Below are 54,536 nucleotides of genomic sequence, written 5' to 3' on the forward strand. Positions count from 1 at the left end.
GATCGCAGCCTGCGGCAGCTCCTACAGGATCGAGTTTCAAGACGAATGGCTTGGGTCGGCCTGACTGATCGGGCTAGAATGCCTGCCCCTAAAAATGATGGCGGCATCCGGCATGCGCATTCAGTTGAACGGCGAATCCTTTGAACTGCCCGACGGTGAAACCGTTGCGGCCCTGCTGAACCGTCTGGACCTGGCCGGACGCCGGGTGGCGGTGGAACTCAATCTGGATATCGTCCCGCGCAGTCAGCATGCAGACACCGCGTTGAACGACGGCGACAACGTCGAAGTGGTGCACGCCATCGGCGGCGGCTAGTAGCCTCGGCCGCGTGGCCACAGAATTCTGCAAGTACCTCACCCCTACAGAGGATTTCCCATGAGCATCGTTCGCAGCGACAAGCCTTTCGTCCTGGCCGGTCGTACTTACCAGTCGCGTTTGCTGGTCGGTACCGGCAAGTACCGTGACATGGAAGAAACCCGCCTGGCAATCGAAGCCTCAGGTGCCGAGATCGTCACTTTCGCCGTGCGCCGCACCAACCTTGGCCAGATCGAGGGCGAGCCGAACCTGCTCGAAGTGCTGTCGCCGGATCGCTACACCTTCCTGCCGAACACCGCCGGTTGCTACGACGCCATCGAAGCCGTGCGCACCTGCCGCTTGGCCCGTGAGCTGCTCGATGGCCACAACCTGGTGAAGCTGGAAGTGCTGGCCGACCAGAAAACCCTGTTCCCCAACGTGATTGAAACCCTCAAGGCCGCCGAAACGCTGGTCAAGGAAGGCTTCGACGTGATGGTCTACACCAGCGATGACCCGATCATCGCCCGGCAACTGGCGGAAATCGGCTGCATCGCCGTCATGCCGCTGGCTGGTCTGATCGGTTCGGGCCTGGGGATCTGCAACCCGTACAATCTGCAAATCATCCTGGAAGAAGCCAAGATTCCGGTGCTGGTGGATGCCGGTGTCGGTACTGCGTCCGACGCCACCATCGCCATGGAGCTGGGCTGTGATGCAGTGCTGATGAACTCGGCCATTGCCCACGCCCAGCAGCCGGTCATGATGGCTGAAGCCATGAAACATGCGATCGTCGCAGGCCGCCTGGCTTACCTCGCCGGCCGCATGCCGAAAAAACTCTATGCCAGCGCCTCTTCGCCGCTGGATGGTCTGATCAAGTAAGAGCCATTGATGACTGAATCGAACGACACGCCAATCCAGACGGAAGAAGGCGACGAGCGCCAACACCGCCGCATCAAGAGCTTCGTGATGCGCGCCGGGCGCATGACCGAAGGCCAGCAAAAGGGCCTGGAGCAGGGCACTCCGCTGTTCGTGCTGCCGCTGGCAGACGCGCCGGTGGATTTCGACCAGGTGTTCGGTCGCTCGGCACCGCGCTCGCTGGAAATCGGTTTCGGCATGGGCCATTCGTTGCTGGAAATGGCAGCGGCTGCGCCGGAGCAGGATTTCATCGGCGTCGAGGTTCACCGTCCGGGTGTCGGCGCGCTGCTCAATGGTGTGCTGACGCAAGGCCTGACCAACCTGCGGGTCTACGATTGCGATGCGATCGAAGTGCTCAACCGCTGCGTGGCCGATAACAGCCTCGATCGCTTGATGCTGTTTTTCCCGGACCCGTGGCACAAGAGCCGTCACCACAAGCGCCGTATCGTTCAGGCGTCCTTCGCCGAGTTGGTGCGCAGCAAGTTGAAGGTCGGTGGCATTCTGCACATGGCCACCGACTGGGAACCGTACGCCGAATACATGCTGGAAGTGATGAGCGTCGCGCCGGGCTACCGCAACCTCGCTGAAGACGGCAAGTGCGTTCCGCGCCCGGCCGAGCGGCCGATCACCAAGTTCGAACGCCGTGGCGAACGTCTTGGGCATGGCGTGTGGGATTTGAAGTTCGAGAAGCAGTCCTAAGCATCACCCAATACAAACTGTGGGAGCGACGGTGCGACGATTCGACTTGCTCGCGATGAGGCCATCAAATTCAACATCTCTGTTGACTGTCAGGCCGCCATCGCGAGCAAGTCGAATCGTCGCACCGTCGCTCCCGCAGTTGTTTTAGGTATGCCCGAAGATCAGCGGCGGTCAGCGACCACGCCAATCAACACCAACACCACCAACAACACCGGCGCCAGGCTGTAGTTGTTGAACTGGCTCAAGCCGCGCACGACCCATGGCGTGGCGTAGATCAGCGCCGCACCGCTGCCGATCATGCACAGCAGGGACATCAGTGGCACGCGCAACGCGCCGGCGATGCTGCCCAGACGCTGCTCGACCCAGCCTTTGAAATCCGCACCAAACAGCACCAGCAGGCAGCCCACCAGGGCCAAGGCGATTTCCGAGAGGTTGCTGCGGCTCCAGCGAGACACGGTGGCAAGCAGGTCGAGTACCAAATCCATTCGATTTCCTTATGTCAGAAATTTCTGCAGCAAGTCGTTGAGGAAGAGTTGTCCGCGCATCGTGGCTACCAGACGTGACGGTTCGACCTGCAACAGGCCGCTTTGTTCGGCTTCACGGCGGCCTTCAGCAAGGCTTTCCAGCGTCATGCCGGTACGTTCCGGGTACAGCCGCGATTCGACGCCTTCAGTCAGGCGCAGCGCGTTCATCAGGAATTCGAACGGCATTTCATCGTTGCCCAGCGCTTTCTCGCCAGCCAGGAAGCTCTTGGCCGGATTCAGGTAATCCTTCGGCAGGCGGGTCTTCCAGGTGCGAATGATGCGCCCGTCCGGATGGCTGAGCTTGCCATGGGCGCCGGCGCCGATGCCAATGAAGTCGCCAAAACTCCAGTAATTGAGGTTGTGGCGCGCCGGGCGACCGGGCAGGGCGTAGGCCGAGACTTCGTATTGCGCGTAACCATGTTCAGCCAGCAGCGCTTGTCCGGCTTCCTGGATGTCCCAGAGCGTGTCGTCTTCCGGCAGCGTCGGCGGCTGGTTCCAGAATACCGTGTTCGGTTCCAGGGTCAGTTGATACCACGACAGGTGTGTCGGTTTCAGGGCGATGGCTGTGCGCAGGTCCGCCAGGGCATCGTCCAGGGACTGATTCGGCAAGCCATGCATCAAGTCCAGGTTGAAGTTGTCGAACCCGGCCTGCCGCGCCATGCCGGCGGCACGTACGGCTTCGTCGCCGTTGTGGATCCGCCCCAGGGCCTCGAGCTTTTCTTGCTGAAAGCTCTGGATGCCGATCGACAGGCGATTGATCCCCAGTTTCCGGTACGCCACGAACTTGTCTTGCTCGAACGTCCCCGGATTGGCTTCCAGCGTGATTTCGATGTCGCTGGCAAACGGGATGCGTTGTTCGACGCCTTTGAGCAAGCGACCCAGCGAATCAGCGCTGAACAGGCTTGGTGTGCCGCCACCAAAGAAAATCGAGCTCAGCTCACGACCATAAACGGCGTGCAGGTCCTGATCGAGATCGGCCAGCAAGGCGTCGACGTACTCTTCTTCCGGCAGCACGGGGCTGGCGGTGTGGGAGTTGAAGTCGCAATAAGGGCATTTGCGCACGCACCACGGGATATGGATATACAGCGCCAGCGGCGGCAGCACAGACAGGGCTGCCCGAGGCGATTGTGCATCGCCGCCGAAGATCAGCGGCGACGCGGATGATTCACGGGTCATTTCAAGCCCAGACGCTGGCGCAGCAGATCCATTGCACGGGCGCGGTGGCTGATCTGGTTCTTGTCGCTTGGGCTAAGTTCGGCGCTGGAGCAATCACGCTCAGGCACCCAGAACAGCGGATCGTAGCCAAAACCGTGTTCGCCGCTGGCCTGGGTCAGGATTCGCCCGTGCCACAAACCTTCACAGAGGATCGGCAGCGGATCATCGGCGTGGCGCACCAAGGCCAGCACGCATACGAACTGCGCGCCACGTTCGGCTTCGGGTACGTCTTTCAACACGTCGAGCAACTTGGCGTTGTTCGCCGCATCGCCCTTGCCGTCGGCATAACGCGCCGAGTAGATGCCTGGCGCGCCGCCCAGGAAATCCACCGCCAGCCCGGAATCGTCGGCCAGCGCCGGCAGGCCGGAAATGCGCGCGGCATTGCGGGCCTTCAGGATGGCGTTTTCGACGAACGACAGGCCGGTTTCTTCAGGCTCGACGCTGCTGAACTCGCCAATCGAGCGCAGATGCACCGACTCGCCGAGCATGGCCTGGAGTTCCTTGAGTTTGCCGGCGTTATGGCTGGCCAATACGAGCTGCGTGAAGTTGATCATTGGCCGGGGAAGAGCTCTTGGTTGAAATTGATGGTGTTGATCTTGTCGCCGGTCTGCACCTTGATGTCGAAGGTGCGGACTTCCTGCTGATCCACTGGATATTGCGCAATGTAGTAGATCGCGCCTTGTTCGGTGATCTGTTTGAACTGCAGTGGCACGGTCTGGCTGGTCAGGTCTTTGATCGAGCCGCTCACCTGGGCCATCTGTGGCTTGCCTTCCTTGAGGACCGAAATGTTGATCACGCCCTGATTCTTGCTGCGGATCAGTTCGGCGGACTTGGCAATGTCCGGTGTCAGATAGGTGGAATTGAAGGTGTTGTAGTGCACTGTCACGTCGCCGAAGGTTTCCTGGCGCTCGCCTTTGATGGCGTCAGCGGCCATGGCGGTGACGCTCAGGCAGGCAGTGAGTAGAAACAACGCTAGACGACCCATGATCGTTCTCCTTGAAATAGGGTGGATCAGACTGCGACCTTGTGGTCGGAAAGTCCCGGGCTGCTGACCCGGTAGATTCCGATCTCACCTAACAGATTAGGCCATAGCTTACTGGCCCACCCGTGCCGATGCTGTTGATCCACGGCAAGCCGATCAATGACCTTCGCTTCACGTTCGCGACACAAGGCTTCAAAGTCCGCGAAGGTGCAGAAGTGAATGTTCGGCGTGTTGTACCAGGTGTAGGGCAGGAACTCGGAAACCGGCATGCGGCCCTTGCTCGCCAGGTACCAGCGGCAGCGCCAGTGACCGAAATTCGGGAAAGTGATGATGCACTGCCGGCCCACGCGCAGCATTTCCTCGAGGATCTTGTCCGGGTAGTGCACAGCTTGCAGCGCCTGGGTCATGACCACGATGTCGAAACTGTTGCTGGCAAAGTTACCCAGGCCCTTGTCCAGGTCCTGTTCGATGACGTTGATGCCCTTGGCCACGCACTCGGCGATGTTGTCGGCGTCGTTTTCCAGGCCATAACCGGTGACTTGCTTGTTATCGCGCAGCCAGGTCAGCAGTTCGCCATCGCCGCACCCGAGGTCGAGCACGCGGCTGCCGGCGGGGATCCATTCCTGGATGATTTCCAGATCAGCTCTCATGGCTTTCTCACAACGTAATGCGGTTCATGTAATTGCCGAATGCCTGCAGGTAGCGCGGGATCGGAATCAGGAAGGCGTCGTGGCCTTGCGGTGCGTCGATCTCGAGGTAGCAGACGTCCTTGCGCGCGGCCATCAGCGCGTCCACCAGTTCCCGCGAGCGGGCAGGAGAGAAGCGCCAGTCGGTGGTGAACGACATCACGCAGAACTTGGCCTTGGCACCTTCAAAGGTTTTTGCCAGGTTATCGTCGAAGTTCGCCGCCGGATCGAAGTAATCGAGCGCTTTGGTCATCAACAGATACGTATTGGCATCGAAGCGTCCGGAGAACTCTTCGCCCTGATAGCGCAGGTAGCTTTCAACCTGGAACTCGACGCTGTGGAAGTCGTAGTTGAGCTTTTCGCTCTTCAGCCCTCGGCCGAATTTTTCGCCCATGGAGTCGTCGGACAGGTAGGTGATGTGCCCGACCATCCGCGCCAGCATCAGGCCGCGCTTGGGGATCACGTTGTGTTCCTGGAACGAACCGCCGTGGAATTCCGGGTCGGTGAGAATCGCCTGGCGCGCCACTTCGTTGAACGCGATGTTCTGTGCCGACAGCTTGGGTGCCGAGGCGATGGCCAGGCAGTGACGGATGCGGTCTGGGTAGGTGATGCTCCATTGCATCGCCTGCATGCCGCCGAGGCTGCCGCCGATCACGGCCGCGAACTGGGCGATACCGAGGCGATCCGCCAGGCGCGCCTGGCTGTGCACCCAATCTTCGACGGTCAACACCGGGAAGTCGGCGCCGAACGGCTTGCCGGTGTCCGGGTTGATGCTGCTCGGGCCGGTGGAACCGTTGCAGCCGCCGAGGTTGTTCAGGCTGACCACGAAGAACTTGCTGGTGTCGATCGGCTTGCCGGGGCCGATGCAGCTGTCCCACCAACCGGGCTTGCGGTCGTCGGCGCTGTGGTAACCGGCGGCGTGGTGGTGACCGGACAGGGCATGGCAGATCAGCACGGCGTTGCTCGCCGTGGCGTTGAGCGTGCCGTAGGTTTCGTAAATCAGGTCATAGGCCGGGAGCGAACGTCCGCAGGCCAACGCCAGGGGTTCGCTGAAGTGCGCCACTTGCGGCGTCACCAGACCAACAGAATCGGGGGGAAAGGCAGCTGGCATCGACCCTGCTCTCATTGAAATGAGGCGTAAGTCTAAAGATCGCTGCCCCTAGCAGCAAGCTAACCCTTGCCCACTGTAGGAGCCGGCTTGCCGGCGAACCAGATGTCACGGTGTGTCAGTCACGCCGCCTTCGCTGGCAAGCCAGCTCCTACAGTAGGTTCAGCGTTCCAGTCCGGGCAAATCCGGCAGCTTCTTCGGTGAACAGATCCGCACCCGTTTCTGCCGGTTCAACTCACCACTGATCAGGCTGACCTGGCTCTTGGACACGCCAAAGGCCTTGGCCAGAAACGCCATCAGATAGGCGTTGGCCTTGCCCTCGACTGGCGGCGCGGTCAGGCGAATCTTCAGGCGATCGCCGTGCAGCCCGCAAAAATCATCACTGCGGGCTGCCGGTTGCAGGTGACACTCCAGAATCAGGTCGTCACCGTCCCAACGAAAGTAGCTCATCAGATCAGGCCGAGCAGCCCCTGCGGCATGAAGGCAAAGTACGCAAGGCGCGGGATCAGCCAGCTTTGCAGCAACTGGATCACAATGAACGCGAAGATCGGCGAGATGTCGAGACCACCCAGGTTAGGGATGATCCGGCGGAACGGTGCAAGGACCGGCTCAGTGATCTGAGCGACCAGTTCTGCGCCAGGGTTATGGCTGCCCGGTGCAACCCAGGACAGAATCACACTGATGATCATCGCGTAGAACAGAACATTCAAAAACAGCGAGAAAAGGGCGATCAGAGCCCAAGGCACCAACAGCAGCAAGTCGACCTCGAAGCCTTTGAGCAGCAGGATAACCGCCATCAGCACTATCTGCACGATCAGCGCCAGTACCAGTGACGACATGTCCAGCCCGAACATGCTCGGGATGACCCGGCGCAGAGGCTTGAGCAGTGGTTGCGTGGCCTTGACGATGAACTGGCAGAGCGGGTTGTAGAAATTCGCCCGAACCAGTTGCAGGATGAAGCGCATCAGTACGATCAGCAGGTACAGGCTGCCAAGGGTTTTAATGATGAAAATGGCAGCGTCATTGAGTCCAAGCATCGTTGATTCCTTTGTAAGAGCTGATTAGCGACCGAGTTGCTCAGCCATCTCGGCCGAGCGATGCGCGGCAGCACTGAGTGCTTGTTCGACCAGGGCTTCAAAGCCATTGGCCTGGAACGACTTGATTGCAGCTTCCGTGGTGCCCGCAGGCGAGGTGACACGGCGGCGCAACTCGGCGGCGTCGACGTCGCTGGAGACCGCCATGTGGGCGGCGCCCAAGGCGGTTTGCAAGGTCAGTTGCGCGGCGATGTCCGCCGGCAGGCCGAGTTTCACACCGGCGGCGGTCATGGACTCGATCAACAGGAAGAAATACGCCGGGCCCGAGCCGGAAACGGCGGTGACGGCGTCCAGTTGCTGCTCTTCATTCAGCCACAGGGCGATGCCGACGGCGGACAGCAGTTCCTGGGCCTGCTGACGCTGTTCGGCTGTCACCTCGGCTGTTGCGAACAGGCCGCTCGCGCCCTGACGCACCAGCGCCGGGGTGTTGGGCATGCAGCGCACGATCGGCTGGGCGCCGAGCCAGTTGTTCATGCTGGCGCAGGTGATGCCCGCGGCAATCGAAACCACCAGTTGATTGGGCTTGAGGCTTGGGCGAATGGCTTCGCAAACGGCTTTCATCGCCTGGGGTTTGACCGCCAGGACAACGACGTCGGCGCCATCAATGGCCTGGGTGTTGTCGGCGAAGGTTTCGATGCCATGTTCAGCGCTCACGCGGGCGCGGGTTTCTTCGCCCGGATCGCTGGCGCGGATCTGTGCGGCTTCCAGACCCTTGGCCCGCAGGCCGCCGATCAGGCTGGCTGCCATGTTGCCGGCACCGATAAAGGCAATACGCATTTTGCTCATGTCAGGTCCTTATAAAGAGAGGTGTCGGCCATGGCTCATGGCTGGCCGTGCATTTGTGAAGAGCCGCGAGCGCCAAACAGGGCGGTACCGATCCGCACCCAAGTGGCACCCTGGGCAATGGCTGACTCGAGGTCGTGGCTCATGCCCATGGAAAGTGTGTCGAGCGGCAGATTCAGGCTGGCTTGCAGGCTTTGCACGGCAGCGAAAGCGGCATCCTGGGCAGCGCGATCTTCAGTCGGCTCGGGGATTGCCATCAACCCGCGCAGTTTCAGGCGCGGCAGGTCGCTGATGGCGTTGGCCAGGGCCGGCAGGTCAGCCGGGGTGCAGCCGGATTTGCTGGCTTCACCGCTGACATTGATCTGAATGCAGATGTTCAGGGGCGGCAAATCGGCGGGACGTTGTTCGGACAGGCGTTGTGCGATTTTCAGACGATCCACGGAATGCACCCAGTCGAAGTGCTCGGCGATAGCACGAGTCTTGTTCGATTGAATGGGGCCGATGAAGTGCCAGATCAAGGGCAGGTCGGCCAGTTCGAGCTGCTTGCCCAGCGCTTCCTGCAGGTAGTTCTCGCCAAAGTCGCGCAGGCCGGCGGCGTAGGCTTCACGTAGGTCTTGTGCGGGTTTGGTCTTGCTCACGGCCAGCAGATGGACGCTGTTTTCACCGCGGTTGGCGGCGAGTGTTGCGGCATGGATGCGCGAACTAACTTCGAGAATGTTGTCTGCTATGGTGGACATCAAGAGGCGCCAGCGGTCTGAAGGTTCGCGGCATTCTACTGGAATTGAGGGGCGCTATGGATATCACCGAACTGCTGGCATTCAGCGCGAAACAGGGCGCATCCGACCTGCACCTGTCTGCCGGCCTGCCGCCGATGATTCGGGTTGACGGTGATGTGCGGCGCATCAATCTGCCGGCCCTGGATCACCAACAGGTGCAGACGCTGATCCATGCCATCATGAATGACGCCCAGCGGGTGGATTTCGAGAAACATCTGGAAACCGATTTTTCCTTTGATGTGCCCGGTGTGGCGCGCTTTCGGGTCAATGCGTTCAATCAGAACCGTGGCGCGGGCGCTGTGTTTCGTACCATCCCGTCGAAAGTGCAGGGCATGGACGAACTGGGCATGGGGGACGTGTTTCGCAAAATGACCGACGCGCCCCGTGGCCTGGTGCTGGTGACTGGCCCGACCGGTTCCGGCAAGTCCACCACGCTGGCGGCGATGATCGATTACCTCAATTCCCATCGCCATCACCACATCCTCACCATCGAGGACCCTATCGAGTTTGTCCATGAGCCGCGCAAGTGCCTGATCAACCAGCGTGAAGTCCATCGCGATACTCGCAGCTTCGCCACCGCCTTGCGATCGGCGCTGCGGGAAGACCCGGATGTGATTCTGGTGGGCGAGATGCGCGATCTGGAGACCATTCGCCTGGCGTTGACCGCCGCCGAAACCGGTCATCTGGTGTTCGGCACGCTGCACACCACGTCGGCGGCGAAAACCATCGATCGTGTGGTGGACGTGTTTCCGGGGGACGAGAAGTCGATGGTGCGATCGATGCTCTCCGAGTCGCTGCTGGCGGTGGTGTCCCAGACCCTGGTGAAGAAGATCGGCGGCGGGCGCATCGCGGCCCACGAAATCATGCTGGGGACGTCGGCGATCCGGAACCTGATCCGCGAGGACAAGGTGGCGCAGATGTACTCGGCGATTCAGTCGGGAGGGGCGCTGGGCATGCAGACGCTGGATATGAGCTTGAAGGACCTGGTGACCAAGGGCTTGATCAGTCGTGACCATGCGCGGGAGAAGGCGCGGTCACCGGATGGGTTTTGATGGCCCTGAAAGCAAAAGATCGTCCGAACGCGGCCCGAGCCTTCGGACGATCCTTTGATCTTGCTTCAATCAGCGCTGAACAACCCGCAACTGATTCGGCTCTTTCGGCAGAACCCGCTTGGCAACCACGTAGTGGTTTTCCCAGTACGGTTTATTCAAAGTGTCGATGGACACCGACTTGCCGCGACGTGGCGCGTGGATGAAGCGATCGTTGCCCAGGTAAATGGCGACGTGATTGACCCGACGGCTCTTGATGTTGAAGAAAATCAGGTCGCCCGGCTTCAGGTCGTTGCGATCGACTTTTTCCCCATGACCGCTGGCCATGGCATTGGAGGTGCGTGGCAGGTCGAACGTAGCGTCGTTGAACGCGTACTTCACCAGGCCGCTGCAATCGAAGCCTTTGCTTGGGCTGCTGCCACCCCAACGATAGGGAGTGCCAAGGACGTTCACGGCGCGGCTCAGCACGTCGCTGCTTTCCTTGGTGCCCATCGGTGGAACCAGGCCGCTTTTGCTGCTGGCCAGGCTTGGAGCATATTTAGCGGATTTTTTGTCTTTGCTCGAAGGAGCAGAGGCATGGGATTTTGGGGTGTAACCATTAACGTTAGGAAGACGTTGCTCACGATTGGTGGCGTGGGCGGCCAGTGGCATCAAAAGGCAAATGGTTAGCCATGTCTTGAAAAATGAACGCATTAGGCAAGGCTCTTAATAAGTTAGCGCGCAACTTTATAACAGCTTTTTTGCCGCTTCCGAGGCCGTTGGTCGATTCAATCTGGAGGGCAATGGTGGCAAAAAAGCGGCAAAATGACGCAATTGTCGGACAGAAGTCCGGTGTTACAAGGCTTTGACGGGAGTGAAGGTAGCATTTGCCATACGTCGGATGCCTGTAAAAAAGTCACAAAGAATTAAAGAATATTTATCTATCGTGTGAATCGAGGCCATTCATGAACCCCTATCAACAGGCTGTCCAGCAGCAAGACACCCACAGCAAAGTGATCGGTTACCTGCTGTGGATTTTCGGTTTTACCGGCGCTCACCGCTTCTATTACGGCAAGCCGGTGACCGGGACGATCTGGTTCTTCACCTTTGGCTTGCTGGGGATCGGTTGGCTGATCGACATCTTCCTGATCCCGTCCATGGACCGTGAAGCGGACCTGCGGTTCACCGCCGGGCCGATCGAATACAACGTGGCGTGGATTCTGCTGACGTTTCTCGGGGTGTTTGGCGTGCACCGGATGTATCAGGGGAAATGGATCAGTGGGTTGCTGTACTTGCTGACGGGCGGGTTGTTCTTTGTTGGCGTGCTGTATGACTTCTGGACGTTGAATGATCAGGTGTCGGTGCGTAATGCGCAGAGTCGTTGATTAAATGTGGCGAGGGGGCATGCCCTCTCGCCACAGGGTTTTACGTCTGGTGGCTGATCCTGCTATTCGTCTGCTTGAGTCATAGCCTGTGAATGACTATTGAAATGCTTTTAGCAGTTGAAGTTGAAGTGTTGCAAATGCAATTGTACTGATGCTGTATAAAGTTGAAATGATGAGGTGGTTTGGAGTAGCCCAGTAATTTATGCTGTCAGCGAGAATCGCAAGTGATGCAAATGCAATTATCAACGCTGATGCTTTTATTAAGGTTCCGTTCGTGCGGTGTGTGCGGGCTTTTTTGTATAAGAGTATTTGCATTAGATGAAGTGTAAGTAATGTTAAGCCTGCAATCAGGATTGCACCTATTGGTATTCCAATTGAGTCTCGATCTATGTTGTAAATGCCTGTGCTCAAATTATTTTCTAAAATAAATATTGCTACACTGGAGGTGATCGCTAAAAGCACTGGGTAGATGTAGTTCAGGTGTTTGTAGAGAGGCTTCATGTTGGCTCTTCCTGAATGCAGAAGCTCATAAGTAAAGGCTTTTATACCGTTTTTCATTCTAGCCAATCATGGAACATATCCATTTCGGCTGGGGAGATGACGGGGCCGTCGCACAGTGGCAGTGAGTAAGTTTGCCCGTCGTTGGTGATGATGGCTTCACCTGCGCCCTGCCAATCTGCAGTCCCATAGGTTCCCCAAGTGAACCCAGGATTAACTGTAAAGCCGCCTGAATTTCCCGTTGCTCCTTGTTTTTATAGTCTTTGTATTCAGGGGGGGTGTAGTGATTTTCCTTGTGCTGTATTTATACTAAATGATGGATTTTGAATCTGCACTCAATAACTTTGTAGGAAGTTTCTGTATGTTGTGAGGTTCTTTTCGTGCAGATGGTGAGAAGTCAGAAGCATCTGTTCATTGGATAGTTTTATTTACCATCGCTTGTAGAAATATTCTTGATGCGGATGTGCTGTTTGGAGAAAGGCAGTGGAGGAAGGGCAGGAGGGCTATATGACTTCTGGACGTTGAATGAACAGGTTTCTGTGCGTAACGCGCGGAGACGATAAGCGAAGATCAAAACATCGCAGCCTGCGGCAGCTCCTACACGGGAATATGCATTTCCCTGTAGRAGCTGCCGCAGGCTGCGATCTTTTGTTTTTAAGCCTGGTGGCTGATTCGCCCATCCACCAATGTGTAACGCACCACACCCGGCAGGCTGTGGCCAAAGAACGGGCAGTTTTCGCCCTTGGACAGCCAGCTTTCACCCGCCACGGTCGAGGCCGCCGGGTCGAACAGCACGATGTCCGCCGCACCACCCACCGCCAGTTTGCCTGCCGGCAGGCGCAAGGCCTCGGCAGGGCCGGCGCTCAGGCGTTTGAGCAACGTCGGCAGGTCCAGCAAGCCATCTTCGACCAGGGTCATTGCCAGTGGCAGCAGCAGTTCAACGCTGCTGATGCCTGGCTCGGTCGCGCCGAACGGTGCCAGTTTGGCGTCACGCTCATGGGGTTGGTGATGGCTGGAGATGGCCGAGATCACCCCCGATTTCACCGCTGCGCGCAGGCCTTCGCGGTCGGCGCGGGTGCGTAGCGGCGGTTGGACGTGATACAGGCTGCTGAAGTCGATCAGCGCTTCGTCGGTAAGGATCAGCTGGTACAGGGCGACATCCGCGGTCACCTTCAGGCCTCGGGCCTGAGCCTGGGCGATCAATTCAACACCGCGGGCGCTGGTGAGCTGGCTGAAGTGTGCGCGCACGCCGGTCTGTTCAACCAGCAGCAGATCGCGGGCCAGGGCGACGGTCTCGGCACTTTCCGGAATGCCCGGCAAGCCCAGGAAGCTGGCGGTCGGGCCTTCGTGAGCCAGGCCACCCTCGGCCAGGTCGTGATCCTGGGAGTTGAAAATCACCGTCAGGTCGAAGGTCGCTGCGTAGTCCAGCGCCCGGCACAGGGTGCGGGTGTTGCGGAAACTCTCCAGGCCATTGCCGAAGGCCACGCAACCGGCATCGCGCAGAGCGACGAGTTCGGCGAGCTGTTCACCGTCCAGGCCTTTACTCAGGGCGCCAATCGGGAAGACTTTGGTGTTGCCGGCCTCGCGGGCACGGTCGAGGATCAGTTCGGCCACCGCGGAAGTGTCCAGCACCGGTTTGGTCTTCGGCGGGCAGCACAGGCTGGTCACGCCGCCAGCCGCCGCTGCGCGGGTTTCGCTGACGATCGAGCCTTTGCGACTGTAACCCGGCTCGCGCAGGGCAACGTTGAGGTCTACCAGGCCGGGAGCGGCCACCAGGCCTTTGGCGTCGATTGTGTCGACGGCGACAAAACCGGCTGGCGCAGTGCCAAGGGCGACGACTTTGCAGGCTTCAATGTGGATATCGGTCACTTGATCCAGGCCACTGGCCGGATCGATCACGCGGGCGCCGAGAATGCTGAGCTTCACTGGGCGTTCTCCTGCTCGAATTGGCGCTGGGCAGTCTGCCCGCTCATGGCCATGGACAGCACGGCCATACGAATGGCGATCCCGTAGGTCACCTGGTTGAGGATCACCGAATGCGGGCCGTCGGCCACTGCCGACTCGATTTCCACGCCACGGTTGATCGGCCCCGGGTGCATCACGATGGCATCGGGCTTGGCACCGGCCAGGCGCGCGGTGGTCAAGCCGAACAGGCGGTAGAACTCGCCTTCGCTCGGCAGCAGGCCGCCGGTCATGCGTTCACGCTGCAGGCGCAACATGATCACCACGTCGACATCTTTCAGGCCTTCGGTCATGTCGGTGTAGACCTTCACGCCATACTGCTCGATGCCGATCGGCAGCAGGGTTTTCGGCGCGATCACGCGGATGTCCGGGCAACCGAGGGTTTTCAGGGCCAGCATGTTCGAACGCGCGACCCGCGAATGCAGGATGTCGCCGACGATGGCCACCGAAAGGTTTTCGAACCCGCCCTTGTGCCGGCGGATGGTCAGCATGTCGAGCATGCCCTGGGTCGGGTGCGCGTGCCGGCCGTCGCCGCCGTTGATGATCGCCACTTGTGGGCAGACATGCTCGGCGATGAAGTGAGCGGCACCTGAATCACCGTGGCGCACGACGAACATGTCGGCGGCCATGGCTTCCAGGTTGCGCAGGGTGTCGAGCAGGGTTTCGCCCTTGCTCGCCGACGAGGTGGACACGTTGAGGGTGATCACGTCCGCCGAGAGCCGCTGGGCCGCCAGTTCGAAGGTGGTGCGGGTGCGGGTCGAGTTCTCGAAGAACACGTTGCACACGGTCTTGCCGCGCAGCAACGGGACCTTCTTGACGGCCCGGGCGCCGACTTCGAGGAAGGAATCGGCGGTGTCGAGGATTTCCGTCAGCAGCTCGCGGCGCAAACCGTCGAGCGAGAGGAAGTGGCGCAGCTGGCCCTGATCATTGAGCTGCAGCGGGCGCTTGGTTTCTAGAGGCGTCATCGCAAGGGGGACTCTCAATAGGGCGAATTAAAGGGCGAGGTCTTGCAGTTCGAGCGCGAGCTCGGGGCCGGACAGCTTCACCCGTTCGTGGGCCGCCAGCGACAGGGTGGCGCCCACCACGTTCGGGCGGATCGGCAATTCGCCGGCGTCCAGATCCAGCAGGCACACCAGCGTCACGCTGGCCGGGCGGCCGTAGTCGAACAGTTCGTTCATGGCGGCGCGGATGGTCCGGCCGCTCATCAGTACGTCGTCGATCAGTACCAGGTGCTGGCCTTCGATCTCGAACGGCAGCGCCGAAGGGCGAACCTGCGGGTGCAGGCCGTTCTGGCTGAAATCGTCGCGGTAGAAGGACACGTCCAGGGTGCCGAGGGGCTCATCGCTGCCCAATTCCTTGAGCAGGGCTTGGGCCACCCAGACGCCGCCGGTACGGATGCCGATGAAACGCGGGTCGCTGATGCCACGGTGCTCCAGGTGGGCCTTCAGGCGCGTGGCCATCTGGCTGATCAGTTCGGCGGGATTGGGCAGGCTCATGGTTGCTCCTTCTTGGGCCCGAGCCGGCTTGTGCGCAAGGTGGCTCGGGTTGTTGTAGCTAATAGAGGCGCGTAGCGGCTCTTCAGGATTCGAACAGCGCGCCATTCTCGTCGAGCCAGCCTTGCAGCAGCAGGGCGGCGGCGATGGCATCGACCGGGTTGTCGCGGTAACTGCCTTTCTGGCCGCCACGAGCCAGGCGTTCGCCCTTGGCCTCGAAGGTGGTCAGGCGTTCATCGTGGGTATAGAAGGGCAGGTTGAAGCGGCCGTTCAGGCGCCGGGCGAACTTTTCCGCGCGGGCGCACATGTCACTGGGGGTGCCGTCCATGTTCAACGGCAGGCCGACCACCACGGCATCGGGTTTCCACTCTTTGATGAGGGCTTCGACCTGGTTCCAGTCAGGAATGCCGTTCTGCGCTTTCAGCGTGCACAGCTCGCGGGCCTGGCCGGTCACCACCTGGCCGACCGCAACACCAATCTGTTTGGTGCCGTAGTCGAATCCGAGAATCAGCCGCAGGGCCATCAGGCGTGCCCCGCCTGGCTGGTCAGCAGGCTGAGGTTGATGCCCAGGTGCTTGGCCGCCGCTTCCAGGCGCAACTCACTGCTGGTATTGAACAGGATGTCGGCGTCGAACGGGCAGTTCAGCCAGGCGTTCTGCGCCAGTTCGGCTTCAAGCTGGCCGGCTTCCCAACCGGCGTAGCCGAGGGCAATCAGGCTTTTTGCCGGGCCGACGCCGTCAGCGATGGCGAACAGTATGTCCTGGGTGGTCGACAGGGATAACTCGTCTTCCAGATCAACGGTTGCCTGGAAAGTCAGCCCCTTAGGGTGCAAGACGAAGCCGCGATCGGTCTGCACCGGGCCGCCGATAAAAATCGGCACATGCTGGCAGAGCGCAGGCGGTTCGATATCCGGGCGCAATTGCTCAAGGATATCGGCCAGGTTCAGCTCTTGCGGACGGTTGACCACCAGCCCCATGGCACCATTGGCCGTGTGCTCGACGATGTAGGTCAAGGTGTGCGCAAAGTTCGGGTCGGCCATGTGTGGCATGGCGATCAGGAATTGATGCTTGAGGTAGCTGGGGCTGACGTTTTTCATGTGCGCTAGTGTGGCGTTCGAGGGGCAAACTGACAAGCTTGAACGAGCCAAAAGATCGCAGCCTTCGGCAGCTCCTACAGGGGAATGTGTACATCTGTAGGAGCTGCCGAAGGCTGCGATCTTTTAATTACTGGAAAGTCTATCCCCACGGGCAAATTTCCAGGTGCGGATGATCTCCAGCCGGTCAATATCCGACAAATCCCCGGTAAACGGCGCAAACGGTGCCGCCAGCCGGACGATCCGTTGCGCCGCCTGGTCCAGCAGCGGCTGGCCTGAGGACTCCAGCACCAGCACTTCATACAGCGAACCGTCGCGATTGATCGACACCATCAGGCGCAAGTTGCCGTAGATCTGTTTGCGCCGCGCTTCGTCAGGGTAATTGAGGTTACCGATGCGCTCGACTTTCTTGCGCCATTCGTCCTTGTACCAGGCGCCCTTGTCGCGCATGGTCGATGCTGCGCTCAAGCGGTGGATGCGCGGGCGCTTGGCGTACAGCTGTTGTTCGGCGGCCAGTTCCGCTTCGAGGCTGGCGATGTCGCTGGACAGTTGCTCACTGTCGAACGTCGGTGCCTGGACCTGGGATTTGACCTCGGTCTTGGGCTCCTCGGTCTTGGCGGGGGCTTTTTTCGGTTTCGGTGCCACGGTGGTCACGGCAGCCTTGGGCGAAGCTTCCTGCGTTTCAGGCTTGGCGGCCGGCGGTGGCGTGACCTTTTGCACCTTGTTGTCCTGGAACGGCGCGACCTCGGTGGTCTTGGGAATCGCCTTTTTATCCAGGGTGCCGCTGCCTTGCTGATTCTGCTGGGCGAGGAAGTCGGCCTTTTCAGGCTTCTTTTCGCTTTTGAAGGTGGCGAGGGTGATTTCCAGGGTTTTACTGATCTGCTTGGGTTCGACCACTGCAAACCCGACACCCAACAGCAAGGCCAGGTGGATCAGCGCCGCCAGAAACAGGGTAAAACCGAGGCGATCGGCCGGGCGCACGCCACGGTGGGCGAGTTCGGCAGGCAGATCGGACGGGAGGGTCATGACAAGGAAACCAACATCGCGTTTTCACAGGCCGCGCATGATAACGCAATGTTGGTTTGGCTAATCAACGTGCCTTGAGCTTCTGATCGATGGCATCCATCAACAGGCCGCCGATGTCGGTGCCAAACGCATTATCAATCTCGCGAATGCAGGTCGGGCTGGTGACGTTGATCTCGGTCAGGTGCTCGCCGATCACGTCCAGGCCAACGAACAACAGGCCTTTTTCACGCAGGGTCGGGCCGACTTGCGCGGCGATCCAGCGGTCTTTGTCGGTCAGCGGGCGGGCTTCGCCACGGCCGCCGGCGGCGAGGTTGCCACGGGTTTCGCCCTGGGCCGGAATCCGTGCCAGGCAATAATCCACTGGCTCGCCGTCGATCATCAGGATGCGCTTGTCGCCATCGACGATGGCCGGCAAGTAGCCCTGGATCATGATTTGCTGCTGGCCATGCAAGGTCAGGGTTTCGAGAATCACCGAGAGGTTCGGGTGGCCGGCGGTGTGGCGGAAAATCGAGGAGCCGCCCATGCCGTCCAGCGGCTTGAGAATCACATCGCCATGGTGGTCGGCGAATTCGCGCAGGACGTCTGGGCGACGGCTGACGATGGTCGGCGGCGTGCACTGAGGGAACAGTGTGGCGAACAGTTTTTCGTTGCAGTCGCGCAGGCTTTGCGGCTTGTTGACCACCAGCACACCGGCGCGCTCGGCCTGTTCCAGCAGATAAGTGGAGTAGACGAACTCCATGTCGAACGGCGGATCCTTGCGCATCAGGATCACGTCCAGATCGCTCAGCAGCGCGTCGCTTTCGGCGCCCAGTTCGAACCATTTTTCCGGGTTGGCGAACACCTGCAGCGGACGCATCCGCGCCCGCGCCTGACCTTCGCCCTGATACAGGTCGCGCTGTTCCATGTAGAACAGCTCCCAGCCACGCTTTTGCGCGGCCAGCAGCATGGCCAGCGAGCTATCCTTCTTATAGGAAATGCTGGCGATAGGGTCCATGACAATCCCGACGCGAACGCTCATTGGGTTTTCCTCGAAAATTGGCTACCGGATCGGTATGAAAAAAGTGGCGTCAGAGTGGCGCTGAGTGTGTTCCCGGTCAAGGAAAAACCACCTTGCGGGTCGGCCGATAGATTGGTTTTGGAGACTGTGCTAAAAAGGCTGCCATGTCGTGCCGGCCCTTGAGCATCAAGGGTTTCGAGCCGCGTTAACCGGCAAACGGACAATTTGTTTCGCAAAGGCGACGGTAGAGCATTTTATGGAACAGCACCCCAGCGCCTTGAAGGTCATGGTGATCGACGATTCGAAGACGATCCGTCGCACCGCCGAAACGCTGCTCAAGAACGTGGGTTGTGAGGTCATCACGGCCATCGACGGTTTTGATGCCCTGGCCAAGATTGTCGACAACCATCCCGGCATCATCTTTGTCGACATCATGATGCCGCGCCTGGATGGCTATCAGACCTGCGCCCTGATCAAGAACAACAGCGCGTTCAAGTCCACGCCGGTGATCATGCTGTCGTCCAAGGACGGGCTGTTCGACAAGGCCAAGGGGCGTATCGTCGGCTCCGACCAGTTTTTGACCAAGCCTTTCAGCAAGGAAGAATTGCTTGATGCGATCCAGGCCCATGTTCCTGGCTTCGCCGCCGTTTTGCCGCAGTAGGACACGCACAGTGACGCTCGGCCATCGGGCCCGGCGTCGACAAGAATGGGGAAGACCATGGCACGTATTCTGATCGTCGATGATTCGCCGACCGAAATGTACAAACTGACCGGCATGCTGGAAAAGCACGGTCATGAAGTGTTGAAAGCCGAAAACGGCGCCGACGGTGTGGCCCTGGCCCGCCAGGAAAAACCCGACGCGGTGCTGATGGACATTGTCATGCCCGGCCTCAACGGCTTCCAGGCGACCCGTCAGCTCACCAAGGATCCGGAAACCGGACACATCCCGGTGATCATCATCACCACCAAGGACCAGGAAACCGACAAGGTCTGGGGCACGCGCCAGGGCGCCAAGGATTACCTGACCAAGCCGGTCGATGAAGACACCCTGATCAAGACCCTGAATAACGTGCTGGCCGGTTGATCGTCAGGTCATGAACGAGTCGCTGACGGCTTTTGAACTGCTGCTGCAAATCGACCGGCGATGTCGTTTGCTGGCGGCGGACTTGCCGTCCCAGCCACCCCGGCGGGACAGCTGGAGCGGCATCGGTTTTCGCCTGGGCGAGCACTGGTATGTCGCGCCCATGAGCGAAGTCAGCGAAGTCCTGCACGAACCGCGCTTCACTCAGCTACCGGGGGTCAAACCCTGGGTCAAGGGTGTCGCCAACCTGCGCGGGCGTTTGCTGCCGGTCATGGACTTGTGCGGTTTCTTCGGGCACGAGCTTTCGGCGGTGCGCCGGCAGCGGCGGGTGTTGGTGGTGGAACATGAAGAGGTGTTTGCCGGGTTGTTGGTCGATGAAGTCTTCGGCCTCCAGCACTTTGCCCAGGACAGCCTGGAGCCGGTGCCGGCAGACCAGCTGCACGGGCCAGTGGCGGCGTTCGTCAAAGGCCGGTTTCAGCGCGAGCAGTGTTGGCAGGTGTTCAGCCCGTTTGCGTTGGCGCAGTCCCAGGGGTTCATGAACGTCGCGGTGTAGTTGGAGCAACAGAGAACCTTGTGGGAGCGAGCTTGCTCGCGATGACGGACTTGCAGCCAGCATTAATGTCGACTGACACACCGCTATCGCGAGCAAGCTCGCTCCCACAGGTTCCTCGGCAAGTCTTGGAAGGTGTGGGTTAACAGGCGAGGACCGATGATAAAAGCAAAAGCAGGCAAGCCATTGGAAGGGTCGCGCAGCCGGTCGCAGATTATCGTGCTGTTCATCGCGCTGATCGTCTTCATCATGCTGCTGTTCGCCAACTTCGCGTACCTCAACACCCAGGCTACCTACGACAAACAGTACATCGGCCACGCGGGCGAACTGCGCGTGCTGTCCCAGCGTATCGCCAAGAACGCCACCGAAGCCGCCGCCGGCAAGGCTGCCGCGTTCAAGTTGCTCAGCGATGCGCGCAACGATTTTGCCCAGCGCTGGGGTTACCTGAAGAAAGGCGACCCGGCCACCGGCCTGCCGCCGGCCCCTGCTACCGTGCGTCCGGAGATGCGCGCGGTGCAACAGGACTGGGAGCGCCTGCTGAAAAACACCGATGCGATTCTTTCCAGCGAGCAAACCGTACTGTCGCTGCATCAGGTCGCCGCGACCCTGGCCGAAACCGTGCCGCAGTTGCAGGTCGAGTACGAAAAAGTCGTCGAGATCCTCCTGCAACGGGGCGCCCCGGCGGCCCAGGTGGCCATGGCCCAGCGCCAGTCGCTGCTGGCCGAGCGGATCCTCGGCGCGGTCAACACAGTATTGGCCGGCGACGAAAATTCACAGCAGGCCGCCGATGCATTCGGGCGTGACGCAACGCAGTTTGGCAAGGTGCTCAACGGCATGCTCCAGGGCGACCCGGCGCTCAAGGTCAGCCAGGTCGAGGATCGTGACGCCCGTGCGCGTCTCGCGGAAATCTCCGAGCTGTTCGAATTCGTATCGGGTTCGGTGGACGAGATCCTCGAAACCTCACCGGAGCTGTTCAAGGTCCGCGAATCGGCCTCGAACATTTTCAGCCTGTCGCAAACCCTGCTCGACGAAGCCTCACACCTGGCCAGCGGGTTCGAAAACATGGTCGGCGGGCGCACCACCGACACCATAGGCGGTTATGTGCTGGGCTTGCTGGCGCTGGCTTCGATCATCCTGATCGGCATGGTGATGGTGCGCGAAACCAATCGTCAGTTGCACGAAACCGCCGAGAAAAACGAGCGTAACCAGAACGCGATCATGCGCTTGCTCGACGAGATCGAAGACCTGGCCGACGGCGACCTCACGGTGACGGCCTCGGTGACCGAAGACTTTACCGGCACCATCGCCGACTCGATCAATTACTCCGTCGACCAGCTGCGCGATCTGGTCGCGACCATCAACCTCACCGCCGGCCAGGTCGCCGCCGCCGTGCAGGAAACCCAGGCCACCGCCATGCATCTGGCCCAGGCGTCGGAACATCAGGCCCAGCAGATTTCCGAGGCATCCATGGCCATCAACGACATGGCCGAGTCCATCGACCAGGTGTCGGCCAACGCAGCGGAATCTTCGGCGGTTGCCGAACGCTCGGTGGAAATCGCCAACAAGGGCAACGAGGTGGTGCACAACACCATCCACGGCATGGACAACATTCGCGAGCAGATTCAGGACACCGCCAAGCGCATCAAGCGCCTGGGCGAGTCGTCCCAGGAAATCGGCGACATTGTCAGCCTGATCGATGACATTGCCGACCAGACCAACATCCTTGCCCTCAACGCGGCCATCCAGGCGTCCATGGCCGGTGACGCCGGTCGCGGTTTCGCCGTGGTCGCCGATGAAGTGCAGCGCCTGGCCGAGCGCTCATCCGCTGCCACCCGGCAGATCGAAACCCTGGTGCGGGCGATCCAGACCGACACCAACGAAGCGGTCATCTCCATGGAACAGACGACGACCGAAGTGGTGCGCGGCGCCCGTCTGGCGCAGGATGCAGGTGTGGCCCTGGAAGAAATCGAAGGCGTGTCCAAGACACTTGCGGCGTTGATCCAGAGCATTTCCAATGCGGCGCAACAGCAGACGTCGTCGGCCGGTCAGATTTCCCTGACGATGAACGTGATCCAGCAGATCACCTCGCAGACCTCATCGGGTTCCACCGCCACGGCCGACAGCATCGGCAACCTGGCGAAAATGGCCAGTCAGTTGCGTCGTTCGGTGTCCGGTTTCACCTTGCCGGCGGCCAAGGCGCAGGCTGTGGACAAAGCGTGAATCGCCCGCAGGTAGAACTATGGTGATTGGAGTGGTTATGGGTGATCGGCACGACTATGTGGCCCTCGAGTGGGTCAAGGGCGAGATTGCCGAAACGCTGAAACAGGCTCATCACGCGATCGAAACCGTGCTCGATGACCCGCAGGCGACGCATGCGCTGGATGCAAGCCTTTCGTGCATCCATCAGGTCCACGGCAGTTTGCAGATGGTCGAGTTCTACGGCGCGGCGTTGCTCGCCGAAGAAATGGAACAACTGGCCATGGCCTTGCAGGGCAGCCGTGTCAGTCATCGCGACGAGGCGTTGCACCTGTTGATGCAGGCCCTGGGACAGCTGCCGATCTACCTCGACCGGGTGCAAGGCGCGCGCCGCGACTTGCCACTGGTGGTGTTGCCCCTGATCAATGACCTGCGCAGCGCCCGTGGCGAAAGCCTGTTGTCGGAAACCAGTCTGTTCAGCCCGCAATTGCCCGAGTTGCCGGCGTTGGACGCAGAAACGCTGGCGCAGATGGAACCGGCCGAATTGCCCAATGTGCTGCGCAAGCTGCGGCAGATGCTGCAAATGGCGTTGGTCGGATTCCTGCGTGAACAGGACCATGAAACCACCCTCGATTACCTGGCCAAGGTCTTCACCCACCTCGAAGCACTGTGCGCCAATGCACCCCTGAGCCCGTTATGGCAGGTGGCATCGGCGCTGGTCGAGGGCATGCAGGGCGGTGCGATCGCCAACAGCCCGGCCTTGCGCAGCCTGTTCAAGGATGCCGACAAGGAACTCAAGCGCCTGCTCGAACAAGGCATGCACGGCATCAACCAACCGGCCCCGCCGGAGCTGCTCAAGAGTTTGCTGTTCTACATTGCCAAGGCCGAACAACCCACCGGGCAGATGCTGACCATGAAAGAACGCTACTCACTGGACGACGCGCTGCCCGACAGCGCGATGGTCGATGAAGAACGCGCGCGGCTGGCCGGTCCCGACCGTGACGCCATGCGCTCGGTGCTGGCAGCGCTGTGCGAAGAGCTGGTGCGGGTCAAGGAGCGTCTGGACCTGTTCGTGCGCAGTGACCGCCAGCACACCTCTGATCTCGACAGCCTGCTGGCGCCGCTGCGGCAAATCGCCGACACCCTGGCGGTCCTGGGCTTCGGCCAGCCGCGCAAGGTGATCATCGATCAGTTGGCGGTGGTGCTCAGCCTCGCCCAAGGCCAGCGCGAACCCAACGATGCGATCCTCATGGACGTTGCCGGGGCCTTGCTGTACGTCGAAGCGACGCTGGCCGGCATGGTCGGTACCGTGGAGCCGGAGAGCCCGGATGACAACCGCCTGCCGACCACCGACCTGACGCAGATCCATCAGATCGTGATCAAGGAGGCCCGCATCTGTTTGCTGCAGGCCAAGGACATGATCGTCGACTACATCGACGCCGATTGGGACCGCCAGCATTTGCAGGCGCTGCCGGCCTTGCTGACCCAGGTGCGCGGCGCGCTGGCGATGATCCCGCTGGGCCGGGCAGCGAGCCTGGTAGAAACCTGCAATCACTTTATCCGCGAGCACCTGTTGCTCGAACCGGGTCAACCGGGCTGGCAGGAACTGGACAGCCTGGCCGACGTGATCACCAGCATCGAGTACTACCTCGAGCGCCTCAGCGATGACCCGCAAGCGCAAGGTGAAAACCTGCTCGATGTCGCGGAAAAAAGCCTGGCCGGCCTCGGGTTTTTCCCCAGTGAGCAGCATGTGCCAGTGCTTGATGATGTGCTCAACCCGAGCGATGCGCAGGTCATGCAGATGATGCAGGAGCTGGATGATCCGCAGATCGTCCAGACCCTGGCCCACGTGCTTGCCAGCCCGGTTTCGAGCCTGAACCCACCCGCCCTGAACACTCCGGGCAGCCTGCTGCCGCCGCCAGCGGGCGAAGAGCCGGTGGACGAGGAACTGCGTGAGGTGTTCCTCGAAGAAACCGACGAAGTCCTGGAGATCCTGCGCGAGTACTTGCCGCGCTGTTCGGTCAACCCTGACGACCGCTCGGCCCTGAGTGAGCTGCGCCGTGCCTTCCATACCCTCAAGGGCAGTGGCCGCATGGTGCGCGCTCTGGTGCTGGGCGAGCTGGCCTGGGCCGTGGAAAACCTGCTCAATCGCGTACTGGAAGGCAGCGTGGAACCGGGCGCTACGGTGCAGCAACTGATCGGCGATGTGCTGCAGCTGCTTCCGGAGCTAGTGGCTGAATACGCCGCCAATGCCCAGTGCCAGCGCAGCGATGTCGATCAATTGGCTGCCCGCGCCCATGCCCTGGCCAAGGGCGAAGAGCCGGTGTCCGATGAGGATACGCAGGATGTCGCGGCCCTCGACCCGCTGTTGCTGGAGATCTTCCGCAAAGAGGCCGAAACCCACTTGGGCAGCCTCAATCGCTTCCTTGATCAGGCCGCCGAACATGTGCCGTTGCCGGCCAGCGACGAATTGCAGCGCGCCTTGCACACCCTCAAGGGCAGTGCCTCCATGGCCGGTGTGTTGCCGATTGCCGAACTGGCCGCACCGCTGGATCAACTGGCGCGGGAATACAAGGCGCACCTGATCGCACTGGATCTGAATGAAGTCCAATTGCTGCTGGAAGCAGAAGGACTGTTCCGCCTCGGCTTGCGCCAGCTCAAGACTGATCCGCTGGCGGAAATTCCCGGCGCCCGGGGTTTGACCGAGCGAGCCAGGGCGCTGCTGGCCGAGCGTCTGGAAAACCTCCTGAACACACCGAACACCGGGCTGCGGATCAAGCGCGATCCGCAGCTGATCAACAACTTCCTCGCCCAGGGCATGGATATCCTGCTGGACGCCGAAAGCCTGTTGCAGCGTTGGCAGCAACACCCCGGCGAGCGTCAGGAACTCAGCGCGCTGCTGGACGAACTGACCACCCTCGGCGAAGGCGCCCATCTGGCCGACCTGCACCCGGTGGATGAGTTGTGCGAAGCATTGCTCGATCTCTACGGTGCCGTGGAAGAAAGCAGCCTCGCGGTCAGCGAGCGGTTTTTCCATGAGGCACAGGGTGCCCATGAAGCGCTGATCAACATGCTCGACGAACTGGCCGCCGGCCAGGAAGTCAGCCCGCAGCCGCAACGGATCAGGGCCTTGCGCGAACTGCTCGACGAGAGCCTCGACCCGTCGGCCGTGGGCCTGATCCGCAGCGATGGCAGCCGGAGCCTGAGCATCCGCGAGTTGGGTTCTGCCACCGAGGAACTTGAGCGCACGCTACCCCCTGTAGGAGCGAGCTCGCTCGCGATGGACGTTAACGATGACGCGTTGTCATTGGATAAACGCGGTGCCGGTGAGCTCATCGCGAGCGAGCTCGCTCCTACAGAGGACCGCGCGGTCGAACTGGACGATGAAATCATTGCGATCTTCCTTGAAGAAGCGGTGGATATCCTCGAAAGCGCCGGTCAGGCCTTGCAGCGTTGGTTGCGCGACCCGGACAACGCCGCGCCGCTGGTGTCCCTGCAACGGGATTTGCATACCCTCAAGGGCGGCGCACGCATGGCCGAGGTCGGGCCGATCGGCGATCTGGCCCATGAGCTGGAAAGCCTTTACCAGGGCCTGGTGGACCGTCGTTATGCCTTCAGCGATTCACTGGCGGTGCTGCTACAACAGAGCCATGAGCGACTGGCGTTGTACCTCGAACAGTTGCAGCTCAACCAGCCACTGGGCGATTCCCGTGAACTGATCGAAGCCATGCGTGCCTACCGTCAGAGTCACGCGGGCGGCACCGAGACGGCCCGGCAAGCGACCGGCAACGACTCGGCTGCGCATGATCCGCAATTGCTGGAAATATTCCTCGAGGAAGGTTTCGACATCATCGAAAGCTCCGGGGCGGCGCTGGAGCGCTGGCAGGCCCAGCCTTCGAATCGGCAGGAAGTGGAAACCCTGCTGCGCGACCTGCACACCCTCAAGGGCGGTGCGCGCATGGTGGAAATCGCCGCGATTGGCGATCTGGCCCATGAACTGGAGTTCCTCTACGAAGGCCTGTCTACCGGCGTGTTGCAACCGACGGAGCCGTTGTTCGCGCTGTTGCAGCGCAGCCATGACCGCCTGGCGCAGATGCTCGATGCGGCCCGCGCCGGTGAGCCGATGCCGCCGGCCGACCGTTTGATCGATGCGATCAAGAACTTCAGCCACCCGGCCGTGCCTGAAGCGCCCGTGCCGATTGCGCCGCCGACCATACCCAAGGCCGAGCCGCCGGCGCCGCCGTCCGATGCCGGCGCGGACATGGTCAAGGTCTCGGCGGAGCTGCTCGACGATCTGGTCAACCTGGCCGGTGAAACATCGATCTTCCGTGGCCGGATCGAACAGCAGGTCAACGATGCGCACATCGCCCTGAATGAGATGGAGACCACCATCGAGCGCATGCGCGACCAGTTGCGCCGCCTCGACACCGAAACCCAGGGGCGGATCCTCAGCCGCCAGCAAGTCGATGCCGAACGCCTGGGTTACGAGGAGTTCGACCCGCTGGAAATGGACCGCCACTCACAGTTGCAGCAACTGTCCCGGGCTCTGTTCGAATCGGCCTCTGACTTGCTCGACCTCAAGGAAACCCTCGAACGACGCAATCACGACACGGAAAACCTGCTGCAACAGCAGGGCCGCATCAATACCGAACTGCAGGAAGGCCTGATGCGCACGCGCATGGTGCCGTTCGAACGCATGCTCCCGCGTTTACAGCGCATCGTCCGGCAGGTGTCCAGCGAACTGGGCAAGGACGTGGATTTCATCGTCGACAACGCCGAAGGCGAGATGGATCGCAACGTTCTCGAACGTATGGCCGCGCCGCTGGAACACATGCTGCGCAACGCCGTCGATCACGGCCTGGAGTCCGTCGACGTGCGGCTGGCGACGGGGAAACCGGCCAAGGGCAAAATCACCCTCGATCTGCTGCGCGAAGGCGGCGACATCATTTTCGACATCCGCGACGATGGCGCGGGTGTACCGCTGGACGCGGTGCGGCGCAAGGCGATCAAGCGCGGCCTGCTCGCCCCGGACAGTGTCATCAGTGATCACGATGTGTTGCAGTTCATCCTGCAACCGGGGTTTTCCACCGCCGAAAAAATCACCCAGATTTCCGGTCGCGGTGTTGGCATGGACGTGGTGCACGAAGAGGTGCGGCAACTGGGCGGCACCATGAGCATCGACTCGGTGCCGGGGCAGGGCGTGCATTTCCGCATTCGCCTGCCGTTCACCGTATCGGTCAATCGGGCGCTGATGGTGCAGTGCGGTGAGGACCAATACGCGATCCCGCTCAATACCATCGACGGCATCGTGCGTGTCCTGCCCAATGAACTCGAAGGGTATTTCCGTTTCGATTCGCCAACCTACGAATACGCCGGGCAACGTTACGAGCTGTGCTATCTGGGTGAGCTGCTGAAAACCAGCCCGCGCCCGAAACTGTTGGGTCAGAGCCTGCCGTTTCCGGTGCTGCTGGTGCAGTGCAACGAACGGCACATCGCGGTGCTGGTGGACGCCATGGCCGGCACTCGCGAAATCGTGGTCAAGAGCCTGGGGCCGCAGTTTGCGGCGGTGCAAGGGGTGTCCGGGGCGACGATTCTCGGGGACGGCCGGGTGGTGCTGATTCTGGATTTGCTGGCGCCGATCCGTGCCATGCAGGCCTGTATGCCCCAGCGTCCGGCAGGACAAGAGGTCGAGGCCGAACCGCATCGGCCGCTGCTGGTGATGGTGGTCGACGACTCGGTCACCGTGCGCAAGGTCACCAGCCGCTTGCTCGAACGCCACGGCATGAACGTGCTGACCGCCAAGGATGGAGTCGATGCCATGCTGCTACTGGAAGAACACGTGCCCGACCTGATGCTGCTGGACATCGAGATGCCGCGCATGGATGGCTTCGAAGTCGCGACCCAGGTGCGCAATGACGAACGTCTGCGACACCTGCCGATCATCATGATCACCTCCCGCGCCGGACAGAAACACCGTGACCGCGCCATGGCCATCGGCGTCAACGACTACCTTGGCAAGCCGTACCAGGAATCGGTGCTGCTCGAAAGCATCGCCTTGTGGAGCAAGACCCATGCTTGAGCACCGCACCAGCAACCTGACCGGCCTGCTGCTGCCATTGGCCGACCGCAACCTGATCCTGCCCAACGTCGCCGTTGCCGAGCTGATCGACTACCAGCAGCCGGGGACCTTCGACCTGGACACACCGCCGTGGTACCTGGGCCTGGTGATGTGGCGCGACCGGCAGATTCCTCTGTTGAGTTTCGAGTCGGCATGTGCGCAGAAAACCGTCATCGGCGAACGTGCGCGGATCGTGATCCTCAACGCCCTCGGCGGGCGCCCCGAGCTTAAGTTCATCGCACTATTGGTGCAGGGTATTCCGCGCTCCTGCAAGCTCGACAGCCAGTTGAGTTATGTGGATGTGCCGTTGTGTGCGCTGGAGCAGGCGGCGGTGCAGGTGGGCGAGCAGGTGGCCAAGGTGCCGGATCTGTTGGCGCTGGAGGCGTTGTTGGTGGATGCCGGGTTAATCAACTGATCCCGATTCAGCGGTGATCTGACCGGCCTCTTCGTCGGATCGCCGCCCGGAGCAAGCCCGCTCCTACAAGGTTTTGTGTGCACCGCAGAGCCACTGTAGGAGCGGGCTTGCCCGCGAAGGCGTCAGTCCAGACAACCATTACCCTGAGCGTAACGATCCACCGCTCTGCTTGATTGATACCCCCACCCAACACTCCTAAGGTAGCTCCACGACAGCGAACCCGTGGAGTGGTCATGACAACAACAATATCCCCCGACTCGCGATGGACGCGGCGGCGCAGCGAAAAGCAGCGGCGCCTCGAGCTGGTGCGAGGCCTGGCCGACGGTGTGGTGTTACCCACCGACAACATCGTCGCGGCGCTTGAGGCGCTGATCCTGCCCGGCGACCGTGTGGTACTGGAGGGCAACAACCAGAAACAGGCGGATTTCCTTTCCCGTTCCCTGGCCAAGGCTGACCCCGCGAAGCTGCATGACCTGCACATGATCATGCCCAGCGTCGGACGCTCCGAGCACCTGGACCTGTTCGAACGCGGTATTGCCCGTAAGCTCGACTTCTCTTTTGCCGGCACCCAAAGCCTGCGCATCAGCCAGTTGCTCGAGGACGGCCTGCTGGAAATCGGCGCGATCCACACCTACATCGAACTCTACGCACGGCTGGTGGTGGACCTGATTCCCAACGTCGTGTTGTCGGCCGGGTTCATGGCCGACCGCGCGGGCAACATCTACACCGGGCCGAGCACCGAAGACACCCCGGCGCTGATCGAGCCAGCGGCCTTCAGCGACGGCATCGTCATCGTCCAGGTCAACCAGTTGGTGGACGACGTCAGCGACCTGCCGCGGGTCGACATCCCGGCGTCCTGGGTCGACTTCGTGGTGGTGGCCGACAAGCCTTTCTACATCGAACCGCTGTTCACCCGCGACCCACGGCACATCAAGCCCGTGCACGTGCTGATGGCGATGATGGCGATCCGCGGTATCTACGAAAAACACAACGTGCAGTCCCTCAACCACGGTATCGGTTTCAATACTGCGGCCATCGAACTGATCCTGCCGACCTATGGCGAGTCCCTCGGCCTCAAAGGCAAGATCTGCCGCAACTGGACCCTCAACCCGCACCCGACCCTGATTCCCGCCATCGAAAGCGGCTGGGTCGAAAGCGTGCATTGCTTCGGCACCGAACTGGGGATGGAGAACTACATTGCTGCGCGGCCGGATGTGTTCTTTACCGGGCGCGACGGTTCCCTGCGTTCCAATCGGATGTTCAGCCAACTGGCCGGGCAATACGCCGTGGACCTGTTCATCGGCGCGACTTTGCAGGTCGATGGCGACGGTCATTCCTCCACCGTGACGCGCGGGCGCCTCGCCGGTTTCGGCGGGGCTCCGAACATGGGCCACGACCCGCGCGGTCGTCGTCACGGCACGCCAGCCTGGCTCGACATGCGCAACACCGATGTGGCCGAACCCATGCTCGAACGCGGCAAGAAACTCGTGGTGCAGATGGTCGAAACCTTCCAGGAGGGCGGCAAACCGACTTTTGTTGAAACCCTCGATGCGGTCGATGTGGCGAAGAAAAGCGGCATGCCGCTGGCACCGATCATGGTCTATGGCGACGACGTCACCCACCTGCTGACTGAAGAAGGCATCGCCTACCTGTACAAGGCGCGCTCGCTGGAAGAACGCCAGGCGATGATCGCCGCCGTCGCCGGGGTGACCGCCATCGGCCTGCGCCACAACCCCAAAGACACCGCGCGCATGCGCCGCGAAGGCCTGATCGCCTTGCCCGAAGACCTCGGCATCCGCCGCACCGACGCCACTCGCGAATTGCTCGCGGCGAAAAGCGTGGCCGATCTGGTGGAATGGTCCGGTGGCCTCTATAACCCGCCCGCCAAGTTCAGGAGCTGGTAATGCACGCACTTAACCTGCAAACCAAAACCCTGAGCCTGGCCGAGCGGCTGGCGGACCTGGCGGTGGACGCGCTGATCGACGAGGCTGATCTGTCGCCGAAACCGGCACTGGTCGACCGTCGCGGCAATGGCGCCCACACCGATTTGCACCTGGGGTTGATGCACGCGTCGGCGTTGTCCTTGTGGCCGGCCTTTAAAGAAATGGCGGAAGCCGCCATCGAGTTCGGCGAGGTCGGATTGCCCCTGCGCGAAGCCGTGGGCCGCATCGGTCGCGAAGGCGAGCAAGTGATGCTCGACACCACCGGCGGCGTGAATACCCATCGCGGGGCGATCTGGGCCTTGGGCCTGTTGGTCACGGCCGTGGCGCTGGAACCTCAATCCTGCAGCGCCAATAGTGTGGCGATACGTGCTGCGCGGTTGGCCTTGCTCGACGACCGTTTTGCACCACGTCCGCTCAGTCACGGTGCGCAAGTCGCCCAACGCTACGGCGCTCGCGGCGCCCGTGAAGAAGCGCAACTGGGTTTTCCGGCGGTGATCCAACGTGCTCTGCCACAACTGCTGCGCAGCCGCGCCACCGGCCATGGCGAACAGAACGCCCGGCTCGATGCGCTGCTGGCGATCATGACGAATCTGGCCGACACCTGCGTGCTTTACCGCGCGGGCGAAGAGGGGCTGAACACCATGCAGCGGGGCGCCCGGGCGGTGCTCGACGCGGGTGGCAGTGCCAGCCTCGCCGGACGTCGCCGCCTGCATGAGCTGGACCAACAACTCATCGCGTTGAATGCCTCGCCCGGCGGTGCTGCCGACTTGCTTGCAGCCAGCCTGTTCATCGACCGTATCGAGTCGGACGACGGCCTCATCCTCTGCCATTCAAGAAGGGAAGCGTTTTGATGGAAACTTTATCCTTTGAATTCCCCGCCGGGCAGCCACCACGCGGCCGGACACTGGTGGGTTGTGTCGGCTCGGGCGATCTGGAAGTACTGATCGAACCGGGTCAGGCCGGCAAGCTGACGATCAACGTGCAGACCTCGGTCAATGGCAGCGAACAACGCTGGCAGCATCTGTTCGCACGGATGTTCGACGGCCAGACGCCACCGGCGATGGCCATCGACATCCACGATTTCGGTGCGACACCCGGCGTGGTGCGCCTTCGTCTGGAACAGGGCTTCGAGGAGATCGGCCATGACTGACAGCGCATCCCTGCTCAACAAGCACAGCTTCGTCGAACTCGGTGCCCGGCAACGGGCCAAGGCCCTGCTCGACGCCGGCACTTTCCGCGAACTGCTCGACCCCTTTCAACGGATCATGTCGCCGTGGCTGTCGCGCCAGGGCGTGGTGCCACAAGCCGACGACGGTGTGGTGATCGCCAAGGGCAATCTCGATGGTTTGCCGGTGGTGATCGCGGCCATCGAAGGTGCGTTCCAGGGCGGCAGCCTGGGTGAAGTCGGCGGAGCAAAAATTGCCGGTGCACTGGAGCTGGCCGCCGAAGACAACCGCAACGGCATCCCGACCCGCGCCGTGCTGCTACTGGAAACCGGCGGCGTGCGCTTGCAGGAAGCCAACCTCGGCCTGGCGGCAATTGCCGACATCCACGCGGCGATTGTCGATTTGCAGCAGTACCAACCAGTGGTCGGTGTGGTGGCGGGCAGCGTCGGTTGCTTTGGCGGCATGTCGATTGCCGCCGGGTTGTGCAGTTATCTGTTGGTGACCCAGGAAGCGCGACTCGGCCTGAACGGCCCGCAGGTGATCGAGCAGGAAGCCGGACTCGAAGAATACGATTCCCGCGACCGCCCCTTTATCTGGAGCCTGACCGGTGGTGAGCAGCGTTTCGCCAGTGGTCTGGTGGATCGTTACGTCGATGACGATGTGGCGCAGATTCGCCAACAGGTGGCTGAGTTGCTCCAGCAGGGTTTGCCTGCACAGCCGCGCAGCCAGCAGGCCGAGTTGTTCCTGCAACGCCTGGCGCGTCTGGATGCCGAACCGCAAATCGAGCCTTCTGTGGTTCGCGATCTGTACCAAGGAGAACACCCATGAGTTCGAATTCCCTGCGAGGCTTGAACTGGTTCAACGCCTTGAGTGCCGGGGCGAAAGCGGTCGAAGGTTTGCCGGCTTCGCTGAAGGTCGCGGACGGTTCGCTGGGCGATCAGCCTGTGCGCTTCATCGCGGTGGTGGCCGACCCGGAAAACCGCTTCGTCCGTGCGCGCAACGGCGAGGTGGGGTTGCTCGAAGGCTGGGGCCTGGCGAAGGCGGTGGATGAGGTGATTGCTGCCGATGCTGACAAAACGCAGAAGCGCGCAGTGATCGCCATCGTCGACGTGCCGAGCCAGGCTTACGGTCGACGCGAGGAAGCCCTTGGCATTCATCAGGCGCTGGCCGCTGCGGCGGATAGTTATGCCCGTGCCCGTCTCGCTGGTCATGCGGTGATCGGTTTGCTGGTGGGCAAGGCAATGTCCGGGGCTTTTCTGGCCCACGGCTATCAGGCCAACCGCTTGATCGCCCTGCGCGATCCGGGGGTGATGGTGCACGCCATGGGCAAGGCGTCGGCGGCACGTGTGACCTTGCGCAGCGTCGAAGAGCTCGAAGCCCTGGCTGCCAGCGTGCCGCCGATGGCCTATGACATCGACAGCTATGCCAGCCTCGGGCTGCTGTGGGAAACCTTGTCGGTGGAGCAGATCGAGCAGCCGACTGCGGCGGATTTGGCGCGGGTGACCGAGTGCCTGCATCAGGCGATTGGCGATGTGGTCGCCAGTGGCCGTGATCTGAGCGGTCGCCTGGGGGCGGCCAATCGGGCGGCGTCGAGCAAGGTTCGCCAATTGCTGAGAGCGCAGTGGTGAGCACGCTATTGGCTCACGACCTGCTGTGGGGCATGACCCCGCAGCAGTTGCCGGCGGATGCGCCTGCCTGGGTGATCGAGTCGATCAGTGCCGGCCAGCCGGTGGTGGTCCGTCGTGCCTTGAGCGCGGCGGGGCAGGTGGCGGTGGGCGTGCGCGGGCCGTTGCGCGAACAGCGATTTGCAGCGGTGATGGAAGTCGCTGCCGTCACGCGCCGGGTGCGGCCGGAAGAGCTGTGCCATGTTCAAGGCCGACGCGATTTCCCGGCGCTGCGGGCCTTGGCGCAACTGCGCTCGCACCTCGATGACAGCGGTTGGGTCTGGGGTGTCAGCGGCAGCGCCGGGTTCGAGTTGGCCAGTGGGTTTGCCGCTTTGCACGAGGGCAGCGACCTCGATCTGATCCTGCGTACGCCACGTCCGTTGAGTCGTGTCGACGCCCAGGCGTTGGTGGCCGTTCTCGACGCAGCCGTGTGTCGCGTGGACCTGCAATTGCAGACACCGTCGGGCGCCGTTGCCTTGCGCGAATGGGCCGGTGCTTCGTCGCGGGTCCTGCTAAAAAATGCCATTCAAGCCACTCTGGTTTCCGACCCGTGGAATCCGCAGGAGCAAGCCGCGTGAGCCGCTTGCTGGTGTTCCCCGGCCAGGGTGCACAACAACCCGGGATGCTGGCGCGTTTGCCTCGGGAAACGTTGAACGAGGCGAGCGACCTGCTCGGTGAGGATGTGACGCAGCTGGATTCTGCCGAGGCGTTGCAGTCGACGAGGGCGGTTCAGCTTTGCCTGCTGATCGCCGGTGTCGCCGCTTCACGCCAGCTGGGCTTGACCCCGGACTACGTGGCCGGCTTGTCGATCGGCGCTTACCCGGCCGCGGTGGTGGCCGGTGCCTTGAGTTTCAGCGATGCGCTGCATCTGGTCAGTCTGCGCGGTGAGCTGATGCAGCAGGCTTATCCACAAGGCTACGGCATGACCGCGATCATCGGTCTGGACCTGGCCACGGTGGAAGGATTACTGGCCCGGGTGTACCGCGCAGAAATGCCGGTTTATCTGGCCAATATCAACGCCGATAACCAGGTGGTGATTGCCGGTAGCGACGCGGCGATGAAAGTGGTGGCGGAGTTGGCGAAAGGTTGCGGGGCTGGCTTGGCCAGGCGGCTGGCAGTGAGCGTGCCGTCCCACTGCCCATTGCTTGAGGTGCCCGCGCAACGGTTGGCCGAAGCCTTCGCCAAGGTGCCGCTGCAAACCCCGAAGATCGGCTACCTGAGCGGCAGTCGCGCGCGTCCGCTGATCAAGCCTGAAGCCTTGCGTGACGACCTGGCCTTCAACATGTGCCGCATCGTCGACTGGCGCGGCACAGTACAAAGCGCCTACGAGCGCGGCGTACGTCTACAGATCGAACTGCCGCCCGGTGCGGTGCTGACCGGGCTGGCGCGCCGGGTGTTCGAGCAGGGCACCGTGATTGCCTTCGACGGTGCCCGGCTCGATACCTTGCAGGCGCTGATGCGTGAGGAGGGAAGCCGTCACTCTTAGATCATCCGACTTAAGGCTTCGAACAACAAAAACAACATTCGAAATGCACTTTGAGGACTACAACAATGATTATTTACGGTGTGGCGCTGTTGGCGATCTGTACGCTGGCAGGGGTGATCATGGGTGACATGCTTGGTGTATTGCTGGGTGTGAAGTCAAACGTCGGCGGCGTCGGGATCGCGATGATCCTGCTGATTTGCGCACGGTTGTGGATGCACAAGCGTGGCGGCATGACCAAGGATTGCGAGCTGGGCGTCGGCTTCTGGGGCGCGATGTACATCCCGGTGGTGGTGGCGATGGCGGCGCAACAGAATGTGGTCACGGCGCTGCATGGTGGTCCGGTGGCGGTGTTGGCGGCGATCGGTTCGGTGGTGATCTGCGGCTGCACCATTGCCCTGATCAGCCGGACCCACAAAGGCGAACCCTTGCCCGATGAACCGGCGGATGTAACGCCGGTCGGCGCACCGGCGGGAGGTCGCTGATATGTGGGATCTCATCAAGAACGGTCTGGAACACAACGGTCTGGTCACCGCATTCGCCTTTGTCGGCGTGATCATGTGGGTGTCAGTGGTGATCTCCAAACGCCTGACCTTCGGGCGCATCCACGGTTCGGCGATTGCCATCGTCATCGGCCTGGTACTGGCCTGGGTCGGTGGCACGATGACCGGGGGGCAAAAAGGCCTGGCGGATTTGACGCTGTTTTCCGGCATCGGGCTGATGGGCGGCGCCATGCTGCGGGACTTCGCCATCGTTGCCACGGCATTTGAGGTGCAGGCCACGGAAGCGAAAAAGGCCGGCTTGATCGGCGTGATCGCGCTGCTATTGGGCACGGTGCTGCCGTTTATTGTCGGCGCGTGCATGGCCTGGGCATTCGGTTACCGCGACGCGGTGAGCATGACCACCATTGGCGCCGGTGCGGTGACTTACATCGTCGGGCCGGTGACCGGTGCGGCCATTGGTGCCAGTTCCGATGTGGTGGCGCTGTCGATTGCCACCGGCCTGATCAAGGCGATTCTGGTGATGGTGGGTACGCCGATGGCGGCGCGCTGGATGGGCCTGGACAATCCGCGCTCGGCGATGGTGTTCGGTGGGCTGGCCGGGACTGTCAGTGGCGTGACCGCCGGTTTGGCGGCGACGGATCGGCGCCTGGTGCCTTATGGCGCGTTGACCGCGACCTTCCACACCGGGCTTGGCTGCTTGCTCGGGCCTTCGCTGTTGTTCTTCATTGTTCGCGGGATTGTCGGGTAAGTCGCAGGATCTTCGCTGACTGTACCGACGTCATCGCGAGCAAGCTCGCTCCCACATTGGAATGCGGTCTCCTGTGGGAGCGAGCTTGCTCGCGATGGCCGCGACACGGTTTCAAGCCTGCCGATTGGCATACATCCGACACTCCGCCAACAACGCCAGCAGATTCGGATCGCGCTCCTTGGCCTTCAGGAACACCACGCCAATGTGCTGCTGCAACCGGTACTTTTCCTGCAGCGGGATCAGCTTCACCCGGTTCTCGTACACCGCCGCAATCCGCCCCGGCAGCAACGCATAACCCACGCCCGAGCTGACCATGCTCAGCAGAGTGAAGATGTCGTTGACCTGCATCGCCACCTTCGGCTCGAACCCTGCCTGCTCGAATACCCGCTTGCCGTCCTGGTGGGTGGCGAAGCCCTGGGTCAGGGTGATGAAGGTTTCGTCGCGGACCTCGGCCAGGTCGACTTCAGTTCGCTGGGCAAACTTCGAGTCAGCGGGCGTGGCGAGGAAGATGTCGTCGGAAAACAGCGGGATCTGCTCGCAATCCGGATCGTTGACACTCTCGTCCAGCGACACCAGGGCCGCATCGACTTCCATGTTCTTGAGCTTGTAGAGCAGGTCGATATTGGAGCCCAGAATCAGGTCGATGTTGAGCTCGCTACGGCGGATCTTCAAACCCATGATCAGCTGCGGCACGGTCTTCACCGTCAGTGAATACAGCGAGCCGAGTTTGAAACGTTCGGCCGAGAACCCGGCGGCTTCGCGGGTCAAGCGCACACTTTCGACGACGTCCTGAATCAGCTTCTGTGCCCGCTCTTCCAGCACATAAGCGCTTTCCAGCGGCGTCAGGCTGCGGCCTTCGTGCTTGAACAAGGGGCAGCGCAGGGCGCTTTCCAGGGAATGGATCGCCCGATGCACGCTGACATTGCTGGTCTGCAATTCGGCCGCGGCCCGCGCCAGGTTGCCGGTGCGCATGAAGGCCAGGAACACCTCGAGTTTTTTCAGGGTCAACTCTTCATCGATCAGCATGGGGCGGACTCTTTTTGGAATGACTCGATTGTGCCCAATTGGCTAACGTTTGGCTCGATGGCTTTCGTAGGAGCTGCCGAAGGCTGCGATCTTTTGATCTTGATTTTCGCTGCCCTTGAAGGTGCTGAAGATCAAAAGATCGCAGCCTTCGGCAGCTCCTACACGGGATTGCGCTATACGGAAACATTGCGCTTTTAACCTTGAGGCCTGAGCCTTGCGCAAGGCGGTAACGAATTTTGAGGTGAGCAACGCATGTATCACGGGGAAAGACTCAACGCTTGGACGCATCTGGTCGGGGCAGTGGCGGCGTTTGTCGGCGGGGTGTGGCTGATTGTGCTGGCCAGTCTCGACGGTAGCCCGTGGAAGATTGTCAGTATGGCGATCTACGCCTTTACCTTGCTGGTGCTTTACAGCGCATCGACCGTTTACCACAGCGTGCGCGGGCGCAAGAAAGCGATCATGCAGAAGGTCGATCACTTCTCGATCTACCTGTTGATCGCCGGCAGCTATACGCCGTTCTGCCTGGTGACCCTGCGCGGGCCGTGGGGCTGGACGTTGTTCGGGATTGTCTGGGGGCTGGCGCTGATCGGCATCCTGCAAGAGATCAAACCGCGTTCGGAAGCACGCATTCTGTCGATCGTGATTTACGCGGTGATGGGCTGGATCGTGTTGGTGGCGGTCAAGCCGTTACTTGCGGCGCTGGGCGCCGCCGGATTTGCGTGGCTGGCATCAGGCGGGGTGTTGTACACCGTCGGGATTATCTTTTTTGCCCTGGACGACCGGCTGCGGCATGCCCACGGGATCTGGCATCTGTTCGTGATCGCCGGGAGCTTGCTGCACTTTGTGGCGATCTTGTTTTATGTGCTTTAAGGCTGTACCGGAACCAGGCGATCCAGCTGCTCCCGGGCTCGACGGCTGAACACCTGCAACAGGTCGTTCAAGGTGTGGGGCGGTGGTTCGGCGGCGCGGGTCACTGCGTACAGGGTGATGGGTAGCGGCGGTGCCAGAGGGCGGATCGTTGTGCTGGCGCAAGAGGCGCCAAGGGCGGTGAACGGATCGATCACCGCCAGGCCCGCGCCGGATTCCACCATCGCCCGTGCCAGTGAGTAGGTTTGCACGGCGATGCGTACCCGCGGCGGCGGTTCGACCGCTTCCAGGTAACTGTCGAGCCGCGCGGCCAGCGGATCAGCGCTGGATAAACCGATCAGCGGCGCATCCGCCAGCGCCATCAGCGGCAACGGTTTACCCGCCTCTTCCTGAGGCCAGTAACCACTCGGCGCCAGCGCCACCAGCACGCCGGACGCCAGCGCCTGGGCCTTGAGCCCCGGGTGATCCGGGCGTTGCAGGGTCAGGGCGACATCCACTTCGCGCATCAACAGGTTCTGCACCAGTTCGCGACTGTGGGCGCTGGAGAGTTCGCAAACGATGTCCGGGTAACGCCCGGTCCATTCGTGAATGGCCGGCGGCAGCAATGACAGGGCCAGCGCCGGGGTGGCACCGATGCGCAGGCTGTGGCCAGGCTCGCGGCGCAGGCTCTGCGCCAGGCGTCGCACGCCTTGCAGGCTTTCGCTGACCTTATCCACTTCGCGCTCCAGCTCCAGCGCTTCCGGCGTCGCCTGCAACTTGCCGCGTACCCGCAGGAACAACGGGAAGCCCAATTGCTGCTCGGCGTGCTGCAACACCTTGCTCACTGCCGGTTGCGAGACGTGCAGCAATTGCGCGGCAGCGCTGATCGATCCGGTCTGGCGGATGGCCTGGAAAATCTCGATATGGCGGAGGCGCATGGCAAGTCCATAACCTTTGTTTATGGGATTGCCATCTTTATGCATTGTTCAACGTCTGTCACCTGGCTCTAACCTTGGCCTCGTCTTCACAACGGTTTTAAGGACGGACATGGCTCAGCGTGTGTGCATCATCGGTGGCGGCGTGATTGGCCTTGCAACGGCCTATGCGCTGGTGCGCGACGGCTTCGAGGTGACGGTGATCGAGGCACGGGACTCGCTGGGCAGCGAAACCAGCTTCGCCAACGGCGGCCAGTTGTCCTATCGCTATGTCGCGCCCCTGGCCGACGCCGGTGTGCCTTTGCAAGCCATCGGCTGGATGCTGCGCGGCGATTCACCGTTGAAGCTGCGCCCGCGCTTCGACCCGGCCCAGTGGCGCTGGATGGCGGCGTTCCTCGGCGCCTGCCGCCGCTCGGTCAACCGCGAGAACGCCGCGCACTTGCTGCGCCTGGCGCTGTTCAGCCAGGACACCTTGAGGTCCTGGCGCGAGGACGATGGACTGGCGGGATTCCAGTGGCGGCGCAATGGCAAACTGGTGACTTTCCGTCAGAACAGCAGCTTCGAGCATGCGCGCCAGTGTCTGGCCGACCCGCAGCAACAGCAGGTGTTGTCGCCGGCCGAATGCGCGCAGCTGGAACCGGCGCTGACCGATGCGCCCTTTGTCGGGGCAATCTACACCCCGGACGAAGAGGTCGGCGATTGCCACGGTTTCTGCCAGCAACTGGCCGCACGACTGAAGGCGTCCGGCCGTTGCGAATTTCTCCTCGGGCAAGCGGTGACCGGCATTCGCCACAGCAACGGCAGCGTCAACGCCATCGAACTGGGCGAACACGTGCTGCCGGTCGAGCAACTGGTGATCGCCGCCGGTCACCGCAGCCCACTATTGGCGCTGCCCGGGCTGCAACTGCCGCTTTATCCGCTCAAGGGCTACAGCCTGACCGTGCCGATCGGCGCCGGTCACCGGGCGCCGGACGTGAGCATCACCGACTACGACCGCAAGATTGTCTACGCCCGCATCGGCGAGCAATTGCGAGTGGCGGCGATGGTCGACATCGTCGGCTTCGATCCTGCGCTGGACCCCAAGCGCCTGGCGCTGATCAAGCGTCAGGCCCATGACACCTTTCCAAATGCCGGCGCCTATGACGAAGCCGTCGAGTGGGCCGGCATGCGCCCGGCCACCCCCAGCGGCGTGCCGTTGCTGGGCGCGACGGCGTATCGCAATCTGTGGCTCAACCTCGGCCACGGCGCGCTGGGCTTCACCCTGGCATGCGGCAGCGGGCGCTTGCTCAGCGAGCTGATCGGCGAGCGCGAGCCTTCCATCGACCTGCGCGGCTTCAACCACCGGGCCGCCTGAATAGCGATTTCTGAAAAGGACACTGCGATGACCATTACCCGACTGCACAGCAACCCGCGCCTGTCTGGCGCCGTGACCTTTGGCGACCTGGTGTTTCTCTCCGGGCAGGTGCCGGGCGATGCCCTGGATGCCAGCGGCCAGACCCGCGAAGTGCTGGCGAAAATTGATACCTTGCTGGCCGAACTGGGCAGCGACAAGGATCATCTGCTCAGCGCGACCATTTACCTGAAGAACATCACCGAGGATTTCGCCGCGATGAACGAGGTCTGGTCGGCCTGGCTGTCGCCGGGGCAGGCGCCGAGCCGCACCACCGTGCAGGCCGAACTGGCCCGTCCGCAGGTGCTGGTGGAAATCACCGTCATCGCTGCACGCGTCTGATAAACCAACACCCACAACGGAGAATAACAATGCAAAAAATCACGTTGCTCGCTTGTACGCTTGGCCTGTTGCTCGGCAGTCAGGTTCAGGCCAATGAAGCGCCGCTGACCGGCACCCTGAGCAAGATCGCCAGCGCCAACAGCATCACCCTGGGCTATCGCGATGCTTCGGTGCCGTTCTCCTACGTGGGTGATCATAGCGGCAAGCCGATGGGTTACTCGGTGGATCTGGCGGGCAAGATCGTCGAGCGCATCCAGCAGCAACTGGCACTGCCAGACTTGAAGGTGAACTACAACCTGGTGACCTCGCAGACCCGCATTCCACTGGTGCAGAACGGCACCGTGGACCTGGAGTGCGGCTCCACCGGCGTGACCGCCGAACGGCAGAAACAGGTGGCTTTCTCCTATGGCTTCATCTACGTCAAAGGCCAGTTGCTGACGGCGAAGGACAGCGGGATCAAGAGCTTCGCTGACCTGCGCGGCAAGAACGTGGTGACCACCGCCGGCACCACCAACGAGCGCTTCCTGAAAAGCTACAACGTCGATCACAAGATCGACATGTTCGTGATCAGCGCCAAGGACCACGGCGAAGCCTTCCAGATGCTGCAATCAGGCCGGGCGGTGGCGTTCTACATGGACGACGCGCTGCTCTACGGCGAGCGCGCCAAGGCTCAAGACCCGCACAAGTGGGCGGTAGTCGGGGAGGAGCAATCGCGTGAGATCTACAGTTGCATGGTGCGCAAGGACGACCCGCAGTTCCTGGCGCTGGTCAACGGTGCGTTGGCGGATCTGTACAGCTCGGGCGAGATCAACGGCATCTACAAACGCTGGTTCGAGCAACCGATCCCGCCGAAGGGCTTGAACCTCGAGTTCCCGATGACCAGCGAACTCAAGGCGATCATTGCCAAACCGGTGAGTGATCCGGTGCAGTAAAATACAAAAGATCGCAGCCTGCGGCAGCCTGTAGGAGCTGCCGCAGGCTGCGATCTTTTTTAGAAATCACCCCACAGTTGCTGGGCCACCGCCAGTGCGACAACCGGCGCGGTTTCGGTGCGCAGCACCCGTGGACCGAGGCGGGCGGCATGGAAGCCGCCGGCCTTGGCCTGATCGACTTCGGCATCGGACAAACCACCCTCCGGACCGATCAGGAATGCCAGACTTGAAGGCTTGGCATGGCTCACCAGCGGTTCGGCCACCGGGTGCAGCACCAGTTTCAACTCGGCTTGCGTTTGCTTCATCCAGTCAGCCAGCAACAATGGCGGATGAATCACCGGTACTCGCGAGCGACCGCACTGTTCGCAAGCGCTGATCGCCACCTGGCGCCAATGCAGCAGGCGCTTGTCGGCGCGCTCGTCCTTGAGCCGGACTTCGCAGCGTTCGGTGAAGATCGGGGTGATTTCAGTGACGCCCAGTTCCGTGGCTTTCTGAATTGCCCAGTCCATGCGCTCGCCCCGGGACAGGCCTTGGCCGAGATGGATTTGCAGCGGCGACTCGACCTGCCCGGCGAAGCTTTCATCGATCTGCACCACGACGCGCTTTTTGCCGACTTCGACCAGTGTGGCGCGAAACTCCTGGCCCGAGCCGTCGAACAACTGCAACGCATCACCCTCGGCCATGCGCAGCACGCGGCTGATGTAATGGGCCTGGGCTTCGGGCAACTCGTGCTCGCCGATGCTCAAGGGGGCGTCGATGAAGAAGCGGGACAGTCTCATGCTGGGTCTCTGAAAAAGGGTGTTGGTCATTGATCGGTGGGGACTTCTGTGGGAGCGAGCTTGCTCGCGATGACGATCTGACATTCACCATTGATGGTGGCTGAAAGACCGCTATCGCGAGCAAGCTCGCTCCCACATTGACCGCATCATCAACCCGGATCACGGAACCCCGGATGGAAGTCCTTCTGCACCGCCACGCTGACGCTGTCACGGGTCGCAATGTCGATCCCTTCGCTGGCCACTTCGGCGAGGAAGTCGATCTGCTCCGGGGTAATCACATACGGCGGCAGGAAATACACCACGCTACCCAGTGGACGCAGTAAAGCACCGCGCTCCAGGGCGTGCTGGAACACCTTCAGGCCGCGACGTTCCTGCCATGGGTAAGCCTCTTTGCTGGCCTTGTCCTTGACCATTTCGATGGCCAGCACCATGCCGGTCTGGCGCACTTCGGACACGTTCGGGTGGTCGACCAGATGCGCCGTCGACGAAGCCATGCGCTGCGCCAGGGCCTTGTTGTTCTCGATGACATTGTCTTCTTCGAAGATGTCCAGGGTCGCCAGGGCCGCCGCGCACGCCAGCGGGTTGCCGGTGTAGCTGTGGGAGTGCAGGAAGGCGCGCAGGGTCGGGTAGTCGTCGTAGAAGGCGCTGTAGACCTCGTCGGTGGTCATGCACGCCGCCAGCGGCAGATAGCCGCCGGTCAGGGCCTTGGACAGACAGAGGAAGTCAGGGCGGATGCCGGCCTGTTCGCAGGCGAACATCGTCCCGGTGCGGCCGAAGCCGACGGCGATTTCGTCGTGGATCAGGTGCACGCCGTAGCGGTCGCAAGCTTCTCGCAGCAGCTTGAGGTAGACCGGGTGATACATGCGCATGCCGCCGGCGCCCTGGATCAGCGGCTCGACGATCACCGCCGCAACTGTGTCGTGGTGCTCGGCCAGGGTCTGTTCCATCGCGGCGAACATATTGCGCGAATGCTCTTCCCAGCTCATGCCCTCGGGCCGCAGGTAGCAATCCGGGCTCGGCACCTTGATGGTGTCCATCAACAGCGCTTTGTAGGTCTCGGTGAACAGCGGCACGTCGCCCACCGACATCGCCGCCATGGTTTCGCCGTGGTAGCTGTTAGTCAGGGTGACGAAGCGCTTCTTGGCAGGCGTACCGCGGTTGAGCCAGTAGTGAAAGCTCATTTTCAGCGCGACTTCGATGCAGGACGAACCGTTATCGGCGTAGAAGCACCGGGTCAGGCCTTCCGGCGTCATCTTCACCAGGCGCTCGGACAGTTCGATCACCGGTTGATGGCTGAAACCGGCGAGGATCACATGTTCGAGCTGATCGACCTGGTCCTTGATGCGCTGGTTGATCCGCGGGTTAGAGTGCCCGAATACATTGACCCACCAGGAGCTGACCGCATCGAGGTAGCGTTTGCCTTCGAAGTCTTCCAGCCACACGCCTTCCCCGCGCTTGATCGGGATCAGTGGCAGTTGTTCGTGATCTTTCATCTGGGTGCAGGGATGCCACAACACGGCGAGATCGCGTTGCATCCACTGATTATTGAGGCCCATTTTCACTCTCCTGGAGGCGGTCCGTGACCAGCGCGGACAAACAATCGCGCAAGCCTATGCAATGCGTGCCACGGGGACAACCCATTGTGTCGAATGAGCTACTTTCTACAGGCCGATAGACGTTGCTGGCGGGCGTCTGAAGGCTGACGTATCCTTCGCGGTTCTTGAGCCGTCTGGCTCGCAAAAACTGCTGTTTTCCTCGTGTGATTCCGGAGTTCGCTGAATGTCTGTCGGTTGGCTGCGCGCCTGTGCGCTGGTGATGTTGGGGCTGTTCAGCGTGTCTGCGCTGGCCAAGGATAAAACCGCGATCGTGATCGGCGGCGGCCTGTCGGGCCTGACTGCTGCGTACGAGCTGCAGAACAAGGGCTGGCAGGTCACCCTGCTGGAAGCCAAGTCGAGCCTGGGCGGCCGTTCCGGCATGGCCACCAGCGAGTGGATCGGCAACGACAAGGTCCAACCGGTGCTGAACAAATACGTATCGAACTTCAAGCTGAGCACCACGCCGGCCCCTGAATTCGTGCGGACCCCAGGCTATTTGATCGATGGTGAGTATTTCTCCGCCGCCGACCTGGCGACCAAACAACCGGCCACCGCCGAGGCGCTCAAGCGCTTCGACAAGACCGTGGACGATCTGGCGCGCTCGATCGACGACCCGCAGAACCCGGCCGCCAACAACACGCTGTATGCGCTGGATCAGATCAACGTGTCGAGCTGGCTCGACAAGCAGAACCTGCCGGCCACCGCCCGGCAGTTGATCAACCAGCAGATCCGTACCCGCTACGACGAACCTTCGCGCTTGTCGCTGCTGTACTTCGCGCAGCAGAGCCGCGTTTACCGAGGCGTCTCCGATCGTGACCTGCGGGCTTCGCGCCTGGTCGGTGGCAGTCCGGTGCTGGCCCAGGCCCTGGTCAAGCAGCTGAAAACCATCAAGACCAATTCCCGGGTCTCGTCAATCACTCAGGACAAGGACGGCGTGAACGTCAAAGTCGACAGCGTCAGCTATCAGGCTGACTACGTCGTGCTGGCCGTGCCACTGCGTGCCCTGGACAAGATCCAGATGACCCCGGCGCTGGACGCCCAGCACCTGGCGGCGATCAAGGGCACCAACTACGGATGGCGCGACCAGATCATGCTGAAGTTCAAGACGCCGGTGTGGGAATCCAAGGCGCGCATGTCTGGCGAGATCTACAGCAACACCGGCCTGGGCATGTTGTGGATCGAGCCTGCCCTGAAGGGCGGTGCCAATGTGGTGATCAACCTGTCCGGCGACAATGCGCGAGTGATGCAGGCGTTCGGCGACAAGCAGATGGTCGATCAGGTGTTGATTCGCCTGCATGCGTTCTATCCGCAGGCTCGCGGTTCGTTCACTGGTTATGAACTCCGTCGCTACAGCACCGATCCGTCGACTGGCGGCGCCTACCTGGCCTTCGGTCCGGGCCAGATCAGCAAGTTCTGGCGCCTGTGGGAACGCCCGATTCAGCGCGTAACCTTCGCTGGCGAACACACCGACACCCTGTACCCGGGCACCCTGGAAGGCGCGCTGCGCACTGGTCAGCGTGCAGCCAGCCAGGTTGAAGACCTGGCGGCGGGCAAGTCGTTCGAACCGACGAAAGTGGTCCCGGCCGCCGCTGCGGCGGGCGCTGGTGCGGTGGCGGCGAAGAAAGGCAATTTCTTCAGCAATCTGTTCGGCGGCTCCGATGACGAGAAGAAGCCAGAGCTGGTCAAGGCACCTGAGCCGGTTGCACCGCCAGCGCCTGCTCCGGTGCCAGCCCCGGCGGTCGCACCGGCCCCGGTGGAAGCACCGAAGCCTGCGACCCCGGTAAAAACCGAGCCGGCCAAAAAGGCTCCGGCAAAACCGGCTGCCAAGACTGAGGCGAAAAAAGCCCCGGTCAAGGCACCGGCCAAGAAAACCGAGCCGGTGAAGAAGCCAGCAGCTAAACCTGCGGCGACTCCGGCAATGGATGCCAAGGCGTAGTAAGCCCTGGGACAAAAAGAACGCGGCGTAAATGCCGCGTTTTTTTTGCCTGAAGAAAGCCGGGGTCAAAAATCGAATAAAACATTTGGTACAGGTGTTCTTCGGTTTGTATTCATTTTTTCTAACACTTTCGACTTTAATCTTTCCTTAACTCGCCTGTTTCAGACTCTTGATCGTATTTCTCGATATTTCAAAGCGAAATTTTCGGCTTTAATTCGATAGATAACTCGATAGTCTTGGGCCAGCACTTACAGGGATCTAGGCAATGCAGCTACGTAACTCGACCTCCCGCTACGGCTGGGTCAGCATCTTCATGCACTGGGGCGTGGCACTGGCCGTGTTCGGTTTGTTCGCCCTCGGGCTGTGGATGGTCGGCCTCGGCTATTACGACCCTTGGCGCAAGACCGGGCCGGATCTGCACAAGAGCATCGGTTTGATCTTGCTGGGCGTCATGGTGCTGCGGGTATTGTGGCGTTTCATCAGCCCGCCGCCGCCAACCCTGGCCAGCTATAGCCGCATGACGCGTCTGGGTGCCATGTTCGGCCATGCCTTTCTGTATCTCTGTCTGTTCGCTGTGATGATTGCCGGTTATATGATTTCCACCGCAGAAGGTGCCGGGATTCCGGTGTTTGACTGGTTTGAAGTGCCTGCCCTGGTTTCCGGACTGCCGGACCAGGCAGATAACGCCGGTGCGATTCACCTCTACCTGGCGTGGGTGCTGGTAATTTTTTCCGGCCTCCATGCGTTGGCAGCATTGAAGCACCACTTTATCGACCGTGATGTGACCCTCAAGCGAATGCTGGGTCGCAAAGCCTGAAGTTCAACCTCGACTCCCAAGGAAAACAAAGCATGTTGTTGAAAAAGACTCTCGCCGCTCTGGCAATCGGTTCGGCCCTGCTGTCCGCTAATGTGATGGCTGCTGACTACGTAGTAGACACAACAGGCCAGCACGCCTTCGTCAACTTCAAGATCAGCCACCTGGGCTACAGCTTCATCACCGGTACCTTCAAGACCATGGACGGCAAGTTCAGCTTCGACGCTGCCAAGCCTGAAGACAGCAAGATCGAGTTCAACGTGAACACCGCCAGCGTTTTCACCAACAACGCCGAACGTGACAAGCACGTCTCCAGCAAAGACTTCCTGAAAGTGGCTGATTTCCCTAAGGCCACGTTCGTGTCCACCAGCGTTAAAGCCACCGGTAAAAACGCCGCTGGCAAAGACACGGCCGACGTGGCCGGCGACCTGACTATTGATGGCGTAACCAAGCCAGTCGTGATCAAGGCCACTTTCCTGGGTGAAGGCAAGGATCCATGGGGCGGCTACCGTGCAGGCTTCGAGGGCACTACCAGCATCAAGCGTTCCGATTTCGGCAAGATGATGGACTTGGGCCCACAGTCCGACGCGGTCGATCTGTACATCACGTTTGAAGGTGTTAAAGCGAAGTAATGCTGAGACGGTAGGAGCGAGCCTGCTCGCGAAAAACCTGAGAGCGCCGCGGAGCATCAGGCTTCCAGCGTTATCGTTGACGACCATCGTCGGAACGCCGCCCGGAGCAGGCTCGCTCCTACAGGATTTCATCAGCCATAAAAAAATGCCCCTGATCTCGCGATCAGGGGCATTTTTCATTGCAGCGATAACTCAGCGATTGCGGGTCAGCAGCGCTGGTTTCTCACCACGAGGACGGCTTGGCAGTTGATCCAGTTGCTCTGGTGTCGGGAAGCGGTCAGCCTTGGACTCCTTGTGCATGATCTTCGGCGCGGGGCCGCGCGGGTTCTGCACGGCCGGTTCCGAACGCGGCTGGTCGTCACGGGCCGGGCGGCGATTGCGCGAGTCTTCGCGGCGGGCCTGGCCGTCGCGCGGTGCGCCACTGCGAGGGCCGCTACGCTTGGCCGGTGGGGTGCCGGTGCTGGCGCCATCGCTGTTGCGCGGACCGCTCTGGCGACCTTGTGGCTTGCCGGAACGTGGAGCGCCCGAACCTGCTGCAGTGCCTTGTGCCGGAGCACCCGGACGGCGGCCACGGCCTTGCGCGGGTTTCTGCTGCGGCACGTAGTCGACGCGGTTACCGAAGTTATCGACATCGTCGTCCAGGAACTCGTCCGGGGCACGGTCAGCGGCGGCACGAGGAGGCTGCGACGGACGCTGTTCGCGAGCCGGAGTGCCTTCACGTGGTTTTTGCTGACGGGCCGGGCGCTCACCGCGCTCGCCGGCCGGTTTTTCCTTGCCCTTGTCCTTGCCTTTGTCCTTGCGACCACCGCCGCCACCGCTGCCGTTCGGACCGTCGCCGCGCGGGCCACGTGGATTGCGTGGGTTACGCATGTCCGGACGCTCGCGCACTTCAGGTTTCTCGGCTTCCACAGCACTGGCATCGAAGCCCATCAGGTCGCCGTCGGCGATTTTCTGCCTGGTCATGCGTTCGATGCTTTTCAGCAGTTTTTCTTCGTCCGGGGCTACCAGCGAAATCGCCTCGCCCGAACGACCGGCACGGCCGGTACGGCCGATGCGGTGCACGTAGTCTTCATCGACATTCGGCAGTTCGAAGTTGACCACGTGTGGCAACTGGTCGATGTCCAGGCCGCGGGCGGCGATGTCGGTGGCCACCAGGATGCGCACGGTGCCGGCCTTGAAGTCGGCCAAGGCTTTGGTGCGGGCGTTCTGGCTCTTGTTGCCGTGGATCGCGACGGCGCTCAGGCCGTGCTTGTCCAGATACTCGGCCAGACGGTTGGCGCCGTGCTTGGTGCGGGTGAACACCAGTACCTGTTCCCAGGCGCCAGCGGTGATCAGGTGCGCCAGCAGCGAACGCTTGTGGCTGGCTGGCAGGCGGAATACGCGCTGTTCGATGCGCTCGACCGTGGTGTTCGGCGGCGTGACTTCGATGCGTTCCGGGTTGTGCAGCAGTTTGCCGGCGAGGTCGGTGATGTCCTTGGAGAAGGTCGCCGAGAACAGCAGATTCTGGCGTTTGGCCGGCAGACGGGCCAGGACCTTCTTCACGTCATGGACGAAGCCCATGTCGAGCATGCGGTCGGCTTCGTCCAGCACGAGGATTTCCACGTGGGACAGATCGACGCTGCCTTGGCCGGCCAAGTCGAGCAGGCGGCCAGGGCAGGCCACCAGCACGTCTACGCCACGGGACATGGCCTGAACCTGCGGGTTCATGCCAACACCGCCGAAGATGCAGGCGCTGACGAACTTCAGGTCACGGGCATAGACCTTGAAGCTTTCATGCACTTGCGCCGCGAGTTCGCGAGTCGGGGTCAGGACCAGTACGCGCGGCTGGCGCGGGCCGTGACGCTGGGATTTGTCCGGGTGACCGTTGGGGAACAACCGCTCCAGGATCGGAAGGGCGAAACCGCCGGTTTTACCAGTACCTGTCTGTGCCGCGACCATCAGGTCGCGACCTTGCAACACGGCGGGAATGGCCCGCTGTTGCACCGGAGTAGGCTCGGTATAGCCCGCTGCCTCGATGGCGCGGACTAAAGCCTCGGAGAGACCGAGGGAAGCAAAGGACATGAGTAATCCTGTTTTAAGTTAGGGCTTGGCCCAATGGGAGTCTTGCCTGGCGCGAATGGCGTTTAAGAGGACGCAATCCCGTCCGGTCCTGCTGGGTCTCGAAGGCTCGTCTGCAAGCGCTCGCGCGGGCTGAAAGCTGCGCAGTAGCGGGGTTGAGATGCCTTGAACGATTCCGAGCGTCCGGGCGTGAGCCTGGCGGGAAGGCCGGAGTATAACAGAGCAATCACTGCGCGCCGCTTTCCTGCTGCTCAACGGTTTTTTCCGTGGCGGCCGTGGTCTTTTCAGTCTTCACGTTGGCTGCCGGTTCCGCGCCGTAGCGCGCACTCAGTTCAGCGTAGGCAGGCTCGCGTTTGAAACGTTTGAGTTCGGCGCCGAAACGCTGCACCAGCAGATCCATGCCCGCATTGCGACGTACCGCGAGAAACTGGCTTTGCTGGCTGATGATCGTGGGGTTTTCGGTGATCTTGTCGCGGATGCCCAGCTCGTCGAGCAAATGCTGGCCAACCCGGCGGTCGGTGATCAGCAGGTCAATCCGCCCGCGTACCAGTTTGCCGAAGTTGGCTTCATGGGTGGGAGCCGGCTCGCGGGTGAACAGCGTCGAATCGCTGAAGTCCTTGCTGTACAGGTAACCCGGCGAGGTGCCGATGGTCAGGCCTTGCAAGTCATCGAGGGTGCGAAACGGATGGGGCCGTTCATTGGCGTAGAACATCACGAACTGGACTTCAGACAGTGGTTCGCCGGGGTAGAGCAGGGTCGCATCACGTTCGACGCTGTGAAAGATGTCCAGCGCGCCGTCGGCCTGCCCGGTTTCAAGCATCGACAGGCAGCGTTTCCATGGCAGGAACTGCCACTCCACTTCGATGCCCAGGCGCTTGAAGACAATGGCGGTGGTTTCGTAGTCCAGGCCCAGTGATTTGCCGTTGTCTTCGTACACATAAGGCGCCCACGGCTCCGTGACAATGCGCAGCTTCTCGCCCCGAGCGGCGAAGCTCAGGCAAGTGAAGACAAGCATGGCGATTAATTGCGTGATCAAAGGCATGGGTTTGAGATTACGACGAGAAACCGGAAAGAGCCAGAAACTCACTGCAGATGCTCTAACTCCGTGGATTGCTGCACATTAATAGTGCGCTGAAAGCAAAAGATCGCAGCGTGCGACAGTTCCTACAGGGAATACACATTCCGGGGTAGGAGATGCCGAAGGCTGCGATCTTTTGATCTTGCTTGTAGCGTTCAACTTGCAGCTTGTAGCTGCCTCAACGTGGCAACTTCAGGTTATTCCACACCGCCAGGCTCGCTTCAGCCTGGTTCAATGTGTAGAAGTGCAGCCCTGGAGCGCCGCCCTGCAGCAGTTGTTCGCACATTTCGGTGATGACCTGTTCACCAAAGCGCTGAATGCTCTGGGTGTCGTCGCCGTAGGCTTCCAGTTGCTTGCGGATCCAGCGCGGGATTTCCGCACCGCAGGCATCGGAGAAGCGCGCCAGCTTGCTGTAGTTGGTGATCGGCATGATGCCCGGCACGATCGGGATGTTCACACCCAGCGCTCGCACACGTTCCACGAAGTAGAAGTAGCAGTCGGCGTTGAAGAAGTACTGGGTGATCGCACTGTCGGCGCCAGCGTTGGCCTTGCGCACGAAGTTGGCAACATCGTCTTCGAAATTGCGCGCTTGCGGATGCATTTCCGGGTAAGCGGCGACTTCGATGTGGAAATGATCACCGGTTTCTTCACGAATGAATTCAACCAGGTCGTTGGCGTGGCGCAATTCACCGCTGGCCATGCCCATGCCCGAAGGCAGGTCACCGCGCAGAGCGACGATACGCTTGATGCCGGCGGCCTTGTACTGGGCCAGCAGGCCGCGCAGGTCAGCTTTGCTATCGCCCACGCAAGACAGATGCGGAGCGGCAGGGATTTTGACTTCGCTTTCTAGCTGCAACACGGTGTTCAGCGTGCGATCACGGGTCGAACCGCCGGCGCCGTAGGTGCAGGAGAAGAAATCGGGGTTGTAGGTGGCCAACTGGCGAGCAGTGGCGAGCAGCTTTTCTTGCCCAGCATCGGTCTTCGTAGGGAAGAACTCGAAGCTGTAGCGACGATCTTGGGACATGGGAATACCCTTGAAAACGCGTAAGGCGGACGCAGGCCCCTGTAGGAGCGAGCTTGCTCGCGAAAAACGTCAGGGCAACGCGTTTAGCCAGATAGCGCGCGTTTTCGTTAACGTCCATCGCGAGCAAGCTCGCTCCTACACAGGAAGAGCCGGCCGATCAGTAGCGGTAAGCGTGCGGCTTGAACGGACCTTCGACGGTCACGCCGATGTAGTCGGCCTGGGTCTTGGTCAGTTGAGTCACGACGCCGCCGAAGCCACGGACCATTTCCAGGGCCACTTCTTCGTCGAGTTTCTTCGGCAGTACTTCAACGGTCAGGCGCTCGGCTTGCTGGGCTGGCGACAGGTCGGCGTACTTCTGGCCGAACAGGAAGATCTGCGCCAGAACCTGGTTGGCGAACGAACCGTCCATGATGCGGCTCGGGTGGCCGGTTGCGTTGCCCAGGTTAACCAGGCGGCCTTCGGCCAGCAGGATCAGGTAGTCGTCGTTCTGTGGGTCGAAATCGCCAGCGCCGGTACGGTGGATCTTGTGAACCTGCGGCTTCACTTCTTCCCATGCCCAGTTCTTGCGCATGAAAGCGGTGTCGATTTCGTTGTCGAAGTGACCGATGTTGCAGACAACGGCACGCTTCTTCAGGGCTTTGAGCATGTTCGAATCGCAAACATTGACGTTGCCGGTGGTGGTCACGATCAGGTCGATCTTGCCCAGCAATGCCTTGTCGATGCTTGCTTCAGTACCGTTGTTGATACCGTCGATGAATGGCGAAACCACTTCGAAACCGTCCATGCAGGCTTGCATGGCGCAGATCGGGTCGACTTCGGAAACCTTGACGATCATGCCTTCCTGACGCAGGGACTGAGCGGAACCCTTGCCCACGTCGCCGTAGCCGATGACCAGCGCTTGCTTGCCGGACAGCAGGTGGTCGGTGCCGCGCTTGATCGCATCGTTCAGGCTGTGACGGCAGCCGTACTTGTTGTCGTTCTTGCTCTTGGTCACCGAGTCGTTGACGTTGATGGCCGGGATTTTCAGCTCGCCCTTGGCCAGCATGTCCAGCAGGCGGTGAACGCCGGTGGTGGTTTCTTCGGTCACGCCGTGGACGCGATCGAGAACCTGTGGGTACTTCTTGTGCAGCAGCTCGGTCAGGTCGCCGCCGTCGTCGAGGATCATGTTGGCGTCCCATGGCTGGCCATCCTTGAGGATGGTTTGCTCCAGGCACCACTCGTACTCTTGTTCGGTTTCACCTTTCCAGGCGAAAACCGGGATTCCGGCAGCGGCGATGGAAGCGGCGGCCTGGTCCTGAGTCGAGAAAATGTTGCAGGACGACCAGCGTACTTCGGCACCCAGGGCAACCAGGGTTTCGATCAGCACGGCAGTCTGAATGGTCATGTGGATGCAGCCGAGAATCTTCGCGCCCTTGAGCGGTTGCTCTTCGGAGTACTTGCGACGCAGACCCATCAGGGCTGGCATTTCGGATTCAGCGATGATGGTTTCGCGACGGCCCCAGGCAGCCAGGGACATATCGGCGACTTTGTAATCGGTAAAATCTGCAGGCGTGATAACAGCGCTCATGAAGAGCCTCCATTCGTAATGTATGCGAATGGGCGCCGTTGTGCGTTTAGTGTCGGGCCGATCAAGGCCTGGCAACGCCCCATCCGAGCCTGACAGGTCGAACCTGCTGCAGCGCCCCTCGGACAGGTGGCGGGAAAACGGTATCAAGCGATGATGACCGTTTTGAAACGGTGGCGATTATAGCGGGCTATGCTGATCTTCCAAAGCGTTTCTGTTGGTCAATGTCCGAACGGTAATCGAGACCATAGTCGAAGCTTGATAGAGCTCTAGCCCGGGCTCTGCCATGATGCCAGGCATCAATCGGCAAGATGGTCAGGAGTGAATATGAATTTCCACACCCGCAAATGGGTAAAACCCGAAGACCTCAACCCTAACGGCACTTTGTTCGGCGGTAGCCTGCTGCGCTGGATCGACGAAGAGGCGGCGATCTACGCCATCGTCCAGTTGGGGAACCAGCGTGTAGTGACCAAGTACATTTCCGAAATCAACTTCGTCAGCGCCTCGCGCCAGGGCGACATCATCGAGCTGGGCATCACGGCGACCGAATTCGGCCGCACCTCGATCACCCTGACATGCGAAGTACGCAACAAGATCACCCGCAAAAGCATCCTGACGGTGGAGAAGATGGTCTTCGTCAACCTGGGTGAAGACGGCTTGCCCGCGCCCCATGGCCGAACCGAGATCAAGTACGTCAAAGACCAGTTCAAGGATGATGACGCCGCTCAGTGAGATCGGTGGCGCCCCCTTTGCGAGCATACAATCAAGTTGATGCTCAACCCGCCACATCAAACGCAGCCGCAACGTGACGCTGGCGATAGATGAAGAACAATGCAGTCAACACGGTCAGCCCGCTGACCAGCGCACCGGTCCACGGCAAGTCCGCCAGGTCCGCGCCGCTGGCCACCACCAGGCCGCCGATCCAGGCTCCGGCGGCGTTGCCGAGGTTGAAGGCGCTCTGGTTCAAGGTCGAACCCAGGTTCGGCGCCTCAAAGGCCTGATCGATGATCAGCAGTTGCAGGATCGGGCACAGCGCAAAGGCGAACGTACCCCACAGCACCAGCGTGATCGCTGCCGGAATGGCCGAATGACTGGTTTGCGTGAACGCCGCCAGCAGCACCAGCACCGCCAGCGCCATGCCCACCAGTGAAGGCAGCAAGCGGCTG

The 54,536-nt window shown here is 61.3% G+C and carries 57 protein-coding genes and 1 riboswitch (1 of these 58 running past the window's edge); of the genes, 29 read left to right on the top strand and 28 right to left on the bottom strand.

Features of this window, described 5'->3' with window-relative positions:
- Positions 1 to 112 precede the first annotated feature (112 nt).
- Genes thiS through trmB form a run of 3 tightly spaced genes read left to right on the top strand, consistent with a single transcriptional unit; the run spans position 113 to position 1,903 of the window.
- Positions 113 to 313 (top strand): sulfur carrier protein ThiS, encoded by a 201-nt coding sequence (gene thiS, locus AC1DXW_RS02665; protein WP_477756878.1) that lies wholly within the window; start codon positions 113 to 115, stop codon positions 311 to 313.
- Positions 314 to 373: 60 nt separating this feature from the next.
- Positions 374 to 1,168, top strand: coding sequence for a thiazole synthase (locus tag AC1DXW_RS02670; protein WP_007975390.1), 795 nt, complete (start codon positions 374 to 376; stop codon positions 1,166 to 1,168).
- 9 nt (positions 1,169 to 1,177) lie between these two features.
- Positions 1,178 to 1,903 (top strand): tRNA (guanosine(46)-N7)-methyltransferase TrmB, encoded by a 726-nt coding sequence (gene trmB / locus AC1DXW_RS02675; protein WP_477759743.1) that lies wholly within the window; start codon positions 1,178 to 1,180, stop codon positions 1,901 to 1,903.
- 161 nt (positions 1,904 to 2,064) lie between these two features.
- Here trmB and AC1DXW_RS02680 read toward each other — a convergent pair whose 3' ends face one another.
- The 10 genes from AC1DXW_RS02680 to AC1DXW_RS02725 form a co-directional block, all read right to left on the bottom strand.
- On the bottom strand, positions 2,065 to 2,388 hold the full coding sequence (locus tag AC1DXW_RS02680; protein WP_007987827.1) for a DUF3392 domain-containing protein: 324 nt from the start codon (positions 2,386 to 2,388) through the stop codon (positions 2,065 to 2,067).
- Positions 2,389 to 2,397: 9 nt separating this feature from the next.
- Positions 2,398 to 3,603: a radical SAM family heme chaperone HemW gene (gene hemW, locus AC1DXW_RS02685; RefSeq protein ID WP_477752505.1), complete on the bottom strand. Its 1,206-nt coding sequence runs from the start codon at positions 3,601 to 3,603 to the stop codon at positions 2,398 to 2,400.
- The gene (gene rdgB / locus AC1DXW_RS02690) at positions 3,600 to 4,196 is read right to left on the bottom strand and encodes an RdgB/HAM1 family non-canonical purine NTP pyrophosphatase (RefSeq protein WP_477752504.1); all 597 of its coding nucleotides are present in this window, start codon (positions 4,194 to 4,196) and stop codon (positions 3,600 to 3,602) included. The genes hemW and rdgB overlap by 4 nt, the downstream gene beginning before the upstream one ends.
- A complete protein-coding gene (locus AC1DXW_RS02695; protein ID WP_477752503.1) occupies positions 4,193 to 4,627 on the bottom strand; it encodes a DUF4426 domain-containing protein in 435 nt (144 codons plus the stop codon). The genes rdgB and AC1DXW_RS02695 overlap by 4 nt, the downstream gene beginning before the upstream one ends.
- A gap of 26 nt (positions 4,628 to 4,653) precedes the next feature.
- Positions 4,654 to 5,274: a methionine biosynthesis protein MetW gene (metW, locus tag AC1DXW_RS02700; protein WP_007975398.1), complete on the bottom strand. Its 621-nt coding sequence runs from the start codon at positions 5,272 to 5,274 to the stop codon at positions 4,654 to 4,656.
- 7 nt (positions 5,275 to 5,281) lie between these two features.
- Positions 5,282 to 6,421: a homoserine O-succinyltransferase MetX gene (gene metX, locus AC1DXW_RS02705; RefSeq protein ID WP_008046479.1), complete on the bottom strand. Its 1,140-nt coding sequence runs from the start codon at positions 6,419 to 6,421 to the stop codon at positions 5,282 to 5,284.
- Between the two features lie 159 nt (positions 6,422 to 6,580).
- A complete protein-coding gene (locus AC1DXW_RS02710) occupies positions 6,581 to 6,868 on the bottom strand; it encodes a DUF167 domain-containing protein (RefSeq protein ID WP_008019963.1) in 288 nt (95 codons plus the stop codon).
- Entirely contained in the window at positions 6,868 to 7,455 is a 588-nt protein-coding gene (locus tag AC1DXW_RS02715; protein WP_477752502.1) for a YggT family protein, read from the bottom strand. Before AC1DXW_RS02715 ends, AC1DXW_RS02710 begins: the two co-directional genes overlap by 1 nt.
- Positions 7,456 to 7,479: 24 nt before the next feature.
- On the bottom strand, positions 7,480 to 8,298 hold the full coding sequence (gene proC, locus AC1DXW_RS02720) for a pyrroline-5-carboxylate reductase (protein WP_477752501.1): 819 nt from the start codon (positions 8,296 to 8,298) through the stop codon (positions 7,480 to 7,482).
- A gap of 35 nt (positions 8,299 to 8,333) precedes the next feature.
- Entirely contained in the window at positions 8,334 to 9,032 is a 699-nt protein-coding gene (locus AC1DXW_RS02725) for a YggS family pyridoxal phosphate-dependent enzyme (protein ID WP_477752500.1), read from the bottom strand.
- A gap of 56 nt (positions 9,033 to 9,088) precedes the next feature.
- Between AC1DXW_RS02725 and AC1DXW_RS02730 the strand changes: the two genes are divergently transcribed.
- Complete coding sequence (locus AC1DXW_RS02730) at positions 9,089 to 10,123, top strand: type IV pilus twitching motility protein PilT (protein ID WP_477752499.1); 1,035 nt, start codon at positions 9,089 to 9,091, stop codon at positions 10,121 to 10,123.
- Positions 10,124 to 10,192: 69 nt separating this feature from the next.
- Here AC1DXW_RS02730 and AC1DXW_RS02735 read toward each other — a convergent pair whose 3' ends face one another.
- Positions 10,193 to 10,813 (bottom strand): C40 family peptidase, encoded by a 621-nt coding sequence (locus AC1DXW_RS02735; protein ID WP_477752498.1) that lies wholly within the window; start codon positions 10,811 to 10,813, stop codon positions 10,193 to 10,195.
- Positions 10,814 to 11,064: 251 nt separating this feature from the next.
- Between AC1DXW_RS02735 and AC1DXW_RS02740 the strand changes: the two genes are divergently transcribed.
- On the top strand, positions 11,065 to 11,484 hold the full coding sequence (locus AC1DXW_RS02740) for an NINE protein (protein WP_477752497.1): 420 nt from the start codon (positions 11,065 to 11,067) through the stop codon (positions 11,482 to 11,484).
- 96 nt (positions 11,485 to 11,580) lie between these two features.
- Here AC1DXW_RS02740 and AC1DXW_RS02745 read toward each other — a convergent pair whose 3' ends face one another.
- The 8 genes from AC1DXW_RS02745 to gshB all read right to left on the bottom strand — a co-directional run bounded on the left by AC1DXW_RS02745 (position 11,581) and on the right by gshB (position 18,573).
- Positions 11,581 to 11,985 carry a hypothetical protein gene (locus AC1DXW_RS02745; protein WP_477759744.1) on the bottom strand — a complete coding sequence of 135 codons (405 nt, stop codon included), beginning with the start codon at positions 11,983 to 11,985 and terminating at the stop codon, positions 11,581 to 11,583.
- Between the two features lie 651 nt (positions 11,986 to 12,636).
- Complete coding sequence (locus AC1DXW_RS02750; protein WP_477752495.1) at positions 12,637 to 13,908, bottom strand: dihydroorotase; 1,272 nt, start codon at positions 13,906 to 13,908, stop codon at positions 12,637 to 12,639.
- Positions 13,905 to 14,909, bottom strand: a complete 1,005-nt coding sequence (locus AC1DXW_RS02755) for an aspartate carbamoyltransferase catalytic subunit (protein WP_007939362.1) — start codon at positions 14,907 to 14,909, stop codon at positions 13,905 to 13,907. The genes AC1DXW_RS02750 and AC1DXW_RS02755 overlap by 4 nt, the downstream gene beginning before the upstream one ends.
- 27 nt (positions 14,910 to 14,936) lie before the next feature.
- Positions 14,937 to 15,440: a bifunctional pyr operon transcriptional regulator/uracil phosphoribosyltransferase PyrR gene (gene pyrR, locus AC1DXW_RS02760; RefSeq protein ID WP_448109664.1), complete on the bottom strand. Its 504-nt coding sequence runs from the start codon at positions 15,438 to 15,440 to the stop codon at positions 14,937 to 14,939.
- A gap of 82 nt (positions 15,441 to 15,522) precedes the next feature.
- Entirely contained in the window at positions 15,523 to 15,960 is a 438-nt protein-coding gene (gene ruvX / locus AC1DXW_RS02765; RefSeq protein ID WP_057398155.1) for a Holliday junction resolvase RuvX, read from the bottom strand.
- Positions 15,960 to 16,532, bottom strand: a complete 573-nt coding sequence (locus AC1DXW_RS02770; RefSeq protein ID WP_477752494.1) for a YqgE/AlgH family protein — start codon at positions 16,530 to 16,532, stop codon at positions 15,960 to 15,962. Before AC1DXW_RS02770 ends, ruvX begins: the two co-directional genes overlap by 1 nt.
- A 123-nt stretch (positions 16,533 to 16,655) precedes the next feature.
- The gene (locus AC1DXW_RS02775; RefSeq protein ID WP_477752493.1) at positions 16,656 to 17,555 is read right to left on the bottom strand and encodes a TonB family protein; all 900 of its coding nucleotides are present in this window, start codon (positions 17,553 to 17,555) and stop codon (positions 16,656 to 16,658) included.
- Between the two features lie 64 nt (positions 17,556 to 17,619).
- Positions 17,620 to 18,573, bottom strand: a complete 954-nt coding sequence (gene gshB / locus AC1DXW_RS02780; RefSeq protein ID WP_431758689.1) for a glutathione synthase — start codon at positions 18,571 to 18,573, stop codon at positions 17,620 to 17,622.
- Between the two features lie 235 nt (positions 18,574 to 18,808).
- On the opposite strand from gshB, the gene pilG reads away from it, so the two are divergent.
- The 15 genes from pilG to madM all read left to right on the top strand — a co-directional run bounded on the left by pilG (position 18,809) and on the right by madM (position 36,419).
- Complete coding sequence (pilG, locus tag AC1DXW_RS02785) at positions 18,809 to 19,213, top strand: twitching motility response regulator PilG (protein WP_090451937.1); 405 nt, start codon at positions 18,809 to 18,811, stop codon at positions 19,211 to 19,213.
- Between the two features lie 57 nt (positions 19,214 to 19,270).
- Positions 19,271 to 19,636: a twitching motility response regulator PilH gene (pilH, locus tag AC1DXW_RS02790; RefSeq protein WP_007897961.1), complete on the top strand. Its 366-nt coding sequence runs from the start codon at positions 19,271 to 19,273 to the stop codon at positions 19,634 to 19,636.
- Positions 19,637 to 19,646: 10 nt separating this feature from the next.
- On the top strand, positions 19,647 to 20,186 hold the full coding sequence (locus tag AC1DXW_RS02795) for a chemotaxis protein CheW (protein WP_477752492.1): 540 nt from the start codon (positions 19,647 to 19,649) through the stop codon (positions 20,184 to 20,186).
- A 156-nt stretch (positions 20,187 to 20,342) separates the two neighbouring features.
- Complete coding sequence (locus AC1DXW_RS02800; protein ID WP_477752491.1) at positions 20,343 to 22,403, top strand: methyl-accepting chemotaxis protein; 2,061 nt, start codon at positions 20,343 to 20,345, stop codon at positions 22,401 to 22,403.
- Between the two features lie 37 nt (positions 22,404 to 22,440).
- Complete coding sequence (locus AC1DXW_RS02805; RefSeq protein WP_477759745.1) at positions 22,441 to 28,458, top strand: Hpt domain-containing protein; 6,018 nt, start codon at positions 22,441 to 22,443, stop codon at positions 28,456 to 28,458.
- Entirely contained in the window at positions 28,451 to 28,912 is a 462-nt protein-coding gene (locus tag AC1DXW_RS02810) for a chemotaxis protein CheW (RefSeq protein ID WP_477759746.1), read from the top strand. Before AC1DXW_RS02805 ends, AC1DXW_RS02810 begins: the two co-directional genes overlap by 8 nt.
- Before the next feature lie 233 nt (positions 28,913 to 29,145).
- Positions 29,146 to 30,816, top strand: coding sequence for a malonate decarboxylase subunit alpha (gene mdcA, locus AC1DXW_RS02815; protein ID WP_116579621.1), 1,671 nt, complete (start codon positions 29,146 to 29,148; stop codon positions 30,814 to 30,816).
- Positions 30,816 to 31,706 carry a triphosphoribosyl-dephospho-CoA synthase gene (locus tag AC1DXW_RS02820; protein ID WP_477752488.1) on the top strand — a complete coding sequence of 297 codons (891 nt, stop codon included), beginning with the start codon at positions 30,816 to 30,818 and terminating at the stop codon, positions 31,704 to 31,706. Before mdcA ends, AC1DXW_RS02820 begins: the two co-directional genes overlap by 1 nt.
- On the top strand, positions 31,706 to 32,005 hold the full coding sequence (locus tag AC1DXW_RS02825) for a malonate decarboxylase subunit delta (protein ID WP_008001147.1): 300 nt from the start codon (positions 31,706 to 31,708) through the stop codon (positions 32,003 to 32,005). Before AC1DXW_RS02820 ends, AC1DXW_RS02825 begins: the two co-directional genes overlap by 1 nt.
- Positions 31,998 to 32,849 (top strand): biotin-independent malonate decarboxylase subunit beta, encoded by an 852-nt coding sequence (locus AC1DXW_RS02830; RefSeq protein WP_477752487.1) that lies wholly within the window; start codon positions 31,998 to 32,000, stop codon positions 32,847 to 32,849. Before AC1DXW_RS02825 ends, AC1DXW_RS02830 begins: the two co-directional genes overlap by 8 nt.
- On the top strand, positions 32,846 to 33,649 hold the full coding sequence (gene mdcE / locus AC1DXW_RS02835) for a biotin-independent malonate decarboxylase subunit gamma (RefSeq protein ID WP_477752486.1): 804 nt from the start codon (positions 32,846 to 32,848) through the stop codon (positions 33,647 to 33,649). Before AC1DXW_RS02830 ends, mdcE begins: the two co-directional genes overlap by 4 nt.
- On the top strand, positions 33,643 to 34,263 hold the full coding sequence (locus AC1DXW_RS02840; protein WP_477752485.1) for a malonate decarboxylase holo-ACP synthase: 621 nt from the start codon (positions 33,643 to 33,645) through the stop codon (positions 34,261 to 34,263). Before mdcE ends, AC1DXW_RS02840 begins: the two co-directional genes overlap by 7 nt.
- Positions 34,260 to 35,171: a malonate decarboxylase subunit epsilon gene (mdcH, locus tag AC1DXW_RS02845; protein WP_477752484.1), complete on the top strand. Its 912-nt coding sequence runs from the start codon at positions 34,260 to 34,262 to the stop codon at positions 35,169 to 35,171. Before AC1DXW_RS02840 ends, mdcH begins: the two co-directional genes overlap by 4 nt.
- Positions 35,172 to 35,236: 65 nt before the next feature.
- Entirely contained in the window at positions 35,237 to 35,653 is a 417-nt protein-coding gene (gene madL, locus AC1DXW_RS02850) for a malonate transporter subunit MadL (RefSeq protein ID WP_477752483.1), read from the top strand.
- A 1-nt stretch (position 35,654) separates the two neighbouring features.
- The gene (gene madM / locus AC1DXW_RS02855) at positions 35,655 to 36,419 is read left to right on the top strand and encodes a malonate transporter subunit MadM (protein WP_103396750.1); all 765 of its coding nucleotides are present in this window, start codon (positions 35,655 to 35,657) and stop codon (positions 36,417 to 36,419) included.
- Between the two features lie 111 nt (positions 36,420 to 36,530).
- Here the strand turns inward: madM and AC1DXW_RS02860 are convergent, their stop codons facing one another.
- Complete coding sequence (locus AC1DXW_RS02860) at positions 36,531 to 37,445, bottom strand: LysR family transcriptional regulator (protein ID WP_223460534.1); 915 nt, start codon at positions 37,443 to 37,445, stop codon at positions 36,531 to 36,533.
- 57 nt (positions 37,446 to 37,502) lie between these two features.
- Here AC1DXW_RS02860 and AC1DXW_RS02865 point away from each other — a divergent pair, with 57 nt between their 5' ends.
- The gene (locus AC1DXW_RS02865; RefSeq protein WP_477752482.1) at positions 37,503 to 37,643 is read left to right on the top strand and encodes a hypothetical protein; all 141 of its coding nucleotides are present in this window, start codon (positions 37,503 to 37,505) and stop codon (positions 37,641 to 37,643) included.
- Positions 37,644 to 37,697: 54 nt separating this feature from the next.
- A complete protein-coding gene (gene trhA / locus AC1DXW_RS02870) occupies positions 37,698 to 38,315 on the top strand; it encodes a PAQR family membrane homeostasis protein TrhA (RefSeq protein ID WP_477752481.1) in 618 nt (205 codons plus the stop codon).
- Here the strand turns inward: trhA and AC1DXW_RS02875 are convergent.
- Entirely contained in the window at positions 38,312 to 39,229 is a 918-nt protein-coding gene (locus AC1DXW_RS02875) for a LysR family transcriptional regulator (protein ID WP_108217029.1), read from the bottom strand. The two genes, trhA and AC1DXW_RS02875, sit on opposite strands and share 4 nt — an antisense overlap.
- Before the next feature lie 109 nt (positions 39,230 to 39,338).
- Between AC1DXW_RS02875 and AC1DXW_RS02880 the strand changes: the two genes are divergently transcribed.
- The 3 genes from AC1DXW_RS02880 to AC1DXW_RS02890 are packed head-to-tail and all read left to right on the top strand — an operon-like array spanning position 39,339 to position 41,890.
- Positions 39,339 to 40,580, top strand: coding sequence for a D-amino acid dehydrogenase (locus AC1DXW_RS02880; RefSeq protein WP_477752480.1), 1,242 nt, complete (start codon positions 39,339 to 39,341; stop codon positions 40,578 to 40,580).
- A 27-nt stretch (positions 40,581 to 40,607) separates the two neighbouring features.
- Positions 40,608 to 40,958 carry a RidA family protein gene (locus AC1DXW_RS02885; protein WP_477752479.1) on the top strand — a complete coding sequence of 117 codons (351 nt, stop codon included), beginning with the start codon at positions 40,608 to 40,610 and terminating at the stop codon, positions 40,956 to 40,958.
- Positions 40,959 to 40,987: 29 nt separating this feature from the next.
- Positions 40,988 to 41,890: a transporter substrate-binding domain-containing protein gene (locus tag AC1DXW_RS02890; protein WP_477752478.1), complete on the top strand. Its 903-nt coding sequence runs from the start codon at positions 40,988 to 40,990 to the stop codon at positions 41,888 to 41,890.
- 59 nt (positions 41,891 to 41,949) lie between these two features.
- On the opposite strand, the gene AC1DXW_RS02895 is transcribed toward AC1DXW_RS02890, so the two are convergent.
- Both AC1DXW_RS02895 and AC1DXW_RS02900 read right to left on the bottom strand, forming a co-directional pair.
- Positions 41,950 to 42,669, bottom strand: coding sequence for a 16S rRNA (uracil(1498)-N(3))-methyltransferase (locus AC1DXW_RS02895; RefSeq protein ID WP_477752477.1), 720 nt, complete (start codon positions 42,667 to 42,669; stop codon positions 41,950 to 41,952).
- Between the two features lie 149 nt (positions 42,670 to 42,818).
- The gene (locus AC1DXW_RS02900; protein WP_477752476.1) at positions 42,819 to 44,225 is read right to left on the bottom strand and encodes an adenosylmethionine--8-amino-7-oxononanoate transaminase; all 1,407 of its coding nucleotides are present in this window, start codon (positions 44,223 to 44,225) and stop codon (positions 42,819 to 42,821) included.
- Between the two features lie 223 nt (positions 44,226 to 44,448).
- On the opposite strand from AC1DXW_RS02900, the gene AC1DXW_RS02905 reads away from it, so the two are divergent.
- The 3 genes from AC1DXW_RS02905 to AC1DXW_RS02915 all read left to right on the top strand — a co-directional run bounded on the left by AC1DXW_RS02905 (position 44,449) and on the right by AC1DXW_RS02915 (position 47,646).
- Entirely contained in the window at positions 44,449 to 46,200 is a 1,752-nt protein-coding gene (locus AC1DXW_RS02905) for a flavin monoamine oxidase family protein (protein WP_477752475.1), read from the top strand.
- A 265-nt stretch (positions 46,201 to 46,465) separates the two neighbouring features.
- On the top strand, positions 46,466 to 47,017 hold the full coding sequence (locus tag AC1DXW_RS02910) for a cytochrome b (protein ID WP_477752474.1): 552 nt from the start codon (positions 46,466 to 46,468) through the stop codon (positions 47,015 to 47,017).
- A 35-nt stretch (positions 47,018 to 47,052) separates the two neighbouring features.
- On the top strand, positions 47,053 to 47,646 hold the full coding sequence (locus AC1DXW_RS02915) for a YceI family protein (RefSeq protein ID WP_477752508.1): 594 nt from the start codon (positions 47,053 to 47,055) through the stop codon (positions 47,644 to 47,646).
- 192 nt (positions 47,647 to 47,838) lie between these two features.
- Here AC1DXW_RS02915 and AC1DXW_RS02920 read toward each other — a convergent pair whose 3' ends face one another.
- From AC1DXW_RS02920 to ahcY, 4 genes are all read right to left on the bottom strand, one after another.
- Positions 47,839 to 49,707, bottom strand: coding sequence for a DEAD/DEAH box helicase (locus AC1DXW_RS02920; RefSeq protein WP_477752473.1), 1,869 nt, complete (start codon positions 49,705 to 49,707; stop codon positions 47,839 to 47,841).
- 223 nt (positions 49,708 to 49,930) lie between these two features.
- Positions 49,931 to 50,746: a substrate-binding periplasmic protein gene (locus AC1DXW_RS02925; protein ID WP_477752472.1), complete on the bottom strand. Its 816-nt coding sequence runs from the start codon at positions 50,744 to 50,746 to the stop codon at positions 49,931 to 49,933.
- A 214-nt stretch (positions 50,747 to 50,960) separates the two neighbouring features.
- Complete coding sequence (gene metF, locus AC1DXW_RS02930; protein ID WP_477752471.1) at positions 50,961 to 51,806, bottom strand: methylenetetrahydrofolate reductase [NAD(P)H]; 846 nt, start codon at positions 51,804 to 51,806, stop codon at positions 50,961 to 50,963.
- Between the two features lie 157 nt (positions 51,807 to 51,963).
- Complete coding sequence (gene ahcY, locus AC1DXW_RS02935; protein ID WP_218431184.1) at positions 51,964 to 53,373, bottom strand: adenosylhomocysteinase; 1,410 nt, start codon at positions 53,371 to 53,373, stop codon at positions 51,964 to 51,966.
- Between the two features lie 23 nt (positions 53,374 to 53,396).
- Positions 53,397 to 53,499, bottom strand: a riboswitch (S-adenosyl-L-homocysteine riboswitch).
- A 198-nt stretch (positions 53,500 to 53,697) separates the two neighbouring features.
- Between ahcY and AC1DXW_RS02940 the strand changes: the two genes are divergently transcribed.
- Positions 53,698 to 54,102: an acyl-CoA thioesterase gene (locus AC1DXW_RS02940; protein WP_007994339.1), complete on the top strand. Its 405-nt coding sequence runs from the start codon at positions 53,698 to 53,700 to the stop codon at positions 54,100 to 54,102.
- Between the two features lie 43 nt (positions 54,103 to 54,145).
- On the opposite strand, the gene AC1DXW_RS02945 is transcribed toward AC1DXW_RS02940, so the two are convergent.
- A protein-coding gene (locus tag AC1DXW_RS02945) for an MFS transporter (protein ID WP_477752470.1) crosses the window boundary here: on the bottom strand, positions 54,146 to 54,536 show its 3' end. The gene runs 779 nt beyond the window's last position; the window shows 391 of its 1,170 coding nt (coding positions 780-1,170); the start codon falls outside the window, past its right edge; it ends in the stop codon at positions 54,146 to 54,148.

The organism is Pseudomonas sp. P4_C4 (assembly GCF_056402055.1).

Excerpts from the sequence above, each read along its gene's own strand:
- metW (WP_007975398.1), bottom strand. The coding sequence starts at position 5,274 with ATGAGAGCTGATCTGGAAATCATCCAGGAATGGATCCCCGCCGGCAGC.
- AC1DXW_RS02860 (WP_223460534.1), bottom strand. The coding sequence starts at position 37,445 with ATGCTGATCGATGAAGAGTTGACCCTGAAAAAACTCGAGGTGTTCCTG.
- AC1DXW_RS02890 (WP_477752478.1), top strand. The coding sequence starts at position 40,988 with ATGCAAAAAATCACGTTGCTCGCTTGTACGCTTGGCCTGTTGCTCGGC.
- thiS (WP_477756878.1), top strand. The coding sequence starts at position 113 with ATGCGCATTCAGTTGAACGGCGAATCCTTTGAACTGCCCGACGGTGAA.
- proC (WP_477752501.1), bottom strand. The coding sequence starts at position 8,298 with ATGAGCAAAATGCGTATTGCCTTTATCGGTGCCGGCAACATGGCAGCC.
- AC1DXW_RS02905 (WP_477752475.1), top strand. The coding sequence starts at position 44,449 with ATGTCTGTCGGTTGGCTGCGCGCCTGTGCGCTGGTGATGTTGGGGCTG.
- AC1DXW_RS02830 (WP_477752487.1), top strand. The coding sequence starts at position 31,998 with ATGACTGACAGCGCATCCCTGCTCAACAAGCACAGCTTCGTCGAACTC.
- AC1DXW_RS02715 (WP_477752502.1), bottom strand. The coding sequence starts at position 7,455 with ATGCTTGGACTCAATGACGCTGCCATTTTCATCATTAAAACCCTTGGC.
- metF (WP_477752471.1), bottom strand. The coding sequence starts at position 51,806 with ATGTCCCAAGATCGTCGCTACAGCTTCGAGTTCTTCCCTACGAAGACC.
- AC1DXW_RS02940 (WP_007994339.1), top strand. The coding sequence starts at position 53,698 with ATGAATTTCCACACCCGCAAATGGGTAAAACCCGAAGACCTCAACCCT.
- metX (WP_008046479.1), bottom strand. The coding sequence starts at position 6,421 with ATGCCAGCTGCCTTTCCCCCCGATTCTGTTGGTCTGGTGACGCCGCAA.
- AC1DXW_RS02920 (WP_477752473.1), bottom strand. The coding sequence starts at position 49,707 with ATGTCCTTTGCTTCCCTCGGTCTCTCCGAGGCTTTAGTCCGCGCCATC.
- AC1DXW_RS02670 (WP_007975390.1), top strand. The coding sequence starts at position 374 with ATGAGCATCGTTCGCAGCGACAAGCCTTTCGTCCTGGCCGGTCGTACT.
- AC1DXW_RS02680 (WP_007987827.1), bottom strand. The coding sequence starts at position 2,388 with ATGGATTTGGTACTCGACCTGCTTGCCACCGTGTCTCGCTGGAGCCGC.
- AC1DXW_RS02820 (WP_477752488.1), top strand. The coding sequence starts at position 30,816 with ATGCACGCACTTAACCTGCAAACCAAAACCCTGAGCCTGGCCGAGCGG.
- AC1DXW_RS02775 (WP_477752493.1), bottom strand. The coding sequence starts at position 17,555 with ATGACCCTCCCGTCCGATCTGCCTGCCGAACTCGCCCACCGTGGCGTG.
- AC1DXW_RS02895 (WP_477752477.1), bottom strand. The coding sequence starts at position 42,669 with ATGAGACTGTCCCGCTTCTTCATCGACGCCCCCTTGAGCATCGGCGAG.
- AC1DXW_RS02925 (WP_477752472.1), bottom strand. The coding sequence starts at position 50,746 with ATGCCTTTGATCACGCAATTAATCGCCATGCTTGTCTTCACTTGCCTG.
- hemW (WP_477752505.1), bottom strand. The coding sequence starts at position 3,603 with ATGACCCGTGAATCATCCGCGTCGCCGCTGATCTTCGGCGGCGATGCA.
- AC1DXW_RS02810 (WP_477759746.1), top strand. The coding sequence starts at position 28,451 with ATGCTTGAGCACCGCACCAGCAACCTGACCGGCCTGCTGCTGCCATTG.
- AC1DXW_RS02910 (WP_477752474.1), top strand. The coding sequence starts at position 46,466 with ATGCAGCTACGTAACTCGACCTCCCGCTACGGCTGGGTCAGCATCTTC.
- gshB (WP_431758689.1), bottom strand. The coding sequence starts at position 18,573 with ATGAGCGTTCGCGTCGGGATTGTCATGGACCCTATCGCCAGCATTTCC.
- mdcE (WP_477752486.1), top strand. The coding sequence starts at position 32,846 with ATGAGTTCGAATTCCCTGCGAGGCTTGAACTGGTTCAACGCCTTGAGT.
- AC1DXW_RS02825 (WP_008001147.1), top strand. The coding sequence starts at position 31,706 with ATGGAAACTTTATCCTTTGAATTCCCCGCCGGGCAGCCACCACGCGGC.
- AC1DXW_RS02740 (WP_477752497.1), top strand. The coding sequence starts at position 11,065 with ATGAACCCCTATCAACAGGCTGTCCAGCAGCAAGACACCCACAGCAAA.
- pilH (WP_007897961.1), top strand. The coding sequence starts at position 19,271 with ATGGCACGTATTCTGATCGTCGATGATTCGCCGACCGAAATGTACAAA.
- AC1DXW_RS02900 (WP_477752476.1), bottom strand. The coding sequence starts at position 44,225 with ATGGGCCTCAATAATCAGTGGATGCAACGCGATCTCGCCGTGTTGTGG.
- AC1DXW_RS02755 (WP_007939362.1), bottom strand. The coding sequence starts at position 14,909 with ATGACGCCTCTAGAAACCAAGCGCCCGCTGCAGCTCAATGATCAGGGC.
- AC1DXW_RS02795 (WP_477752492.1), top strand. The coding sequence starts at position 19,647 with ATGAACGAGTCGCTGACGGCTTTTGAACTGCTGCTGCAAATCGACCGG.
- AC1DXW_RS02865 (WP_477752482.1), top strand. The coding sequence starts at position 37,503 with ATGGCTTTCGTAGGAGCTGCCGAAGGCTGCGATCTTTTGATCTTGATT.
- AC1DXW_RS02875 (WP_108217029.1), bottom strand. The coding sequence starts at position 39,229 with ATGCGCCTCCGCCATATCGAGATTTTCCAGGCCATCCGCCAGACCGGA.
- AC1DXW_RS02885 (WP_477752479.1), top strand. The coding sequence starts at position 40,608 with ATGACCATTACCCGACTGCACAGCAACCCGCGCCTGTCTGGCGCCGTG.
- ahcY (WP_218431184.1), bottom strand. The coding sequence starts at position 53,373 with ATGAGCGCTGTTATCACGCCTGCAGATTTTACCGATTACAAAGTCGCC.
- pyrR (WP_448109664.1), bottom strand. The coding sequence starts at position 15,440 with ATGAGCCTGCCCAATCCCGCCGAACTGATCAGCCAGATGGCCACGCGC.
- AC1DXW_RS02725 (WP_477752500.1), bottom strand. The coding sequence starts at position 9,032 with ATGTCCACCATAGCAGACAACATTCTCGAAGTTAGTTCGCGCATCCAT.
- pilG (WP_090451937.1), top strand. The coding sequence starts at position 18,809 with ATGGAACAGCACCCCAGCGCCTTGAAGGTCATGGTGATCGACGATTCG.
- AC1DXW_RS02880 (WP_477752480.1), top strand. The coding sequence starts at position 39,339 with ATGGCTCAGCGTGTGTGCATCATCGGTGGCGGCGTGATTGGCCTTGCA.
- mdcA (WP_116579621.1), top strand. The coding sequence starts at position 29,146 with ATGACAACAACAATATCCCCCGACTCGCGATGGACGCGGCGGCGCAGC.
- AC1DXW_RS02730 (WP_477752499.1), top strand. The coding sequence starts at position 9,089 with ATGGATATCACCGAACTGCTGGCATTCAGCGCGAAACAGGGCGCATCC.
- AC1DXW_RS02800 (WP_477752491.1), top strand. The coding sequence starts at position 20,343 with ATGATAAAAGCAAAAGCAGGCAAGCCATTGGAAGGGTCGCGCAGCCGG.
- AC1DXW_RS02735 (WP_477752498.1), bottom strand. The coding sequence starts at position 10,813 with ATGCGTTCATTTTTCAAGACATGGCTAACCATTTGCCTTTTGATGCCA.
- AC1DXW_RS02805 (WP_477759745.1), top strand. The coding sequence starts at position 22,441 with ATGGGTGATCGGCACGACTATGTGGCCCTCGAGTGGGTCAAGGGCGAG.
- trhA (WP_477752481.1), top strand. The coding sequence starts at position 37,698 with ATGTATCACGGGGAAAGACTCAACGCTTGGACGCATCTGGTCGGGGCA.
- AC1DXW_RS02770 (WP_477752494.1), bottom strand. The coding sequence starts at position 16,532 with ATGAAAAACGTCAGCCCCAGCTACCTCAAGCATCAATTCCTGATCGCC.
- AC1DXW_RS02745 (WP_477759744.1), bottom strand. The coding sequence starts at position 11,985 with ATGAAGCCTCTCTACAAACACCTGAACTACATCTACCCAGTGCTTTTA.
- madM (WP_103396750.1), top strand. The coding sequence starts at position 35,655 with ATGTGGGATCTCATCAAGAACGGTCTGGAACACAACGGTCTGGTCACC.
- AC1DXW_RS02695 (WP_477752503.1), bottom strand. The coding sequence starts at position 4,627 with ATGGGTCGTCTAGCGTTGTTTCTACTCACTGCCTGCCTGAGCGTCACC.
- trmB (WP_477759743.1), top strand. The coding sequence starts at position 1,178 with ATGACTGAATCGAACGACACGCCAATCCAGACGGAAGAAGGCGACGAG.
- AC1DXW_RS02710 (WP_008019963.1), bottom strand. The coding sequence starts at position 6,868 with ATGAGCTACTTTCGTTGGGACGGTGACGACCTGATTCTGGAGTGTCAC.
- madL (WP_477752483.1), top strand. The coding sequence starts at position 35,237 with ATGATTATTTACGGTGTGGCGCTGTTGGCGATCTGTACGCTGGCAGGG.
- rdgB (WP_477752504.1), bottom strand. The coding sequence starts at position 4,196 with ATGATCAACTTCACGCAGCTCGTATTGGCCAGCCATAACGCCGGCAAA.
- ruvX (WP_057398155.1), bottom strand. The coding sequence starts at position 15,960 with ATGGCCCTGCGGCTGATTCTCGGATTCGACTACGGCACCAAACAGATT.